52 protein-coding genes, 1 other RNA gene and 2 pseudogenes (2 of these 55 only partly in view) are annotated in these 55207 nt (G+C 63.9%); 25 read left to right on the top strand and 30 right to left on the bottom strand.

Annotated elements, in window-relative coordinates; translation table 11 throughout:
- Positions 1–298, bottom strand: partial view of a cupin domain-containing protein gene (locus J4P02_RS25205; protein WP_161755858.1) — the 5' portion only. The gene continues 47 nt to the left of window position 1, outside the view; the window shows 298 of its 345 coding nt (coding positions 1–298); the start codon lies at positions 296–298; its stop codon lies off the left edge, out of view.
- Positions 299–563: 265 nt separating this feature from the next.
- Between J4P02_RS25205 and kynB the strand changes: the two genes are divergently transcribed.
- The 3 genes from kynB (at position 564) to J4P02_RS25190 (ending at position 3802) form a co-directional block, all read left to right on the top strand.
- Entirely contained in the window at positions 564–1205 is a 642-nt protein-coding gene (kynB, locus tag J4P02_RS25200; RefSeq protein ID WP_426195393.1) for an arylformamidase, read from the top strand.
- A 106-nt stretch (positions 1206–1311) separates the two neighbouring features.
- On the top strand, positions 1312–2163 hold the full coding sequence (kynA, locus tag J4P02_RS25195; protein ID WP_426195391.1) for a tryptophan 2,3-dioxygenase: 852 nt from the start codon (positions 1312–1314) through the stop codon (positions 2161–2163).
- 139 nt (positions 2164–2302) lie between these two features.
- The gene (locus tag J4P02_RS25190; RefSeq protein ID WP_426195389.1) at positions 2303–3802 is read left to right on the top strand and encodes a PLP-dependent aminotransferase family protein; all 1500 of its coding nucleotides are present in this window, start codon (positions 2303–2305) and stop codon (positions 3800–3802) included.
- A gap of 15 nt (positions 3803–3817) precedes the next feature.
- Here the strand turns inward: J4P02_RS25190 and J4P02_RS25185 are convergent, their stop codons facing one another.
- The 5 genes from J4P02_RS25185 to antA form a co-directional block, all read right to left on the bottom strand.
- On the bottom strand, positions 3818–5026 hold the full coding sequence (locus tag J4P02_RS25185; RefSeq protein WP_426195387.1) for a benzoate/H(+) symporter BenE family transporter: 1209 nt from the start codon (positions 5024–5026) through the stop codon (positions 3818–3820).
- A gap of 263 nt (positions 5027–5289) precedes the next feature.
- Positions 5290–6675 (bottom strand): amino acid permease, encoded by a 1386-nt coding sequence (locus J4P02_RS25180; protein WP_426195432.1) that lies wholly within the window; start codon positions 6673–6675, stop codon positions 5290–5292.
- An 86-nt stretch (positions 6676–6761) separates the two neighbouring features.
- Complete coding sequence (gene antC, locus J4P02_RS25175) at positions 6762–7784, bottom strand: anthranilate 1,2-dioxygenase electron transfer component AntC (RefSeq protein ID WP_426195385.1); 1023 nt, start codon at positions 7782–7784, stop codon at positions 6762–6764.
- Between the two features lie 16 nt (positions 7785–7800).
- Positions 7801–8292, bottom strand: a complete 492-nt coding sequence (gene antB, locus J4P02_RS25170; RefSeq protein WP_426195383.1) for an anthranilate 1,2-dioxygenase small subunit — start codon at positions 8290–8292, stop codon at positions 7801–7803.
- A gap of 2 nt (positions 8293–8294) precedes the next feature.
- Positions 8295–9683 carry an anthranilate 1,2-dioxygenase large subunit gene (gene antA / locus J4P02_RS25165; protein WP_426195381.1) on the bottom strand — a complete coding sequence of 463 codons (1389 nt, stop codon included), beginning with the start codon at positions 9681–9683 and terminating at the stop codon, positions 8295–8297.
- A gap of 336 nt (positions 9684–10019) precedes the next feature.
- Between antA and J4P02_RS25160 the strand changes: the two genes are divergently transcribed.
- The gene (locus J4P02_RS25160) at positions 10020–11033 is read left to right on the top strand and encodes a helix-turn-helix domain-containing protein (protein WP_426195379.1); all 1014 of its coding nucleotides are present in this window, start codon (positions 10020–10022) and stop codon (positions 11031–11033) included.
- A gap of 6 nt (positions 11034–11039) precedes the next feature.
- On the opposite strand, the gene J4P02_RS25155 is transcribed toward J4P02_RS25160, so the two are convergent.
- On the bottom strand, positions 11040–11513 hold the full coding sequence (locus J4P02_RS25155) for an Lrp/AsnC family transcriptional regulator (RefSeq protein ID WP_426195377.1): 474 nt from the start codon (positions 11511–11513) through the stop codon (positions 11040–11042).
- A gap of 186 nt (positions 11514–11699) precedes the next feature.
- Here J4P02_RS25155 and kynU point away from each other — a divergent pair, with 186 nt between their 5' ends.
- Entirely contained in the window at positions 11700–12950 is a 1251-nt protein-coding gene (gene kynU / locus J4P02_RS25150) for a kynureninase (protein WP_426195375.1), read from the top strand.
- Between the two features lie 112 nt (positions 12951–13062).
- Positions 13063–14466, top strand: a complete 1404-nt coding sequence (locus J4P02_RS25145; RefSeq protein WP_426195373.1) for an amino acid permease — start codon at positions 13063–13065, stop codon at positions 14464–14466.
- Positions 14467–14487: 21 nt separating this feature from the next.
- Here J4P02_RS25145 and J4P02_RS25140 read toward each other — a convergent pair whose 3' ends face one another.
- Genes J4P02_RS25140 through J4P02_RS25130 form a run of 3 tightly spaced genes read right to left on the bottom strand, consistent with a single transcriptional unit; the run spans position 14488 to position 16432 of the window.
- Complete coding sequence (locus tag J4P02_RS25140) at positions 14488–14859, bottom strand: MerR family transcriptional regulator (RefSeq protein WP_426195371.1); 372 nt, start codon at positions 14857–14859, stop codon at positions 14488–14490.
- Positions 14860–14918: 59 nt separating this feature from the next.
- Positions 14919–15494, bottom strand: a complete 576-nt coding sequence (locus tag J4P02_RS25135; protein WP_426195369.1) for an NAD(P)H-dependent oxidoreductase — start codon at positions 15492–15494, stop codon at positions 14919–14921.
- A gap of 56 nt (positions 15495–15550) precedes the next feature.
- The gene (locus tag J4P02_RS25130; RefSeq protein WP_426195367.1) at positions 15551–16432 is read right to left on the bottom strand and encodes a LysR family transcriptional regulator; all 882 of its coding nucleotides are present in this window, start codon (positions 16430–16432) and stop codon (positions 15551–15553) included.
- Positions 16433–16628: 196 nt separating this feature from the next.
- Between J4P02_RS25130 and J4P02_RS25125 the strand changes: the two genes are divergently transcribed.
- Entirely contained in the window at positions 16629–17393 is a 765-nt protein-coding gene (locus J4P02_RS25125) for a sulfite exporter TauE/SafE family protein (RefSeq protein ID WP_426195365.1), read from the top strand.
- Here the strand turns inward: J4P02_RS25125 and J4P02_RS25120 are convergent.
- On the bottom strand, positions 17383–17697 hold the full coding sequence (locus tag J4P02_RS25120; protein ID WP_426195362.1) for a putative quinol monooxygenase: 315 nt from the start codon (positions 17695–17697) through the stop codon (positions 17383–17385). The two genes, J4P02_RS25125 and J4P02_RS25120, sit on opposite strands and share 11 nt — an antisense overlap.
- A gap of 205 nt (positions 17698–17902) precedes the next feature.
- Between J4P02_RS25120 and J4P02_RS25115 the strand changes: the two genes are divergently transcribed.
- From J4P02_RS25115 to J4P02_RS25080, 8 genes are all read left to right on the top strand, one after another.
- On the top strand, positions 17903–18493 hold the full coding sequence (locus J4P02_RS25115; RefSeq protein ID WP_426195360.1) for an NAD(P)H-dependent oxidoreductase: 591 nt from the start codon (positions 17903–17905) through the stop codon (positions 18491–18493).
- A 67-nt stretch (positions 18494–18560) separates the two neighbouring features.
- Positions 18561–19472 carry a LysR substrate-binding domain-containing protein gene (locus tag J4P02_RS25110; protein WP_426195358.1) on the top strand — a complete coding sequence of 304 codons (912 nt, stop codon included), beginning with the start codon at positions 18561–18563 and terminating at the stop codon, positions 19470–19472.
- Positions 19473–19645: 173 nt separating this feature from the next.
- Positions 19646–21313: a gamma-glutamyltransferase gene (ggt, locus tag J4P02_RS25105; RefSeq protein ID WP_426195352.1), complete on the top strand. Its 1668-nt coding sequence runs from the start codon at positions 19646–19648 to the stop codon at positions 21311–21313.
- A gap of 193 nt (positions 21314–21506) precedes the next feature.
- Positions 21507–22952, top strand: a complete 1446-nt coding sequence (locus tag J4P02_RS25100; RefSeq protein WP_426195350.1) for a SulP family inorganic anion transporter — start codon at positions 21507–21509, stop codon at positions 22950–22952.
- A 227-nt stretch (positions 22953–23179) separates the two neighbouring features.
- Positions 23180–24529, top strand: coding sequence for a gluconate:H+ symporter (locus J4P02_RS25095; RefSeq protein WP_426195348.1), 1350 nt, complete (start codon positions 23180–23182; stop codon positions 24527–24529).
- Positions 24530–25390 carry a MurR/RpiR family transcriptional regulator gene (locus J4P02_RS25090; RefSeq protein ID WP_426195346.1) on the top strand — a complete coding sequence of 287 codons (861 nt, stop codon included), beginning with the start codon at positions 24530–24532 and terminating at the stop codon, positions 25388–25390.
- A 1-nt stretch (position 25391) separates the two neighbouring features.
- Positions 25392–26858 (top strand): N-acyl-D-amino-acid deacylase family protein, encoded by a 1467-nt coding sequence (locus tag J4P02_RS25085; RefSeq protein WP_426195344.1) that lies wholly within the window; start codon positions 25392–25394, stop codon positions 26856–26858.
- A gap of 116 nt (positions 26859–26974) precedes the next feature.
- Positions 26975–27343 (top strand): glyoxalase superfamily protein, encoded by a 369-nt coding sequence (locus J4P02_RS25080; RefSeq protein WP_426195342.1) that lies wholly within the window; start codon positions 26975–26977, stop codon positions 27341–27343.
- A 6-nt stretch (positions 27344–27349) separates the two neighbouring features.
- Here the strand turns inward: J4P02_RS25080 and J4P02_RS25075 are convergent, their stop codons facing one another.
- Positions 27350–28378 carry an AraC family transcriptional regulator gene (locus J4P02_RS25075; RefSeq protein WP_426195341.1) on the bottom strand — a complete coding sequence of 343 codons (1029 nt, stop codon included), beginning with the start codon at positions 28376–28378 and terminating at the stop codon, positions 27350–27352.
- A 551-nt stretch (positions 28379–28929) separates the two neighbouring features.
- Between J4P02_RS25075 and J4P02_RS25070 the strand changes: the two genes are divergently transcribed.
- Complete coding sequence (locus tag J4P02_RS25070; RefSeq protein WP_426195430.1) at positions 28930–29322, top strand: DUF3077 domain-containing protein; 393 nt, start codon at positions 28930–28932, stop codon at positions 29320–29322.
- A 100-nt stretch (positions 29323–29422) separates the two neighbouring features.
- Here the strand turns inward: J4P02_RS25070 and J4P02_RS25065 are convergent, their stop codons facing one another.
- Together J4P02_RS25065 and J4P02_RS25060 are read right to left on the bottom strand one after the other, a co-directional pair.
- Positions 29423–30127: a methyl-accepting chemotaxis protein gene (locus J4P02_RS25065; protein ID WP_426195428.1), complete on the bottom strand. Its 705-nt coding sequence runs from the start codon at positions 30125–30127 to the stop codon at positions 29423–29425.
- Between the two features lie 201 nt (positions 30128–30328).
- Positions 30329–31210: pseudogene (locus J4P02_RS25060) on the bottom strand (methyl-accepting chemotaxis protein); the annotation flags it as partial.
- Positions 31211–31702: 492 nt separating this feature from the next.
- On the opposite strand from J4P02_RS25060, the gene J4P02_RS25055 reads away from it, so the two are divergent.
- Entirely contained in the window at positions 31703–32380 is a 678-nt protein-coding gene (locus J4P02_RS25055) for a histidine phosphatase family protein (RefSeq protein ID WP_426195339.1), read from the top strand.
- Between the two features lie 27 nt (positions 32381–32407).
- Here the strand turns inward: J4P02_RS25055 and J4P02_RS25050 are convergent, their stop codons facing one another.
- The 3 genes from J4P02_RS25050 to J4P02_RS25040 all read right to left on the bottom strand — a co-directional run bounded on the left by J4P02_RS25050 (position 32408) and on the right by J4P02_RS25040 (position 34185).
- The gene (locus J4P02_RS25050; RefSeq protein ID WP_426195337.1) at positions 32408–32992 is read right to left on the bottom strand and encodes a DUF2589 domain-containing protein; all 585 of its coding nucleotides are present in this window, start codon (positions 32990–32992) and stop codon (positions 32408–32410) included.
- 64 nt (positions 32993–33056) lie between these two features.
- Entirely contained in the window at positions 33057–33719 is a 663-nt protein-coding gene (locus J4P02_RS25045; RefSeq protein WP_426195335.1) for a DUF2589 domain-containing protein, read from the bottom strand.
- Positions 33720–33801: 82 nt separating this feature from the next.
- Positions 33802–34185, bottom strand: coding sequence for a transcriptional regulator (locus J4P02_RS25040; protein WP_426195333.1), 384 nt, complete (start codon positions 34183–34185; stop codon positions 33802–33804).
- A gap of 168 nt (positions 34186–34353) precedes the next feature.
- On the opposite strand from J4P02_RS25040, the gene J4P02_RS25035 reads away from it, so the two are divergent.
- Positions 34354–34911, top strand: coding sequence for a pesticin C-terminus-like muramidase (locus J4P02_RS25035; RefSeq protein ID WP_426195331.1), 558 nt, complete (start codon positions 34354–34356; stop codon positions 34909–34911).
- A gap of 41 nt (positions 34912–34952) precedes the next feature.
- Here the strand turns inward: J4P02_RS25035 and J4P02_RS25030 are convergent, their stop codons facing one another.
- The gene (locus J4P02_RS25030) at positions 34953–35411 is read right to left on the bottom strand and encodes a hypothetical protein (RefSeq protein WP_426195329.1); all 459 of its coding nucleotides are present in this window, start codon (positions 35409–35411) and stop codon (positions 34953–34955) included.
- Positions 35412–35594: 183 nt separating this feature from the next.
- On the opposite strand from J4P02_RS25030, the gene J4P02_RS25025 reads away from it, so the two are divergent.
- Positions 35595–35930, top strand: coding sequence for a hypothetical protein (locus J4P02_RS25025; RefSeq protein ID WP_426195327.1), 336 nt, complete (start codon positions 35595–35597; stop codon positions 35928–35930).
- Positions 35931–35994: 64 nt separating this feature from the next.
- Here the strand turns inward: J4P02_RS25025 and J4P02_RS25020 are convergent, their stop codons facing one another.
- Together J4P02_RS25020 and J4P02_RS25015 are read right to left on the bottom strand one after the other, a co-directional pair.
- Positions 35995–37461, bottom strand: coding sequence for an ArnT family glycosyltransferase (locus J4P02_RS25020; protein WP_426195325.1), 1467 nt, complete (start codon positions 37459–37461; stop codon positions 35995–35997).
- A gap of 152 nt (positions 37462–37613) precedes the next feature.
- A complete protein-coding gene (locus J4P02_RS25015; RefSeq protein ID WP_426195323.1) occupies positions 37614–37991 on the bottom strand; it encodes a winged helix-turn-helix transcriptional regulator in 378 nt (125 codons plus the stop codon).
- 106 nt (positions 37992–38097) lie between these two features.
- On the opposite strand from J4P02_RS25015, the gene J4P02_RS25010 reads away from it, so the two are divergent.
- Positions 38098–39156: a zinc-binding alcohol dehydrogenase family protein gene (locus J4P02_RS25010; RefSeq protein WP_426195321.1), complete on the top strand. Its 1059-nt coding sequence runs from the start codon at positions 38098–38100 to the stop codon at positions 39154–39156.
- On the opposite strand, the gene J4P02_RS25005 is transcribed toward J4P02_RS25010, so the two are convergent.
- The 3 genes from J4P02_RS25005 to J4P02_RS24995 form a co-directional block, all read right to left on the bottom strand.
- The gene (locus J4P02_RS25005; RefSeq protein WP_426195319.1) at positions 39144–39638 is read right to left on the bottom strand and encodes a hypothetical protein; all 495 of its coding nucleotides are present in this window, start codon (positions 39636–39638) and stop codon (positions 39144–39146) included. The genes J4P02_RS25010 and J4P02_RS25005 overlap by 13 nt on opposite strands.
- A gap of 217 nt (positions 39639–39855) precedes the next feature.
- Positions 39856–40341 carry a hypothetical protein gene (locus J4P02_RS25000; protein WP_426195317.1) on the bottom strand — a complete coding sequence of 162 codons (486 nt, stop codon included), beginning with the start codon at positions 40339–40341 and terminating at the stop codon, positions 39856–39858.
- 270 nt (positions 40342–40611) lie between these two features.
- Positions 40612–41082 (bottom strand): hypothetical protein, encoded by a 471-nt coding sequence (locus J4P02_RS24995; RefSeq protein ID WP_426195315.1) that lies wholly within the window; start codon positions 41080–41082, stop codon positions 40612–40614.
- Between the two features lie 370 nt (positions 41083–41452).
- On the opposite strand from J4P02_RS24995, the gene J4P02_RS24990 reads away from it, so the two are divergent.
- Positions 41453–41770, top strand: a complete 318-nt coding sequence (locus J4P02_RS24990) for a hypothetical protein (RefSeq protein ID WP_426195425.1) — start codon at positions 41453–41455, stop codon at positions 41768–41770.
- Positions 41771–41822: 52 nt separating this feature from the next.
- On the opposite strand, the gene J4P02_RS24985 is transcribed toward J4P02_RS24990, so the two are convergent.
- The gene (locus J4P02_RS24985; RefSeq protein ID WP_426195313.1) at positions 41823–42605 is read right to left on the bottom strand and encodes an AraC family transcriptional regulator; all 783 of its coding nucleotides are present in this window, start codon (positions 42603–42605) and stop codon (positions 41823–41825) included.
- Between the two features lie 113 nt (positions 42606–42718).
- Here J4P02_RS24985 and J4P02_RS24980 point away from each other — a divergent pair, with 113 nt between their 5' ends.
- The 4 genes from J4P02_RS24980 to J4P02_RS24965 all read left to right on the top strand — a co-directional run bounded on the left by J4P02_RS24980 (position 42719) and on the right by J4P02_RS24965 (position 48227).
- Positions 42719–43600, top strand: coding sequence for an EamA family transporter (locus tag J4P02_RS24980; RefSeq protein ID WP_426195311.1), 882 nt, complete (start codon positions 42719–42721; stop codon positions 43598–43600).
- A gap of 146 nt (positions 43601–43746) precedes the next feature.
- Positions 43747–45387: an ArnT family glycosyltransferase gene (locus J4P02_RS24975; protein ID WP_426195309.1), complete on the top strand. Its 1641-nt coding sequence runs from the start codon at positions 43747–43749 to the stop codon at positions 45385–45387.
- Between the two features lie 69 nt (positions 45388–45456).
- Complete coding sequence (locus J4P02_RS24970) at positions 45457–45924, top strand: GNAT family N-acetyltransferase (protein WP_426195307.1); 468 nt, start codon at positions 45457–45459, stop codon at positions 45922–45924.
- A gap of 230 nt (positions 45925–46154) precedes the next feature.
- Positions 46155–48227 carry an FAD-dependent oxidoreductase gene (locus J4P02_RS24965; RefSeq protein ID WP_426195305.1) on the top strand — a complete coding sequence of 691 codons (2073 nt, stop codon included), beginning with the start codon at positions 46155–46157 and terminating at the stop codon, positions 48225–48227.
- Between the two features lie 170 nt (positions 48228–48397).
- On the opposite strand, the gene J4P02_RS24960 is transcribed toward J4P02_RS24965, so the two are convergent.
- The 6 genes and pseudogenes from J4P02_RS24960 to J4P02_RS24935 all read right to left on the bottom strand — a co-directional run.
- Entirely contained in the window at positions 48398–48784 is a 387-nt protein-coding gene (locus J4P02_RS24960; protein WP_426195303.1) for a DUF6124 family protein, read from the bottom strand.
- A 222-nt stretch (positions 48785–49006) separates the two neighbouring features.
- A pseudogene (locus J4P02_RS24955) lies at positions 49007–49153 on the bottom strand (M48 family metallopeptidase); the annotation flags it as partial.
- 39 nt (positions 49154–49192) lie between these two features.
- Positions 49193–50845, bottom strand: a complete 1653-nt coding sequence (locus J4P02_RS24950) for an ATP-binding protein (RefSeq protein ID WP_426195301.1) — start codon at positions 50843–50845, stop codon at positions 49193–49195.
- A gap of 493 nt (positions 50846–51338) precedes the next feature.
- Positions 51339–51732, bottom strand: a transfer-messenger RNA (tmRNA) gene (ssrA, locus tag J4P02_RS24945).
- 88 nt (positions 51733–51820) lie between these two features.
- On the bottom strand, positions 51821–52108 hold the full coding sequence (locus J4P02_RS24940; protein WP_426195299.1) for a hypothetical protein: 288 nt from the start codon (positions 52106–52108) through the stop codon (positions 51821–51823).
- Positions 52109–52434: 326 nt separating this feature from the next.
- Positions 52435–55207, bottom strand: partial view of an FAD-binding and (Fe-S)-binding domain-containing protein gene (locus J4P02_RS24935; RefSeq protein ID WP_426195297.1) — the 3' portion only. Its footprint extends 38 nt past the window's final position; the window shows 2773 of its 2811 coding nt (coding positions 39–2811); its start codon lies off the right edge, out of view — the gene reads right to left on this strand; the stop codon is at positions 52435–52437.

The following is a 55207-nucleotide window of genomic DNA, read 5'->3' as shown; positions in this document are numbered from 1 at the left end:
TGCCTTTCATTCCGGGTTCCACCACGAAGATATCCCCGGCCCGCAGGTGGATGGGGTCGCGACCGTCGGGGGTGATCACGCAGTAGCCTTCCTGGAAATGGCAGTACTCCCATTTCTCGTAGGCCACCCGCCACTTGCCCGGGGTGCAGATCCAGGTGCCCATGATCTTGCTGCCGTCCTCGCTGGTGTAGGCGTTGAGGTTGACGGTGTGCGGATCACCGGCGAGTTTTTCCCACTTGCAGGCATCGAGGACCGGCAGCGGATGGGTATCGCGAAGAACGGTAATGGGTTGCGACATGCTGTGCTCCTAGCGGGCAGAGAACGGAACCCGAACCCTATAGCGCCCGGCCAGTCGGGGGATGTCTGTTGTCGACCTCGGGGTATCCAGAAGCGCAATGCCGACGGCGGGTCGTAAGGGCCCACGGCACTTGAAACAATCCCTCGACAAAGCCGCGATTTTTAGCAGGATGTGCGAAATATCCGTCGCGGCCCGGATGATTTCGCAAGAATCTTTACTGCTTTCGCTCGTATCATTCGCTTCGGAGTGACCGAGAGCCGCACACATGGAAAATACACCACGCTGGTGGGATATCAGCCCGCCTTTGAGTACCGCGACCCCGACCTGGCCGGGAGATACGCCGTTCCAGGAAGAACGGGTCTGGCAGTTCGGGCCCGAGTGCCCGGTGAATGTCGGGCGGGTGACCCTGTCGCCGCACACTGGCGCCCATGTCGATGCGCCCCTGCATTACCGGCCCGATGGCCTGCCCATCGGCGAAGTCTCGCTGGATGTCTACATGGGCCCGTGCCGGGTCCTGCATTGCCTTGAAAGCGGCGCCCTGGTGCAGCCCGAGGCATTGCTCGGACGCCTTGAGCAGTTGCCGCCGCGGGTGCTGCTGCGCACTTATCCACAGGCGCCGCTGAGTGCCTGGGACCCGGATTTCACCGCCGTGGCCCCGGCCACCATCGAACTGCTGGCCAGCCTCGGCGTACGCCTGATCGGCATCGACACCCCGTCCCTCGACCCGCAGCAGTCCAAGACCATGGACGCCCACAACGCCGTGGCCCGCCATGGCATGGCGATCCTGGAAGGCGTGGTGCTGGATGAGGTGGCCGAAGGCGACTACGAACTGATTGCCCTGCCACTGCGCTTTGCCCACCTGGACGCCAGTCCGGTGCGGGCGATCCTGCGCCCCCTGGCCGATTGATTCCTACAATAAATACATAGCTGGCCGTCTGCGCCCCTGTGCTCCCGCAACCCGGGTGGCACAGGTCGCGGGTGGCAACCGCTGCCTGAGGCGAGGAGCCCACGCCATGAGCCAATGTCCCTTTTCAAGCAACCCGCCGGATGCCTGGCATAACGCCGAGCTGAATTTCTCCGACAGCATGAGCTACGGCGACTACCTGGACCTGGGGCGCATTCTCAGTGCCCAGCATCCGCTGTCGCCGGACCATAACGAGATGCTCTTCATCATCCAGCACCAGACCTCCGAGCTGTGGATGAAGCTGATGCTGCACGAGCTCAAGGCCGCCCGCGAGAACGTGCGCCAGGGCCAGCTGCCGCCGGCGTTCAAGATGCTGGCGCGGGTTTCGCGGATCTTCGACCAACTGGTGCATGCCTGGGCGGTGCTGGCCACCATGACCCCTTCGGAATACAAGTCGATCCGGCCTTACCTGGGCCAGTCCTCGGGCTTCCAGTCGTTCCAGTACCGGGAAATCGAGTTCATCCTCGGCAACAAGAGCGCGGCGCTGCTGCGGCCCCACGCCCATCGCCCGGAGCTGCTGCAATCGTTGCAAGAGTCGATCGCCACCCCGTCGATGTACGACGAGGCAATCGCCCTGATGGCCCGCAGCGGTTTGCACATCGACCCGCAGCGCCTGGCCCTCAACAGCACCACCAGCACCGCCCACGACCCGTCGGTGGAAGCCGCCTGGCGCGAGGTCTACGCCAACCCGTCGGCCTATTGGGACCTGTACCAGTTGGCGGAGAAATTCATCGACCTGGAAGACTCGTTCCGCCAATGGCGTTTCCGCCATGTGACCACCGTGGAGCGGATCATTGGCTTCCAGCCCGGCACCGGCGGCACCGAAGGCGTCGGCTACCTGCGCAAGATGCTCGACACCGTGCTGTTCCCCGAACTGTGGCGGGTGCGTTCCGCGCTCTGATCGCCGTGAAGGCCCCGTTTTTCTTGGGCTTGTCCCTCGCCACATCAGCTGCAGTCCTTGCAACAGCTGACGCGAGGGCCGTTGTGCAGATAAAGTGGTCGGCCTTTGTGCGCCACTCTTATCCTCTCAGGCAGACCGCATGGCCCAGAACTTCGAGCTTGAAACCCTCAATATGCGCCTCAAGGACCCGGAGCTCGCGTCCCTGGACCTGCACCAGCGCATCCAGCGGGCGCTGCGTGGCCTGATCCTCGACGCGGCCCTGGGCCCGGGGATGAAGCTGCCGGCCAGTCGCGCTCTGGCCAAGTCCCTGGCGGTGTCCCGAGACACCGTGGAAAGCGCCTATGTGCAGTTGCAACGCGACGGATTTATCCAGCGCCGCGAAGGTTCCGGCAGCTACGTCTGCGAAAATATCGGCGCCCAGTTGCGCGGCGCCGCCCGCCAGCGCCGGCGGGTGCAGGAGCAGCCGCAGGCCGTGCGCCAGCCGGGCTCGGGCCTGAGTCGTCGTGGCCGGGGGATCTTCGACCAGGGCGGGGTTGCCGATCAGCAAGCGGTCAGGGCCTTCGCTACCGGCCTGCCGGAAACCCGCAACTTTGCCCTGGCGACCTGGGAACGCCTGCAGCGCCAGGTGCTCAAGGATTACCGCGGCAATGTGCTGCTGCACGGCGACCCGCAAGGCGCCGAGCCCCTGCGCAAGGCCATCGCCGCCTACCTCAACCTGGAGCGTGGGGCCAAGGTCCGGCCCGAGCAGATCCTGGTGCTGAGCAGTACCCGTCAGGCGCTGTTCCTCTGCGCACAATTGCTGGCGGATGCCGGCCAGCCGATCCTGATGGAAAACCCTGGCTACTTCGGCGCCCGCAAGGCATTCGAGGCCGCCGAGCTGCTGATCAACCCCATTGATGTCGATGAGCAGGGCATTCGCAGCGACCTGCTGCAGGCCGATCGCAGTGGTGCCCGTTGCGTCTATGTGACGCCGTCGCACCAGTACCCCACCGGCGTGACCCTGTCCCTGGAGCGGCGCCTGGAGCTGATTCGCTGGGCCGCCGAGCACGACAAATGGATCATCGAGGACGACTACGACAGCGAGTTCCATTACCAGGGGCTGCCCACCGCCTGTGTCCAGGGCCTGGACCCCTACCAGCGCACCCTGTATGTCGGCACCTTCAGCAAGACCCTCTACCCGGGCCTGCGCATGGGCTACATGGCCTTGCCCGAGGAACTGCTGCCGGTGTTCAGCGCCGCCCGCAGCATCATGGACGGGCACACGCCCCAGGTGCTGCAACTGACCCTGGCGCGCTTCATGGAAGAGGGCCACTACAACGCCCATGTGCGCGCCATGCGCAAACTCTACGCCGAGCGCCGCCAAGCCATGCTCGAGGCCATCGAGCGGCATTTGTCGGGCATCGTCCGTGCCCTGCCGCCACCAGGTGGCTTGCAGATTCCTTGCCTGCTGGAGCCGGGCTGGAGTGAGGCGCTGACCCAGCAACGGGCCGCCCGGGTTGGAATCCAGCTGCCGGGGCTGAGCCGGCTCTACGCCGGCGAGCACCAGCAGCAAGGCTGGCTGCTGGGCTACGCGGCCTTGAGCAGCCATGAAATCGACACCGCCATGGCGCGCCTGGCCCAGGCCCTGAACACCCCCTAGGCCGGGTGCCGTCCTTCAGGAGTTGGGGCTATCGGCGGCCAGTGGGCGCAGCCGGCCATGGATCAGCAGGTGCGCGGTCAGGCCCGCCAGCAAGCCCCAGAAGGCGCCGCCCACCCCTAGCAGGCTGACATTGGCGGCCGTGGCCAGGAAGGTGATCAAGGCGGTTTCCCGGGTGGCCGCATGGGCCATGGCATTGGCCAGGCTACCGCCTATGGCCCCCAGCAACGCCAGGCCGGCGAGGGTGCCGACAAAGGCCTTGGGCAGCACCATGAACAGGCTCGCCAGGGTCACCCCGAAGGTGCCCACCAGGATGTACAGCAGGCCACAGGCGATACCGGCGATATAGCGCTTGGCCGGGTCCGGGTGAGCATCCCGGCCGGTGCAGATGGCTGCGGTAATCGCCGCCACATTGAACGCATGGGCGCCGAATGGCGCCAGCAGCAGCGAGCCCAGCCCAGTGACCTTGAGCACTGGGTTGGCGCTGATCCGGTAACCGTCATTGCGCAGCACCAGCATGCCCGGCATGTACTGGCCGGTGAGGGTGATAACGAACAGCGGCAGGGCCACCCCGAGCAGGCTCTGCCAGGAGAACTGCGGCGCGGTGAACTGCGGCACGGCCAGGCTCAGTTGCAGCGTGGCGAAGTCGATGCGCTGCTGGGCCATCAGCCACACCAGGCCGACCAGCAGGATGCCCGGCACGGCAAAACGCGAGGTGAAGCGCCGCAGCAGGGCATAGGCCAGCAGCAGTACCAGTACCAGCAGTGGATCGCCGCTGGCGCCGCCAAAGGCATTGATCCCGAACTGCAGCAGAATGCCTGCCAGCAGGCCGGCGGCAATGCCTGCGGGGATCATCCGCACCAGCCTGTCGAAGGCCCCGGAGGCGCCCAGGAGGATAAAGCCCAGGGCCGAGATCAGGTAGGCGCCAATCACTTCGGCATAGGGGGTAAAGGGCATCACCGTGGCCAGGAACGCCGCGCCGGGGGTGGACCAGGCGGTGATCACCGGGGTCCTGTAGCGCAGGCTCAGCCACAGCCCGCTCAGGCCCACGCCCACCGACACCGCCCAGACCCAGGATGCGGTCTGCGCCGCCGACAGGCGCGCCAGTTCCGCCGCCTGGAACACCAAGACAAAGGTCCCGGCGTAGTTCACCAGCACCGAGATCAGCGCCGCCAGCGTGGGCGAGAAAAGATCCGCCAGGCGCAGGCCGCTTGTAGTTCCATGCATAAGTCGCTCTCCATCCAGAAACAGGCTCCCTGGCTCAAGCGCCGGAAGGCGGTCGATTCTAGGCGGGAGGCGGACTGTCGCTTCAGGCCGCTTTTGCACGGGCCAGCAGACCAATGTCGATCAGTTAACAGGCCGAGCGAGCAACGATGACCTGTGGCGAGGGCTGCCCTTGACTGATCGGCGTCAGGCCAGTATTGCGCCCACAAAAAAGCCCGACCCTATTTCAGGGCCGGGCCGGGCTGGGTCAGCGCCGAGCGCGAGGCTTAGCGCACGGCCGGCTGCGCGGCCTTGCGCGAATGGCTCAGGCGGTAGAAGCCCCAGATCACCAGGACCCACAGCGGAATCGCATACACCGAGGCACGGATGCCGGGGATCATCCACATCACACCAATGATCATCAGCATGAAGGCCAGGCACAGGTAGTTGCTAAAGGGCGACCAGAAGGCCTTGAACCCGGGCACCACACCCTGCTCGGCCATGGCCTTGCGAAAGCGCAGGTGAGTCAGGCTGATCAGCGCCCAGTTGATCATCAGCGCTGCCACCACCAGGGCGAACAGCAACTCCAGCGCCTCGTGCGGGGCCAGGTAGTTGACCAGCACGCAGAGCAGGGTGATCAGTGCGGAAATGCCCAGGGCCAGTACCGGCACCCCTTGCTTGTTGAGCTTCATCATCGCCTTGGGCGCGTCGCCCTGTTCGGCCAGGCCGTAGAGCATGCGGCTGTTGCAGTACACGCCGCTGTTGTACACCGAGAGCGCGGCGGTGAGCACCACGAAGTTGAGGATCTGCGCCGCCGCATCACTGCCGATCAGCGCGAAGATCTTCACGAAGGGGCTGCTGCTGTAGGCGTCGCCGCCAGCGTTCAGGCTCACCAGCAGTTCATCCCAGGGGTACAGCGACAGCAGCACCGCCAGGGCGCCGACGTAGAAGATCAGCACCCGGTACACCACCTGGTTGATCGCCTTGGGGATCACCTTGCGTGGCTCGCTGGCTTCGGCGGCAGTGATGCCCACCAGCTCCAGGCCGCCGAAGGAGAACATGATGAAGGCCATGGCCATCAGCAGGCCGGTGCCGCCATTGGGGAAGAAACCACCATGGGACCAGAGGTTGCTGACCGAGGCCTGGGGGCCGCCGCTGCCGCTGAACAGCATGTAGCAACCCAGCACTATCATGCCGACGATGGCCACCACCTTGATGATGGCGAACCAGAACTCGGCTTCGCCGAAGAACTTCACGTTCATCATGTTGATCAGGTTGACCAGCACGAAGAACACCGCGGCACTGACCCAGGTCGGGATTTCCGGCCACCAGAACTGCACGTACTTGCCCACCGCGGTGAGCTCGGCCATGCCCACCAGCACATACAGCACCCAGTAGTTCCAGCCGGCGAGAAAGCCGAAGTAGCCGCCCCAGTACTTGTGGGCGAAGTGACTGAAGGAACCGGCCACCGGCTCCTCGACAATCATTTCCCCCAGCTGGCGCATGATCAGGAAGGCAATGAAACCGGCAATCGCATAGCCGAGGATCATCGAAGGTCCGGCGGACTTGAGAACCCCGGCGGAGCCGAGGAAGAGTCCGGTGCCGATCGCCCCGCCCAGGGCGATCAGCTGAATATGGCGGTTCTTCAAGCCACGCTTGAGTTCACCCTGCATCAAGGTTTGATCCACTAACTTGCGCTCTCTTCTAGTTGTTATCAGGACCGATCTTCAAGACCGATCTCGGCTCAGTACTGACGGAATCAGATAGTACTCTCGGTAAACCGCTCGTAATACAGCTGAACACGCTCAAGTTGCTGTTCTTGCAGCCAGATTCGGATCGAATCGACCATCGGCGGCGGCCCGCAAACATACAGGTCGGTGTCGCGGTCGCGTAGCTCGCTGCTGTCGAAATGCTCGTTGATATAGCCGCGCTTGCCCTGCCAATCCGGGTCGGCATCGCTGATCACCGGGGTGAAGCGAAACGCCGGCAAGCGCTCGCCCAGGGCCTGGATGCGCGGCAGCTCGCACAGGTCGCGGCTGTGGCGCACGCCGTAATACAGGTGCACCGGCTGCTGGCAATCCTGCGTCACCAACTGTTCGAGCATCGCCAGCAAGGCCGAAAGCCCGGTGCCGCCGGCCACCAGCAGCAGCGGGCGGCTGACCTGGCGCAGGTAGAAGGCACCCAGCGGCGCCTCCAGTTCGACCCGGTCGCCCACCCGGCAGCGCTCGCGGATGTAGTTGCTCATCACCCCGTCGGGCAGCAGGCGGATCAGGAACTGCAGGGGCTGCTGCGCTCCCGGGCGGTTGGCGAAGGAGTAGGCGCGGCTGCTGTCGCTGCCAGGGATCTTCAGGCGCGCGTACTGGCCGGGCAGGAAGTCCAGCGGCGGGCTGTCGTTGCCCAGGTCCAGGTGGAGGATCGCGGTGCTCTGTGACACCTGCTGCACGGCGCTCACCACGCCTGCGAGCCGCTGCGGTTCGGCGCTGTGGCACAGGCTGGAGTCGAAGTCGAAGTAGAACGCCGCGTCGGACTGCACCCGGGTCTGGCAACTGAGCATCTTGCGTTGCTCCAGGTCCTGGGCCGAGAGGGCGTCTTCATCCACGTAGTCCTGGCTGTACTGGCCGGATTCGCAACGGCCCTGGCAGGTGCCGCAGACCCCTTCGCGGCAGTCCAGGGGAATCCTGATGCCGTTGCGCAGGGCGGCGTCGAGCAGTATTTCATTGGCCTGCACCGGGAAGAACAGGGTCTTGCCGTCGGCAAAGCTGAACGCGACCTTGTGCGTCATGGGAGTGTCCGTCGAGTCAGAGGTGGTAGAAATCGAGCACCGAGTTGATCGTGTCGTTGAGCAGCAGCACGTGCTTGCGCTGGATCAGCCAGCTGTCGCCGTGGGGCTTGAGGTCGTAGCTGGCATGGCCGTAGAAGTCCTCGGAGGTGGCCAGGCGGTAGAACAGCGTGTGCCAGTTCAGGCGCACCTGCAGGTGGCCGTTGTCGCCCTCGCTGATGCGCAGGTTGCTCACCAGGTGCAGGGTGCGCGGCATGGGAATGGTCGAGGCGGCCTTGCCGGTGCGCAGGCGGAACACCCGGTCTTCCAGGCCCGAGCGATTGGCGTAGTAGATCAGCGACATCTCGCGTTTCGGGTCCTGGGTGTAGACGTGTTCGGAGTCCCACTGGGGCAGGTGGAACTCGCTGTCGGCGGCGAACAGCGCCAGGTAGGCGTCCCAGTCCTGGGCGTCGCAGAGCTCGGACTTGCGGTAGAAGAATTGCTCGATCTGGTACTGTAATTGCGCATTCATGCTCACACCTCACGCAGTTTCAGGGGCTGGCGCTGCAAGCCATCGAGCAGGAACTTCTGCCAGTTCTCATGCTGGTTGACGTACAGCCCTTCATGGGTGATCTCGGTGCCGGTCATGGCCGGCTGGATGCCCAGGTTCTCGCTGTTGGCGGTGGGCCCGGTGACCCAGCGCCGGTGCCCGCGGGAGATGTCGCTCCAGCGCTCCAGGCGTCCCTGGAAGCCGCGCTGGGCCTCGCGGAATTCCACCAGGTCGTCGGGGGTGCCCATGCCCGAGACGTTGAAGAAGTCCTCGAACTGGCGGATGCGGTTTTCCCGGTCGGCGTCGCTCTCGCCCTTGACCCCGATGCACTGGCTGACGATCTCGGTCTTGTTCCAGGCGATGGGGCGGATAATCCGCAGCTGGGAGCTGATCTGGTCGAGGAAGAACAGGCTGGGGTAGATGTTCAGGTTGCGCAGGCGGTGCATCATCCACTCGGCCCGGGCCTGGCCATATTCCTGCACCAGGCGCGGCATGATGCTGGCGTAGCCGGAGCGCACCGCCGGGTTGGGCATTTCGCTGAACAGCACGCTGTGGCCGTTGGCGAAGGCGAACCAGCCGTCGTCGGTGTTGGCGTCGCCGGCGCCGAGCTTGCTGTAGTCCAGGGTCGCGCTGTTGCCGGTGCCGTTGTCGCTGTTGACCTGCTGGCGGTGCTGCACCGTGGCTACGTAGTTGTAGTGCACGGTGCTGACGTGATAACCGTCCAGGCCGTTTTCGTTCTGCAGTTTCCAGTTGCCGTCGTAGGTGTAGGCCGATTTGCCCGGCAGCACCTCCAGTTCGCCGCTGGGGGACTGGGCGTTCATCATGTCGAAGAACACTTTGGCGTCGCCGAGGAAGTCTTCCAGGGAGTTGTCGGCGGCCACGTCCAGGCTGATGAAGACAAAGCCCTTGTAGCTGTCGATGCGGGCTTTCTTCAGGCCGCGGGTGGCCTTGTCGAAACCTTCGTCGTACTCGCCTGGGGCCTTGACCTTCACCAGGCGCCCGTCGCTCTTGTAGCACCAGGCGTGGAAGGGGCAGGTGAAGGTCGACTGGTTGCCCTTGCCGACCCGGGTCAGGGTGGTGCCGCGATGCTGGCAGGCGTTGATCAGGGCATTGAGCCGGCCCTCGCCGTCGCGGGTGATGATCATCGGCTGGCGCCCGGCGCGCATCGTGATGAAGTCGTGGGGGTTGGGCAGTTCGCTTTCGTGGCAGGCGTAGATCCAGTTCTTCTCGAAGATCAGCTCCATCTCCAGGTCGAACAATTCGGGCTCGGTGAACATGTCCCGGGCGATACGGAACACCCCGTCCGCGGGGCGAAAATCCAGGCAGCTGTGGATGAACGCCTGCCACTGCTCGATGCTTCTTGCACCACTCATGGGTCATTACCTTTTTTATTCGGGCCAATCGGGTGCAGTCATTAGAGAGAGGGCAGGGTGGGGCTGGCTATCCGCTTAATCGGCCAAGCTCATCCATAAAATGGCTGGGTAGCTTCTACCCGCAATCGCCCAGGGGGCCGATCGACGGCTGCAGCGCGGGGCGCCGATCAGCTACTGTGAGCGCAGCCGGGCAGGAACCTGGGGCGGGTTTATCCACTTAGTCGGCGATTGCTATCCACTGGGTTGGCAATGGCCGTTGCTGGCGCAAAACTTGCCCTGTCACACAAGACGCGCCGTCAGAGCGCGCTGAATAAAAATTGCCGTGGGTGCGCCGTGATGAATAGCAAAGCGGATGGACAGTTTCGCGAGATTCGTATCGATCGCTATGACCTCGAAGGGGCCAGGACCTGGATGGCGGGCATCTGCGGCCCGCACCGCCTGGAAACCGCCAACCCCGAGCGGATTCGCTTCCACCACAATGCCAACGTGCTCAGGTCGCGCTCCACCACCCTGGGCATCATCGAGTACGGCACCGATGTGGTGGTGGATATCGAGGACACCGAGCGTTTCAGCAGCTACAGCTTGAGCCTGCCATTGTGCGGCGAGCAGGAACTGAGCAAGGACGGCCGCCTGCTGCGTTCCGATCGCGACCAGGGGGTGATCATCGCCCCCAACCAAAGCCAGGTGCTGGCCATCTCCGGCGACTGCCGCAAGTTGCAGGTGGTGATTTCCCGGGCGGCCATGGCCGAGGCCCTGGAGGCCTTGCTGCAGCGTCCGGTGCAGCAGCCGTTGTGCTTCGAGCCGGGCATGGATGCATTGCACGGTGCGACGGCCGCCTGGTGGCGCATGGCCCAGCATTTCATCGGCGAGCTGGCCCAGGGCAACGAGCTCTATGAACAGCTGGCCTTTACCCGGGAAATCGAAAGCTCGCTGATCAAGGGCTTGATCCTGGCCCAGCCCAACAACTACTCGAGCGAGTTGCGGGCGATGCTTGGGGTCAAGCTGCCGCACTACCTGGTGCGGGCCCGCCAGTACCTGCACGAGCATGCCCGCGAGGCGCTGCGCCTGGAGGACCTGGAAGCCGCCGCCGGGGTGTCGCGCTTCAAGCTGTTCGAGGCCTTCGGCAAGTACTTCGCCCTGTCGCCCATGGCCTACCTCAAGCGCCATCGGCTCAATGGCGTGCGCCAGGACATTCTCGAGCAGGGCGCGGCGCGAACTATTTCCGAGATCGCCCTGGGCTGGGGCTTCACTCACCTGGGACGCTTTTCCGCCGAGTACCGCAAGCTCTTCGACGAGGCCCCCAGCGTCACCGCCCAGCGCCATCCCGTGCGGCGCCCGGCGGGGTTCTAGGCGGGCCTAGCGGCGCAGCACCAGGTCCAGCAGGCCGTCCTGTTCCTTGATCTTCTGCAGGACGATTTCCGAGCGGATATCGGTGACCCCGGAGGCGCGGTTCAGGTGATTGACGATGAAATCCGAGAAGTGCTTGAGGTTGCGCGCCTGGACCCGCAGCACGTAGTTGCTGGCGCCGGTGATCACATAGGCGGCGACCACTTCCGGCCATTGCTGGACCTTGCCGATAAAGGTCTCGTGCCAGCCTTCCACGTCCTGGCGCAGGGACACATGGACGATGGCCTCCAGCTCGATGCCCAGGCGTTCGGCGTTGAACTGGGCGCGGTAGCCGCTGATGATCCCGTCGCCTTCGAGCAGGCGCAGGCGGCGTAGGCAGGCGGAGGGCGAGAGGGCGACTTTCTCCGCCAGTTCCTGGTTGCTGATACGGCCATCCTGTTGCAGAACGTGCAGGATGCGCAGGTCGGTGGCGTCTAGGGTCATGGCTGGCATAAATCCGCGTTTTTTATTGGAGGATTAGAATTTTATTCGAGGCAGGTACGGTAACACGCTGCACTTTGCACGAAAATTCTCCAGGGCTTCGTTCATTATTTCCTCAGTTCGCCGGTTGCCCGGAGCCCATGCCCGCCCTTGCGCACAGGCATGACACTGACCAAGACAGGAAAGCCAATGATCGATAAAAACCACTGCCTGCGTCTCGATGAACAGGACCCACTGGCCCCTTTGCGCCAACAGTTCGCCCTGCCCGAGGGGGTGATCTACCTCGACGGCAACTCCCTCGGCGCCCGCCCCGTGGCGTCCCTGGAGCGCGCCCGACAGGTGATCGAGCAGGAGTGGGGCGAGGGCCTGATCCGCAGCTGGAACAGCGCCGGCTGGCGTGATCTGTCCCTGCGCCTGGGGGACCGTCTGGCGCCGCTGATCGGTGCCGGCGCGGGTGAAGTGGCGATCACCGACACCACCTCGATCAACCTGTTCAAGGTGCTCAGCGCGGCCCTGCAGGTGCAGGCCGAACGCGCCCCCGAGCGCCGGGTGATCGTTTCCGAAAGCAGCAACTTTCCCACCGACCTGTACATCGCCGAGGGCCTGACCCGGTTGCTGCAGCAGGGCTATTCGCTGCGCCTGGTGGACAGCCCGGAGCAACTGCCGGCGGCCATCGACCAGGACGTCGCGGTGGTGCTGCTGACCCACGTCAACTACAAGACCGGCTACATGCACGACATGCAGGCGGTCACCGCATTGATCCACGAGGCGGGGGCCCTGAGCATCTGGGACCTGGCCCATTCGGCCGGCGCAGTGCCAGTGGATCTCAGCGCCAGCGGCGCCGACTACGCCATTGGCTGCACCTACAAATACCTCAATGGCGGCCCCGGTTCCCAGGCGTTCGTCTGGGTCGCGCCGGCGCTCTGCGACCTGGTGACCCAGCCGCTGTCGGGCTGGTTCGGGCATGCCCGGCAGTTCGCCATGGCCACCCAGTACGAGCCCAGCAGCGGCATCGCCCGCTACCTGTGCGGCACCCAGCCGATCACCTCGCTGGCCATGGTCGAGTGCGGCCTGGAGGTTTTCGAACAGACTGATATGCACAGCCTGCGGCGCAAGTCCCTGGCCCTCACCGACCTGTTTATCCAGCTGGTGGAGCAGCGCTGCGCCGCGCACGACTTGAAGCTGGTGACTCCGCGCGAGCACGCCAAGCGCGGCAGCCATGTGAGCTTCGAACACCCCGAGGGCTACGCGGTGATCCAGGCCCTGATCGCCCGCGGGGTGATCGGCGACTACCGCGAGCCGCGGATCATGCGCTTCGGCTTCACACCGCTCTACACCCGCTTCAGCGAGGTGTGGCAGGCGGTGCAGATCCTCGGGGAAATTCTCGACGGCAAAACCTGGGCCCAGGCGCAGTTCCAGGTCCGCCACAGCGTGACCTGAGCAGGGCTTCACCCCTGGTTGGCGGCAATTTGCGGCTAACCAGGGCACGCGGCACAAGGATGGGCCGGCACTTCGATCAACACGTGCACACAACAATAAAGAGGCACCGAACGTGACCACCACCAACAAGGGTTTCGACGCGATTTCCAATCGCGAGCACGGCCTCAGGCGGCAGTTGAGCGCCGGCCAAATGAGCATGATCGCCATTGGCGGGGCCATCGGCACCGGGCTGTTCATGGGCAGCGCCTACGCCATCGGCTATGCCGGCCCCAGCGTGCTGTTGAGCTACGCCATTGGCGCCCTGATCACTCTGCTGCTGATGGGCTGCCTGGCGGAAATGACCGTGGCCCACTCCACCTCCGGCTCCTTCGGCGCCTATGCCGAGTTCTACGTCAGCCCCCTGGCCGGTTTCCTGGTGCGCTACGCCTACTGGGCGGCGATTGTGCTGGCGGTGGGCGCCGAGGTCACGGCCATTGCCATCTACATGAAGTACTGGTTTGCCAACGTTCCGGAATGGGTGTGGATCCTGTCCTTTTCCAGCGTGCTGATCCTGCTCAACGCCATCAGCGTGAAGACCTTCGGCACCTTCGAGTACTGGTTCTCCACCATCAAGATCGCCGCCATAGTCGGCTTTATCATCCTCGCGGTGTACGTGGTGTTCGGCTCCGGCAACCCCGACTACGGGGTGCACAACTACAGCGCCCACGGCGGCTTCTTTCCCAACGGTTTGCAGGGCATGTGGATCGCGGTGATCGTGTCGATCTTCAGCTACCTGAGCGTGGAGATGATCGCTGTGGCGGCGGGTGAGGCCCAGGACCCGCAACAGGCAGTGAAGAAAGCCTTTCGCGCCACCATAGTACGGTTGGTGGTGTTCTACCTGCTGACCCTGGCGCTGATGCTGGCCATCGTGCCCTGGGTCGAGGCGGGCAAGGCCCAGAGCCCCTTTGTCACGGTGATGCAGACCATCGGCATTCCCGGGGCCACCGGGGTGATGAACTTCGTGATCCTGATTGCCGCGCTGTCGGCGATGAACAGCCAGCTCTATATCACCACGCGGATGATGTTCAGCCTGTCCCGCGCCGGCTACGCGCCAACGTCCATGGGGGCCCTGAGCAAGAGCGGGATTCCCCTCAATGCCCTGCTGCTGTCCAGCTCCGGCATTGCCCTGGCGACCCTGGTCAACGTGCTGTACCCGGAAGGTTCGTTCGTGCTGATGATGGCGATCTCGATGTTCGGCGCGATCTTCACCTGGTTCATGATCTTCCTCACCCACTACTGCTTCCGCCGCTATCACCAGCGTCACGGCGAGCAGCAGCTGTCGTTCCGCATGCGCCTGTTTCCCTACAGCACCCTGTTGGGGCTGGTGCTGATGGGGGCGGTGATGATCACCACCTTCTTCACCGAGGCGTTCAAGATGACCCTGGTGTTCGGGGTGCCCTTCCTGCTGGTGCTGAGCCTGGTGTATTACCTGTTCTTCCGCCGGCCCAAGAGCCTGGGCGCACTGTCCAAGGTGTGACGCCGGCTACCCCGGGCGGCCCTAGAGGTTGCCCAGGGGGCATTCCTCGCGGGCCTGTTCGAGGCTGGTCTCGAACAGGTCGAGCCGCGCCTGCAACTGTTGCAGGTCATCGATCTGCTGTTGCAGTTCGCGCCTTTTCTGCGCCAGGGCGGCCTGGGCCCGTTCCCAGGGAAAGGCCTGGCCCTGCTGCGTGGCGAATACCTGCTGCAATTCCCTGAGCTTGAACCCCAGCTGCTGCGCGCACTTGATAAACATCAGCTGCTCGACGCTCTGGGCGTCGTACAGCCGATAGCGGCCCGCACGCGGCGGGGTGGGCAGCAGGCCGATGGCTTCGTAGTGACGGATGCTCTTGATCGTGGTGCCAGACAGTTGCGCGGCTTGACCTATGTACATGGGGGCTCCTTTTCCCTGCCGGGCCGATGCGCGGCCGCGTCGCGCATTATCGAGCAGTTTCAGCCGCTGGCAAGCTGTTGCGCCTGCATCAGCCAGGCCTCTCGGCGTGCCTCGCTTGCGCCCAGCACCGGGCCGAAGGTCAGGGTGCGCAACGGCTTGATGCCGCAGAACTCAAGGGTGGTGCGGCGCATCTGCTGCAGCGCGGGCATGCGGTAGAACCAGCGGTAGTACCAGGGCGGGGTGTCCATGGTCACCAGCAAGTGGGCACTGCGGCCCTTGAGCAGTTGCTCGGGGAAGGCCTTGCCGGGGCGGTACTTGAAGGCGAAGCCGGAGAGCAGCACGCGGTCGAGAAAGCCCTTGAGCAACGCTGGAATTCCACCCCACCAGATCGGGAACACCCAGGTCAGGTGCTCGGCCCAGAGGATGTCGGCCTGGGCCTGCAGCAGGTCGTCCTCCAGCGCCTGGGCCTGGTTGTAGCCCTCGTGCAGCACCGGGTCGAAGCGCAGTTCGCCGAGCCTGATCTGGCGCACTTCATGGCCGGCTGCCTGCGCCGCACTCACATAGCGCTCGCTGAGGGCCGCGCACAGGCTGTTGGCCGAAGGGTGGCCGAGAATCACCAGGATACGTTTGCTCATTGCCCTGTTCCTTGAGGAATAAAGCCCAAGGCTAAAGTCTGCCCCTAAGGGCAGAGTCAAGGCGCCAGCAGCGCCTGGCACAGGCCCTGGGCGTACAACGGCAGGCTGGCGAAATCCCGGGCGCAGAGCAGCAGCCGGCGTCGGGCCCAGGCTTCGCTCAGCGGCCGATGTTGCAGGCGCAACTGAGGGTTGCGTTGCAGCGCGGCCAGCGGCACCAGGGCCAGCCCGGCGCCCCGGGCCACCATGCGCAGCAGGGCATCGAAGCCTTCGGCGCGAATGCGCAACTGCATGCGCCGGCCCAGGTGCAGGGCCTGTTCCTCCAGGTACACCGCCAGGGCGCTGTGGCTGGCCAGGCCCACATAGTCGTGGGCCAGGGTCTGGGCGAAACTCGGCGCCGGATGCTCGCTCAAGGGGTGGCCGGGGGGCAGCACCAGCACCAGCGGGTCGTCGCGAAAGGGCCGGGTCATCAGGCCCTGGGTGTCCACCGCATCCGAGACGATGCCCAGCTCGGCCGCGCCCTGGCGCAGGGCGTGGGTGATGCGCTGGCTGGGCAGTTCCTGCAGGTCGATATCGACATGGGGATGGTGGTGCAGGAAGTCCGCCAGCAACTCCGGCAGGTATTCACTGAGGGCGGTGGTATTGCACAGCAGGCGCACCTGGCCCTTGACCCCCTTGGCGTACTCGGCGAGGTCTTGCTGCAGGTGCTCGGCGTGCAGCAGCAGGGTCCGCGCATGCTGGGCCAGGGCCTTGCCGGCGGGCGTGGGGCTGATGCCGCGGCGCCCGCGCTCGAGCAGGGCGATGCCCAGGGAGGCTTCCATGGCGCGGATGCGCGCGCTGGCGGCGGCCAGGGACAAATGGCTGCGGGCGGCCCCGGCGGTGATATTGCCGGCCTCGACACTGTTCAGGTACAGGCGCAGGTCGATCAGGTCGAAGTGCATGGCAGTTTCCCGGAAGCATTCTTTGCGTAGGAGCCGGCTTGCCGGCGAAGGGGGCCTTGAGTTTTGTACCAGCCTTGCGGGCGCCTTCGCGGGCAAGCCCGCTCCTACGAAAGAGTCGTTAGGATCTTGTATAGCAAGAGGCTGGCTCAGTATATGGCAGATTTTCAACGGAGCGATCCGGGTGCAGGATCGGCCCATGAACAACTCCCTAGCGTTTTATCAAGAACTTGGAATGGCCCTGTCCCTGCTGGTGCTTGGCACCTTTGTGCTGGCCGGCATGGTCAAGGGCATGATCGGCCTCGGGCTGCCCACCATTGCCATGGGGCTGCTGGGGCTGGCTATGGCTCCCACGCAGGCTGCGGCCTTGCTGATCATTCCGGCGACCCTGACCAATCTCTGGCAACTGGCCTTTGGCGGGCACCTGCCCAGCCTGCTCAAGCGCCTGTGGCCGATGTTGCTGGCGATTGTGCTGGGCACCCTGGGCGGTTGCCTGTGGCTGAGTATCGATGGCGGGCACTGGGTGGTGCGCGGCCTGGGCGCGGCGCTGCTGCTGTATGCCTTGAGCGGCCTGCTGTTGCCCACCTTGCGCCTGGCCCCGGCCCATGAGGCTTGGCTGGCGCCGCTGTGCGGATTGATCACCGGGGTCATCACTTCGGTCACTGGGGTGTTCGTGATTCCCGCGGTGCCCTATCTGCAAGCCCTGGGCCTGAACAAGGACCAACTGGTGCAGGCCCTGGGCTTGTCGTTCAGCGTCTCGACCCTGGCCCTGGCCGCCGGCCTGCTGTGGCGCGGCGCCCTGGGTGGCGCCGAGCTCGGCGCTTCACTGCTGGCCCTGGCCCCGGCGCTGCTGGGTATGTGGCTGGGGCAGTGGCTGCGCCAGCGCATCAGCGCCGTGCTGTTCAGGCGGGTGTTCTTTATCGGCCTGGGACTGCTCGGGGCGCATCTGCTGATCAGCGGCTAGCCGAGGCGGGGCTGAGCATCTCGATGGCGCGAATCTCGAAATCCTGTTCCAGGTAGTCCATGCGCGCGGCGAGGAACTGCTGCATATGGGGCAGGTTGGAGTGGGTGTCCAGCGCCTCCCGGGAGGCCCAGACCTCGTAGAAGATAAACAGGCTCGGGTCTTCGCGGTCGCGCAGCATGTGGTACTCGATGCAGCCAGCCTCGGCGCGGCTGGCGGCCACGTGTTCGAGGAAGAATGCGGCGAAGGCTTCGGCACGCTCGGGGCGAGTCTTGGCGTGGAGGATAAAGGCCTGGGGGGGGGACATGGGGCAACGCCTCGTCGGCAGGAAGAAGGCCGGAAATCTTATGGCAACAATTTGCTGGTGATTCGTGCGTTTTGGTCAAATGTATTTTGAACAACCCGGGCTTATTCCCGGGCCGCGCCATGGCTAACCTGCCGCCATCGTTTTCGACCTTCACCGCCCGTTGTCGCGCATCGCGCCGCGGGCCGTTCCCGATGAGGCTGGACCCATGAAAAAAGTATTGCTGCTCAACGGCGCCAAACAATTCGCCCACTCCGATGGCCGTTACAACGCCACCCTGCACGACACCGCCCTGGCGGTGCTGGATCGCGGTGGGGTCGAGGTCAAGGTCACCCATATCGACGAGGGCTACGACATCCAGGAAGAAGTGGCCAAGTTCCTCTGGGCCGATGTGATCATCTACCAGATGCCCGGCTGGTGGATGGGCGCGCCGTGGATCGTCAAGAAGTACATCGACGAAGTCTTCACCGAGGGCCACGGCAGCCTTTACGCCAGCGATGGCCGCACCCGCTCCGACGCCTCGCAGAAATACGGCAGCGGCGGCCTGATCCAGGGCAAGCAGTACATGCTCTCGCTGACCTGGAACGCCCCGCAGCAGGCCTTCGACGACCCCACCGACTTCTTCGAGGCCAAGGGCGTGGACGCGGTGTACTTCCCCTTCCACAAGGCCAACCAGTTCCTCGGCATGAGCGGTTTGCCGACCTTCCTTTGTGTCGATGTGATGAAGCGCCCGGATATTGCCGGGGATGTGCAGCGCTATGAGCAACACCTCAAGGCGGTGTTCAATCTGCCTGGCTGAATCCGGCTACTATTGAGGGCCTCGACAGCTGTGGCGAGCGCGTTCGCTCCCGCCGATAAGGACTCATGTGAAAGCCCGATCCGACGAATTGCAGGTGTTTGTCTGCGTGATCGAATGCGGTTCGATCTCCGCCGCCGCCGAGCAACTGGCCCAGACCCCCTCGGCGGTCAGCCGCACCCTGTCGCGGCTGGAAGCCAAGCTCGACACCACCCTGATCAACCGCACCACGCGGCGCATGGACCTGACCGAGGAAGGCCGCTACTTCTTCGAGCAGGCCAAGCTGATTCTCGATCAGCTGGAGCAGCTCGAAGAGCGCCTGTCCTCCCGTCAGCGCAAGCCGTCCGGGCGCTTGCGGATCAATGCCGCAGGGCCCTTCATGCTGCACGCCATCGTTCCTTATGTGGCCGAATTCCGCAGCCTGTACCCGGATATCCAGCTGGAGCTCAACAGCAACGACCTGATCATCGACCTGCTGGAGCAGAGCACCGATATCGCCATCCGCATCGGCGTGCTGGCGGACTCCACCCTGCATGCCCGCTCCCTGGGCTGCAGCCCGCTGCATATCCTCGCCAGCCCCGCCTACCTGGCCCGCCATGGCACGCCGCAGAGCGTGGCCGATCTGGCCCGGCACACCCTGCTGGGTTTCACCCAGACCGAAACCCTCAACCACTGGCCGTTGCGCCATCAGCATGGCGACCGCTGGCTGATCCAGCCGGGCATCAGCGCCTCCAGCGGCGAGACCCTGCGTCACCTGGCGCTGGAAGGGCAGGGGATCGCCTGCCTGTCGCACTTCATGACCGTCGAGGACATGCGTGCCGGGCGCTTGCAGCCGCTGCTGGCGGAGTTCAACAGCGGCTATCGCCAGCCGATCAATGCGGTGTACTACCGCAACTCGCAACTGGCCCTGCGCATCCAGTGCTTCCTGGATTTTATCCAGGGCAAGCTGGCGGACTACGCCCACGCCGAATTCCCCGGCTGAATACCTCCTGTTGCAGGAGCCGGCTTGCCGGCGAAGAGGCCATCAGCTTTTGTGCCGGCCTTGAGATCGCTTTCGCTATGGATTGGTACGGGCGTACCGCGATTGGCGATTGCCCGAAGCGTAATTCCGGGCCTATGTTCTTGCCGCTCAATAACAAGAAAAGGACGGACCTTATGCGCATCCTGTTGTTCAAGACCCTGACCCTCGCCGCGGCCATCGCCGCCAGCAGCTCGGCCTTCGCCGTGACCCTGAAAGGCGGCGCGGTGGCCGCGCCCAACCAGTACGGCGCCGAGGTGGCGGCGCAGATCCTGAAGAAGGGCGGCAACGCGGTGGACGCCGCCGTGGCCACGGCCTTCACCCTGGCAGTGACCTACCCCGAGGCCGGCAATATCGGCGGCGGCGGTTTCATGACGATGTTTATCGACGGCAAGCCCTACTTCCTCGACTACCGGGAAACCGCGCCCAAGGCCGCGACCCGCGACATGTACCTGAATGACAAGGGCGAGGTGATCGAGAACCTGAGCCTGGTGGGCGCCCGCGCCGCCGGGGTGCCGGGCACGGTGATGGGCCTGTGGGAGGCACACCAGAAGTTCGGCAAGCTACCCTGGAGCGAGTTGATCACCCCGGCCGTGGGTTATGCGAAGAACGGCTTCAAGGTGGCCGACAAGCAGTACCAGTACCGCGAGGATGCCTTGAAGCTGTTCAACGGTACGACCAACTTCGGCGACTACTTCGGCAGCATGAAACCGGGTGAAACCTTCCGCCAGCCAGAGCTGGCCGCCACCCTGGAACGCATCGCCGACCAGGGCGCCAAGGAGTTCTACAGCGGCAAGACTGCCGACCTGCTGGTGGCGCAGATGCAGGCCGACAAGGGCCTGATCAGCAAGCAGGACCTGCAGGACTACAAGGTCCAGTGGCGCCAGCCGCTGCAAGTGACGTTCCGCGGCAATACCCTGTACACCGCGCCGCCGCCCAGTTCCGGTGGGGTGGCCCTGGCTCAGCTGATCAGCATCAAGGAGGAACGTGCCGCAGACTTCAAGGGCGTGGAGCTGAACTCGGCCAAGTACATCCACCTGTTGGCGGAAATCGAAAAGCGGGTATTCGCCGACCGTGCCGACTACCTGGGCGACCCGGCGTTTTCCGAGGTGCCGGTCAAGCAACTGACTGATCCGGCCTACCTGAAGCAGCGCGCCGCCGAGGTCAACCCGAATGCCATCTCGCCCACCGAAAACGTGCGCCCGGGGCTGGAGCGGCATCAGACCACGCACTTCTCCATCGTCGATGCCCAGGGCAATGCGGTGAGCAACACCTACACCCTGAACTGGGACTACGGCAGTGGTGTGGTGGTCAAGGGCGCGGGCTTCTTGCTCAACGACGAAATGGATGACTTCAGCGCCAAGCCCGGCGTGGCCAATGCCTTTGGCGTGGTGGGCGGTGACGCCAACGCCATTGCCCCGGGCAAGCGCATGCTGTCGTCCATGAGCCCGAGCCTGGTGACCCGCGACGGCAAGGTCACCCTGGTGCTGGGCACCCCCGGCGGTTCGCGGATCTTCACCTCGATCTTCCAGGTGCTGAACAACCTCTACGACTACCACCTGCCACTGCAGAAGGCGGTGGCCGCGCAGCGCGTGCATCACCAGTTGCTGCCCAAGGACACCATTTACTACGACGCCTATGCGCCGCTCACTGGTCAGGTGGCCGACCAGCTCAAGGCCATGGGCTACACCCTGGAGGACCAGGGCTGGGAGATGGGCGATATCCAGGCGATCCGGGTCAATGGCACGGCCATTGAAACCGCTTCCGACCCCCGCGGCCGGGGTGTGGGCAAAGTCGTCAAATAACCGCTGACCTTCGGTAGGAGCCGGCTTGCCGGCGAAAGGGCCCGTGAGCCTGGCGCCGTTTTGACGGGCGCTATCGCTGGCAAGCCAGCTCCTACAATTTCCTTTGGCGCCGACGGCGCGATTCCGTAACATTCCCCGCCTTCTTCCCGCCATCCCCGGGGCCGCGTCCGTCGGTCCGCCTATCAGGTCAATCATGAAAGCAAAACGTCTGCGTGCCGATGTCCTGGCCGGACTCACCACCTCCTTCGCCCTGCTGCCCGAGTGCATCGCCTTCGCCCTGGTGGCCCATCTCAACCCGCTGATGGGGCTGTATGGCGCCTTCTTCATCTGCACCCTGACCGCGCTGTTGGGCGGCCGCCCGGGCATGATCTCCGGCGCTGCCGGCTCCATGGCGGTGGTGATAGTGGCCCTGGTGGTGCAGCAGGGGGTGCAGTACCTGCTGGCCACCGTGGTGCTGGGCGGGCTGATCATGCTCGCCTTCGGTTTGCTGCGCCTGGGCAAGCTGGTGCGCATGGTGCCGCACCCGGTGATGCTGGGCTTCGTCAACGGCCTGGCGATCGTTATCGCCCTGGCCCAGCTGGAGCATTTCAAGAGCGGCGAACACTGGCTCAGCGGCCCGCCGCTGTACCTGATGGGCGGGCTGGTGGCGCTGACCATGGCGATTGTCTACCTGCTGCCGCGCCTGACCCGCGCCGTGCCGCCGGCGCTGGTGGCGATTCTCGGGGTGGGCCTGCTGGTGTACCTGCTGGGTCTGCCGACCCGCACCCTGGGGGATATGGCGCACATTGCCGGTGGCCTGCCGAGCCTGGCCCTGCCCCAGGTGCCCTGGACCTTGCAGACCCTGTGGATCATCGCCCCCTACGCCTTCCTGATGGCCATGGTCGGCCTGCTGGAAACCCTGCTGACCCTCAACCTCACCGACGAGATCACCGAGAGCCGCGGCTACCCGGACCGCGAATGCGTGGCCCTGGGCGCGGCCAATATGCTTTCCGGGGTGTTTGGCGGCATGGGCGGTTGCGCGATGATCGGCCAGACCGTGATCAACCTCAGCTCCGGCGGCCGCGGGCGCCTGTCGGGGGTGGTGGCCGGCGGGCTGATCCTGCTGTTCGTGCTGTTCCTCTCGCCCCTGATCGAGCGCATTCCCCTGGCGGCGCTGGTGGGGGTGATGTTCGTGGTGTCACAGCAGACCTTCGCCTGGGCCTCCCTGCGGGTGCTCGACAAGGTGCCGCGCAACGATGTGCTGGTGATCATTGCGGTGACCGTGATCACGGTGTTCACCGACCTGGCCATGGCGGTGTTCTGCGGCATCGTGATTGCCGCCCTCAACTTCGCCTGGCAGCAGGCCCGGGAGCTGTACGCCGACAGCCACCAGGAGGCCGACGGCAGCAAGCTGTATCACCTGCACGGCACCCTGTTCTTTGCCTCCACCACGGCCTTTCTCAATCAGTTCGACCCGGTCGGCGACCCGTCGCGGGTGACCCTCGACTGCCGGCACCTGAGCTTTGTCGACTACTCGGCCATCGCGGCCCTGAAGACCCTGCGCGAGCGCTATGCCAAGGCCGGCAAGCAGCTGCGGGTGCTGCACCTGTCGGAGCGCTGCAAGCAGTTGCTCAAACGGGCCCGGGAACAACACGACTGAGGCCGCCCGCCGAGTGGAAGCGTTCTTTCACTCGGTGAGTTTCCGCCCCCCTGATTGATGAAAATACGACCTGCGGATTTTCATTCGCGGGTTCCTGGCATAACCGTTCACGACAAAGCCTGCCTCTTTACGAAAATTAGTTTCGTCTGATTTGAAAATCATTTGCTTAAGTGATTAATGAATTTCACAACCATTCGAAAGTAACGCTGTTTTCAAGGAGGAAATCCATGGCTCCTGCATCGGGTTACTGGCTGCTGGGTTACGCCGCCATCGCCATTATCGCGCTGATCGTGCTGATCGCGCGCTACCGCCTCAACCCCTTTATCGTCATTACCCTGGTGTCCGTCGGCCTGGCGCTGATGGCCGGCATGCCGCCTTCCGGGGTGGTGGGTGCCTATGAGGCAGGGGTTGGCAAGACCCTCGGGCATATCGCCCTGGTGGTGGCCCTGGGCACCATGCTCGGCAAGCTGATGGCCGAGTCCGGCGGCGCCGACCAGGTGGCGCGCACCCTGATCGATCGCTTTGGCGAGCGCAACGCCCACTGGGCCATGGTCTGCATCGCCTTCCTGGTGGGCCTGCCGCTGTTCTTCGAAGTGGGCTTCGTGCTGCTGGTGCCCATCGCCTTTACCGTGGCGCGGCGGGTCGGGGTGTCGCTGCTGATGGTGGGCCTGCCCATGGTCGCCGGGCTTTCGGTGGTGCATGCCCTGGTGCCGCCGCACCCGGGGGCGATGCTGGCGGTGCAGGCCTATCAGGCCTCGGTGGGGCAGACCCTGCTGTATGCGATCCTGATTGGCGTGCCCACGGCGATCATCGCCGGCCCGGTGTATGCGCGCTTTATCGTGCCGCATATCCAGCTGCCGGCAGAGAACCCCCTGGAGCGCCAGTTCATCGCCCGGGAAACCCGCGAGCGCCTGCCGAGCTTTCGCCTGACCATGGCCACCATCCTGCTGCCGGTGGTGCTGATGCTGATTGGCGGCTGGGCCAACCTGCTTTCCACCCCCGGCACTGGTTTCAACCAGTTCCTGCAATTTATCGGCAACTCGGTGATCGCCCTGCTGGTGGCCACCCTGGTGAGCTTCTGGACCCTGGGCCTGGCCCAGGGCATCAACCGCGAGTCGATCCTCAAGTTCACCAACGAATGCCTGGCGCCCACCGCCAGCATCACCTTGCTGGTGGGCGCCGGTGGTGGCCTGAACCGCATCCTGATCGACTCCGGGGTGACCGAGCAGATCGTCGGCCTGGCCCACGAATTCCAGCTTTCGCCGCTGTGGATGGGCTGGCTGTTCGCGGTGCTGATGCGCATCGCCACCGGCTCGGCCACCGTGGCCCTGACCACCGCCTCGGGGGTGGTGGCGCCGGTGGCCATCGGCCTGGGTTATCCACACCCGGAGCTGCTGGTGATCGCCACTGGCGCCGGTTCCGTGATCCTCTCCCACGTCAACGACGGAGGCTTCTGGCTGGTCAAGGAATACTTCAATATGACCGTCACCCAGACCTTCAAGACCTGGACCGTGCTGGAGACCCTGATCTCGCTGATCGCCTTCGGCCTGACCCTGGTCGTCGCGGAGTTGTTGTAGATGGACATCCTGTACCAGATCCGTTCCCGCCTGGACCTGCTCAGTGCCGGCGAGGGGCGGATCGCCCGGCTGATGCTCGACGACGTGGGCTTCGCCGCTTCCGCCAGCCTCGACGAACTGGCCCGCCGTGCCGAGGTCAGCGCCGCCACCCTGTCGCGCTTTGCCCGCAGCGTGGGTTGCCGCGACCTGCGTCAGCTGCGCCTGCAACTGGCCCAGGCGAGTGGCGTGGGCAGGCGTTTTCTCGACCCGGCCGGGGCCCCGGAGCAATCCGGCTTCTACCGACAGATAGTCGGTGATATCGAGGCGGCGCTGCATCAGCACCTGGCCGGTTTCGACGAGGCGCGCTTCGCCGATGCGGTGCGCCTGCTGGGCCGGGCGCGAATGATCCACGCCTTTGGCAGTGGCGGTTGCTCGACCCTGTGCAGCGCCGAACTGCAGGTGCGCCTGGTGCGCCTGGGCTACTCCATCGCCGCCTGCCACGACCCGGTGATGATGCGGGTCACCGCCGCCGCCCTGGGCCAGCAGCATGCGGTGATCGCCTGTTCCCTGAGCGGCATTACCCCCGAGCTGCTGGAGGCGGTGGCCCTGGCCCGTAACTACGGCGCCGGGATTCTCGCCATCACCCTGCCTGGAACCCCCCTGGCGGAATTGGCGGATGTGCTGCTGCCGCTGCACAGCGCCGAAACCTCGTTTATCTACAAGCCCACCGCCGCCCGCTACGGCATGCTCCTGGCGATTGACGTACTGGCCACCGAACTGGCCCTGGTGATGCCGGACGACAACCAGGAGCGCCTGCGGCGGATCAAGCTGGCCCTGGACCATTACCGCGGCGGCGACGATCGCCTGCCCCTGGGAGACTGACATGCGCTACCACACGCTGATCCGCAACGCCCTGATCATCGACGGCCGCGACCGGCCTGCGTACCCCGCCGACCTGGCGATTGGCGATGGCCGTATCCAGCGCATCGGCGATCTGTCCGCCGACAGCGCCGAGGAAGAATTCGATGCCGCCGGACGGGTGCTGGCCCCGGGCTTTATCGATGTGCACACCCACGACGACACCGTGGTGATTCGCCAGCCGCAGATGCTACCGAAGATCAGCCAGGGGGTGACCACGGTGATCGTCGGCAACTGCGGCATCAGCGCTGCGCCCGTGACCCTCAAGGGCGACCCGCCGGACCCGATGAACCTGTTGGGCGAGCGGTCGAAGTTCGTCTACCCGCGCTTTGCCGACTACCGTGCAGCGGTGGACGCGGCGCGCCCGGCGGTCAACGTGGCGGCCCTGGTGGGGCACACGGCGTTGCGCAGCAATCACCTGGACGACCTCCAGCGCACGGCCCGCGCCGAGGAGATCGCGGCCATGCGCGAGCAACTGCGCGACAGCCTGGAGCACGGTGCCCTGGGCCTTTCCACTGGGCTGGCCTACGCCAGTGCCTTCTCTGCCGAGACCGACGAGGTGCTGCAACTGGCCCAGGAACTCAACGCCTTCGGGGCGGTTTACACCACCCACCTGCGCAGCGAATTCGAGCCGGTGCTGGAGGCCATGGACGAAGCCTTCCTGATCGGTCGGGCCGCGCGCTCGCCGGTGATCGTCTCGCACCTCAAGTGCGCCGGTGCTGGCAACTGGGGGCGCAGCCCGCAACTGCTGGCGGCCCTGGAACAGGCCGCCCGGGAGCACCCGGTGGGTTGCGACTGCTATCCCTATGCCGCCAGCTCCTCGACCCTGGACTTGAAACAGGTCACCGACGCCTACCGCATCACCATCACCTGGTCGACGCCGCACCCGGAGCAGGGAGGGCGTGACCTGAGCGAGATCGCCGCGGACTGGGGCGTCAGCCTGCTGGCCGCCGCCGAGCGCCTGCAACCGGCGGGGGCGGTGTATTACGGCATGGATGAAAACGATGTACGGCGCATCCTCGCCCATCCGCTGTCGATGATCGGCTCCGATGGCCTGCCGGAAGATCCCTTTCCCCATCCGCGGTTGTGGGGCGCCTTTCCCCGGGTTCTGGGGCATTTCTGCCGCGACTTGAAACTCTTCCCGCTGCACACCGCGGTGCACAAGATGACCGGGCTGTCGGCGGCCCGTTTCGGCTTGCACCAGCGTGGCGAGATCCGCGAAGGGTATTGGGCCGACCTAGTGCTGTTCGACCCGGCACAAGTGCGCGACGTGGCCGACTTCAAGCATCCGCAGCAAGCGGCGCAGGGCATCGACGGGGTCTGGGTCAATGGCGTGCGCAGTTATGCCGAGGGCCAGGCCTGCGCCGAGCGCCAGGGGCGTTTCCTGCCGCGGGAGGGGGATTTGCGCGAGGGCTTCACATTTGCCGGCTAAATTCTTGATCCCCATCACAATGATGGCGCCTTGATATTAAAGATTCCCGCCGCGACGCCGACCTGCTGACTACTGTCGTCTGTATAGTCGGCCTATTTCGCTCTGGGAGCCGTGCAATGAGCTTTGGCAAAACCACCCCCATCCTGCGCATCTTCGATGAAGCCAAGGCCCGGGAGTTTTACCTCGACTTCCTCGGTTTCACGCTGGATTGGCAGCACCGTTTCGAGGACAACTTCCCGCTCTATATGCAGGTGTCCCGGGGCGAGTGCGTGCTGCACCTGTCCGAGCATCACGGCGATTGCACCCCGGGCGCTGCGCTGCGCATCGAGACCGACGAGTTGGAAGCCTTCCAGCAGCAGTTGCTGGCCAAGCAGTACCGGTTTTCCCACCCGCAGATCCAGGCCATGCCCTGGGGCAGCCAGGACATGACCATCAACGACCCGTTCGGCAATCGCCTGGTGTTCACCAACGCCATCTGCGTCTGAGGCGGTTCAGGCCTTGCCGGCGCCCAGGGCGGCCTGGCGGAACTGCCCCGGGGTCAGCCCGGTGCGGTTCTTGAAGGCCCGGTGCAATGAGCGCTGCTCGCTGTAGCCCAGGCAGTCGGCAATGCCCTCTACCGACAGCTCGCTGTGCAGCAGGTAGTGCTCGGCCAGTTCCTGGCGCAAGTCATCGAGAATCTGCTGGTAGGAGGTACCGGCCTGCTGCAGCTGGCGCTGCAGGGTGCGCTCCGACATCGAAAGCTGCTCCGCCACCTGTTCCTTGCGCGGCAGGCCGTTCTTCAGCAGCTGGCGCAGCAGGTTCTGCACCTGCAGGGCCAGGGGTGCGTCGGCCAGCGAGGCCATCATCGCCTGGGCGTGATCTTCCAGGGTCTTGAGCAGCCGGGCATCGGCCTGGCGCAGGGGCATCTGCAGGTAATGCAGCGGCGCCACCAGGGCCGAGCAGGATTGCTGGAACAGCACCGGGCAACCAAACAGGGTTTCGTACTGCGCTGCTTCGGCCCCTTCTGGCAGCGGGTGCTCGAACCACACTGTGCTGGGAGAAAGTTCCGAGTCGGCGATCCAGCGTGCATACAGCAGCCAGGAGGCGAGCACGTTTTCCACCAGATGGCGGCGGATGTCGGCGCGCTGATGGCGACAGCTCCAGATCAGCCGCACCTCGTCGCCCGCCAGCTCGGCGCGGCTGGTGCCCATGTCCCCCACCAGTTTCTCGAACGGCATGATGCGGCCCATGGCTTCGCCCAGGGTCGCGCAGTTCATGGTGATATAGCCCAGCACATTCCATGAGCTGGGTTTGACGAAACGCGCCGAATTCAGGCCGAACAGCGGGTCGCCCGAATGGCGGCAGAAATAGTCCAGCAGTTGCTCATGCACCTCCAGCGGCAGGCGCAGGCTGGTGTCGTTCAACTGCGCGGCCGTAAGCCCCGCTGCCGCCAGGGCAGGCGCCGTGGCCAGGCCCAGTTGCTCGGCATAGAGCAGGTACTTGAGCAGGGGCGGGACCGAGGTATAACCGAGGCTGGGCATGAACGGGTTCCTGGTGACTTATCCGTTGGACAGCAGGACGCAGAGCGGAAAAGGTAAGGGCAAACCCCGATTCATGTAAATGCTCGGCGACCGCGTAGCGCCCTTCGCCGGCAAGCCGGCTCCTACAACGCGATCGAACAGTCTTTCGTAGGAGCTGGCTTGCCAGCGAATGGCACACTGCCGATCCCCTTCCGGAATGCGATAAGCTCCGGCGCAGATAGCGGATTTTCGCTTTGATTTGTAGGGTATTTCCGCGAGAATCCCCCAGTTACACTTCAGCCTTCCGAGTGGCTTGAACCTCCCAAAGATGTGGGACTAGTCTGCGTCCGTCGCTGACCAATCAGCGATCGGGTCTGCAAGCCCGCACAAGAGGCAAACGTCCGCGGCCACTCTGGATCACTGATTGTTCAGTTCGATTTATGGTGGCTACGTGTGGGAGATCTTCGGATCTACCGGGTTTGCTTCTTCCTGGTCTTGCAGACTCGCACGTAGCCGCCACCCATCATCTGCAAGTGATGCTGGCGGCTCTCATCAAAAAGGAGCTGCTGATCATGAAAAAAATCGTTCCCGATCCGCCTGTTCTGCAACCCAGCCGTGAATTGATCACCGAGCTGGAAGCGCCCAACAAAGCCCTGCTTCAGGCGCTGGAAAACACCACACTTTCGCCCCCGTTGCATGAGGACTTTGTTGTCACTGGCAGCATCTGTTTTGGTTGCCGTGATGGTGGAGGGCACCCGCTGTTTGCGGTGCGTGAAGGCTTCAATGCCGAAGAGGCGCTGCTTCACGTGTCATTGCTGCTCAAGTGCGCCGAAGAAACTGCCGACGAAATCACCAGTGCCAGCGGCATTGAGCGCGGGCTGATCTGGTCGATGATTCATTCGGTGGAGATGGCGCGGGCAGTGGTGGATGCGCTGCTGGATGGCGCGGCCAAACCGGCGCAATAGGGCGGACCGCGTTGCGCCCTTCGCCGGCAAGCCGGCTCCTACGGAGCGCTTGAATAGCCTTTCGTAGGAGCTGGCTTGCCAGCGAAGGGGGCGCGGCGAATCACACGCGGAAGTGGCTGACCATCATCTGCAACTGGCCACCCAGGCGGGCCAGCTCGACGCTGGAGGCGGCGGTTTCTTCGCTGGCGGCGGCGGTCTGTTCGGAGACGTCGCGCACGTTGATGATGCTGCGGCTGATCTCTTCGGCCACGGCGCTCTGCTGCTCGGCGGCGGCGGCGATCTGCTGGTTCATCGACTGGATGTTGGACACCGTGCGGGTGATGTTTTCCAGCGAGGCACCGGCCTTGCGAGTCAGCTCGACGCTGCTGTCGGTGAGGCTGCGGCTGTTGTTCATCACCGTGGCCACTTGCTGGGTACCGTTCTGCAGACCGGCCACCAGTTCCTCGATCTCTTCGGTGGACTTCTGGGTGCGCTGGGCCAGGGCCCGCACTTCGTCGGCAACCACGGCAAAACCACGACCGGCTTCACCGGCTCGGGCCGCTTCGATAGCGGCGTTGAGCGCCAGCAGGTTGGTCTGCTCGGCCACGGCCTTGATCACGTCCATCACGCTGCCGATCTTGTCGCTTTCCTGTTGCAGCACGGTCATGGCGTCGGTGGAACGCACCACTTCGCTGGCCAGGCGCTCGATCTGCGTGATGGCCTGGGCCACCACCTTGTCGCCCTCGCGGGCTTCGCCATCGGCGGCGGCCGCGGCCTGGGAGGCTTCCTCGGCGTTGCGCGCGACTTCCTGCACGGTGGCGGTCATCTCGTGCATGGCGGTGGCCACCTGGTCGGTCTCGACCTTCTGGCTGTTGACCCCGGCGCTGGTTTCCTCGGTTACCGCCGAGAGTTCCTCGGCAGCGCTGGCGATCTGGGTCACGCCGTCGCGGATACCGCCGATCAGCTCGCGCAAGGTCACGCCCATGCGGGCGATGCCCTGTTGCAGCACGCCCAGTTCGTCGCGGCGAGTGATGCGCAGGTCTTGGGTCAGGTCGCCGGAAGCGATGCGCTCCACCGCCACCAGGGTTTCACGCAGTGGGCGGGTGATCTGCCGGGTGATGATGATGGCCGCCAGTACGCCCACCAGCAGCGCCAGCAGGGTGCTGGTCAGTTGCAGGCTGCGGGCCTGGGTGCTTTCGATATCGCGACGGTCGAGCTGGATCTGGTACAGGGCGTCGCTGCGGTTGACGATATCGGCGCCCTGGTCGGTCATTTCCTTGCGCGCCTGCACGGCATCGGCGTAGGCCAGCTTGAACGCCTGCAGCGAGCTGCGGTAGTTGCTAAGGGCCGTATCCAGCTGTTGCAGGGCCTCACCCTGGGAGCTGCTGAAATGGCGCTTGAGCTGATCCATTTCGGCAATCGACGCATTGAGCTGGTTGAAGGCTTTCGGTTCGGTGTCCGGGTCGCTGGTGGTGGTGACGTAGCCACGCACTTCATAGCGGGCCAGCTGGAACACTTCCTTGGCCTGGGTGATGGCCTGGAACTGCTCGAAACGCTGGTCGCTCAGGGGCAGTTGCTTGACCCAGTTGTTGATCCCGTTGATCAGGTCATTGGCCCGTTCGGCGTTCTGGTTCATCGCCAGGCGCGCAGCGTTGCCGCTGCGGTAGGCGTTGCGCATCTTGTTCAGCGAGTCCTGGTAGGCGCTGATGGTCGTCCCCAGGCCTTGCAGCAGCTTGATGTTTTCCGGGCTCTGGAACGAGGTCAGGAGTTTTTTCTGCTGGGCGCTGAAATCGTCCAGGGTGTTCTGCACGCCTTGGGCGGCGGTTTCGTCGCCGTTGGCCAGCATGTATTGCAGGCGGGTGACCCGCAGCTTGGTCAGGCCGCTGTTGAGCTGGGTGATATCGCTCATCCAGTTGCTGCGGTCGATCAGGCTGCCCAGGCTGGTCCAGCCGGTCAGGGCGAGGATGCCGGTAAGGGTCAGGACCAGGCCGAAACCCAGGCCCAGCTTAAGGTTGACGCTGATGTTGGCAAACCAACTATTCATTGAATTCCTCCAGGAACGTAGCGCTTCTTGATCTCAGTTGGCTGGAAGATTGTTGTTGTTGGTGACCAGCGAGGTGTCTTGCAGGGGCTGTATCGGCGGCTTGTGCCATAGCTGAAACGATTTCGTCGGTATTGCGCCAAGACAATGTTTCAGCGTTTAACCGCTATTTTGCGGGACGCACCGCCGGTCTGTTGAGCTTTTTTTCACATTCATTTCACCCCGCCCCCACGCCCGCGAACCTAGAGTCTGGCCGAACCGTTGCGCAGCTACCGGCAGCGTTCATTTGTCATCAGGCATCGTTAACCTGGGCAGCAGTTGCTCAAGGCATCGGATCACTTTCGGAAGGGCGGCTAGACAGTGGCTACAAGACTTGCGTTCCCGGTGCTCAAGCGTCCTTCCCTGAGACGCGCCTTGGCCCGCTACAAGAAGCGCCTGGCACTGTTGCTGGGGGCATTGCTGGTGATTCCCCTGGGCCTGTGGCTGCTCGAGCCGGCGGCGGTGCCCGACCTGGCCCATGGCAATGGGCAAGGCATCAAGGCGCTGAAGGCCGGTTGGGCCAAGGGCGAGATGATTGTGCTGGTGCGCCATGTCGAACGCTGCGACCGCTCCAACGCCCAGTGCCTGGGCCCGGCCGATGGCATCACCGATCGCGCCCGGGAGGTGGCGGTGGGCATTGGCGCGCAGTTCGAGCAACTGGGCCTGGCGCAAACCGATATCTATAACAGCCCGTTGACCCGTACCGCGCAGACCGCCGGCTACATGTTCAGCAAGGTCAGCAGCGGCGACAACTGGTTGTACAACTGCAAGCAGGACATGCTGCGCGACGCCCTGGCGCACAAGGTGCCCGGGCGCAACTTGGTGCTGGTGACCCACAGCGAATGCATGGCGCAGATGGAACAGGCGCTGAAGTTCGCTACCCCGACCCTGGGCTATGGCGCGGCGTTGTTCGTTACCACCGACACCCTCAATGGCGCGCCGAAGATGCTTGGCTTGATCGAGGCCAGCGACTGGCGTTCGGTGCAGCTCAAGCCCTGAATCACCTCGACCCTGGCGCGCGGCAGCTCAAGGCGCCAGCAGCTCCGGTTCGGCAGGCGGCTGGCCGGGGCTGGCAATGCTGGCGGAAGGCGGGCCATCGCTGATCCGTTGCGGGCTGATCAGGTGGGTGAATTCCTCGATCAGGCGCTGGATCGCCTCCGGCGGTTCGCAATCGCGGAACTCCATGCGGATCTGCACTTCATCCGGGTCGCGCTCCTGGCCTTCGCGCTTGCCGCTGCCGAAGGTGACGAAGAACTTCTCGCTGTGCAATTCGCCATTTTCTAGGTCATGGCTGGCCTTCTGCAGTTCGGTGCCGTGCATGCGCACCGACAGGTCGACGCTCATCTTGTGCAGGGCCAGGCCCTTGGGCGACACCAGGGCAATCAGCGGCACATTGATGCTGTGCTGCTCGTTGAGCGCCACCTCCACCATCTTGGCCTTCATCGGCGTGCCCAGGTCGTTGACGTTGTAGTCGAAGAACTGGTCGAACAGCTTGATGTATTGCTGGGCGATCAGGTTGTGGGTGGCGGCCGCGGCCTGGTGCATGCCGCGGGTGATATGGCTCAGGTCGCAGGCCGACATGGGCTCCTTGCGTCGAGAAAAAAACGCCATGAATCAGGCTCCTTGCTCGGGGGGTGGGGTGCCCCGCCGGACGGGCGGGGCTTGGTCCAAGGGGTCAAGGGGTAGCAGGGGACTTCTCGCGAACGCTGGCGTTGCCGTTGCTTTGCAGTACGCCATCGGTCGGCAGCTTAGTGGTCTCGTCTACTTTGGTATCGGGCAGGGTAATGGGTTTGGTGGCGGCATCAGTCAGGAAGTCGATGACCCGCATCAACGCTTCGGGTGGCCCCTGGCGGACGATCTTGGTGCTGATGGCGTAGCGCGCGCGAGTGTCGGTCTTGCGGGTCTGGGTGGATTTGTGGCTTGCCGCACCCTTGACCGAAACGCTGAACGGTCCCCAGCCCAGCTTCGCCTGGAAGCTCCCGGAGGCTTCGGTGGAACTGGTGTCCTCGGCCATCTGGCTGATGGTCAGCTCGAAGTCGATGGAGCCTTCCTCGATGGTGATATTGGGGTGACTGATGGCTGCCAGCAGCGGAATCCGCATCGACTTTTTCACTGTGCCCTTGTACACGCCCTGGTCATCCACCAGGGTCTCGTCATAGTCGAACTGTACCGAAACGGCTTTGCCGTTCTGGATACACACACCCATGATGAAGTCCGCATAGGCTTTGCTCGCAGCGACCTGCGCCTGGATCATCGCCATCAGCGGTCCGGTGATCATCTTGTCCAGGGGCAGTGCGGCGATTACCCCGCCGATCAGACCCTTATCGATATCTGCCATGGTCTTTCTCCTTGTTCTTCGCTGCGCGAAATGCGCCCTTGCACCTTAATCAGGGCAGGGCCTTCTATTCAGCGGGAAAGCGTTACCTCTGAGGGTTGGCTTCCAGGCGGCGGATATTGCCGATCTGCCGCAGGCTCAGGCCGTACTTGTCGGCGAGCACACTGCGGGAGATGCCGCCGAGGCTTTCCAGCTGGATGTGCTGGTTGCGAATTTGCCGGCAGAAGTGGTCGGCCTTGGGGATCTCCAGGGCCAGCCCGGCGAAACGCTCGATCAGGGCATTGAGGGCGTCGGGGGGCAGGATCAGCGCCAGGGAAGTGCGTTCGGCGTGCTTGGGAATGTACTTGGGGCGGCCGCCGTACTCGCAGGTCAGGCGGTAGGCGTTTTCCAGCCCGATGCAGTGGACCAGGGCCTGGAGCGAGTGTGGGAGCTGGCGAACATCGATAAGACTGAGGTCGTTCACGTCCATTTGATACCTCCTTGGAATTATGGATAAAGCCGGTTCGATCCTAAGGAGGTGTCTCGTCCTCTGTTCAGTGGGAAATTTCCCCCCTATTAAGGGGAACTATTACATTCTGATGTTGTATAGGTCGCGGGTGGTGCACTGGATTTTCTTCAACCTAATGAGGAATTTTCCATGTCGCGCTACTCGATCGATTTCGGATTTATCGCTGCGCTGGAGGGTGCCGCCATCACCCGCGCCTATGTGCCCGACGCCGCCAACAGCAAGAGCGGGGTGACCCTGGGCACCGGCTTCGACCTGGGCCAGCGCAACCTGCAGGACCTGCAAAACCTGCAACTGCCGGCCGGGCTGGTCCAGCGCCTGAGTCCTTATTTGCGCCTCACCGGGCTGAAGGCAGTGGCCTACCTCGACCTGCATCCCTTGAGCATCAGCAGTGCCGAAGCCGAGTTGATCGACGAAGCCTTCAAGGCACCCTTTGTCGAGCGGCTGGCCGCGGCTTACTCCAGTGCCAGTGGCCTGGATTTCGCCCAGTTGCCGGCGGCGATGCAGACGGTGATCGCCTCGGTGGCTTTCCAGTACGGCAACCTGGCCAAGCGCACGCCGAATTTCTGGGCCCAGGTGGTGGCCCGGGATTGGCCCAGTGCCCTGGCCAACCTGCGTAACTTCGGTGACAGCTACCGTTCCCGGCGGCGCCAGGAAGCCGAACTGCTGGCTTCCGGGATGCCGTCATAGCCTTGTCGCCCGGGCTGCCGGCCCGGGCGGCCGTTGTGCTTTCAGGGGCAGGGCTGGGCCTGCAGCAGGCTGACGCCGAGCATGGCGCCACGGTCGTCGGTGCGGCTGCCGGCGGGCAGGGTGCGCCAGTCCACCAGCAGGCACAGGGCAGGCAGCGGCTGGTTGGCGGCGATCCCCACAGGGCTTTCGAACTCGTAGCGGTACAGCGCCTGGGTGCTGTTTTGCGCCTGCACGCTGCCGGCGTTGACCAGGGTGGTGATGGCCATGTCCGGCAACTGGTTCTGCGGCACGGTGAACCGCGGCTGATCGCCGATCGGGTTGAATACGCCGTTGTCGCGGGAGCGCTTCCACATCTGTTGCCATTGGCTGCTGCCAGCCGCGGCGCCGAGTGTGGCGGCATAGGCCTTGAGCAGATCGCTGGGAGTGTCTGTGGTTTCCAGGGCATGGGCGGCGCAGGCGAACAGGCTCAGGCCGATGATCAGTGAACGCAGAGGCAACATGGGGGACTCCTTGAGCATGGACAATGCCGGTCGTTGGACGGGCGTCATGCTTCCATGGGCGTTGTGCCGATATCAGCGGGAAAGGGTTCAAGGGGTAGCGGTGATTGGGCTTTGTGGCCCCGACGGGTAAAGTGCCGGGGCCGGGGAAATGAGTCCCGGGCGCTTTTTCCATGGAGTTACGTCGTGAAGCATTTGAGCAAAGTGGTTGCCTCTGCCTGCCTCGGTCTGGTTCTTGCGGGCTGCACCGGCACCCCGATGAAAACCCAGCAGTTGGACAGCACTCAGTACACCGTGATCGGTCACAGCGAAGCCACCGCCACTGGCGTGATGCTCTTCGGGTTTATTCCGATCCAGCAGAATGACCGTTTCGTCCGCGCCCAGACTGCGGCGATCAAGGCCAAGGGCGGTGATGCCCTGATCAACACCCAGGTCCAGGAAAACTGGTTCTGGGCCTGGGTCCTGAATGGCTATACCACCAAGGTTTCAGGTGATGTGGTGAAGCTGAAGAACCCGCAGTAAGCCAAGACTCGGGGCCGCTCAACGGCCTGGAGAGAAAAACGGCACCTGCAGCGGTGCCGTTTTTTTATCCGGCCGGCGCCAGGCTGACGAAGTAGTAGGCCTGGCGGCTGACCATGATCACCTTGTCGACCCGCAAGGGCGGTTGTGGGGGGGCGTCGCCGGTCATCACCGCCACGTGCTGCGGGGACTCACCCAGGAACGCCAGCAGTTGCGCCTCGGTCTGCAGATCCTTGAGCAGGCTGCGGGTGTAGAACACGGTGGCGCCGCCGATGCGCTCGTTGGCCTGATACAGCGCCAACTGATGCCCGCTGCCTTGCAGGGCCATGATCTGGTCGGTGACCGGCACGAACGACAGCTTGCGATCGGCCTTTGGCGCCACCCACTGGGCGTTGGCCAGGTAAGCGCAGATCACCAGGCTCATGATGGTGATCACCAGCCCCTGGCGCCGGCGCCCCACGGCGCTCCAGAACCCATTGCCCTGGGCCCGCTGGGCCAGGCGCTGGTAGAGCACCGCGCCGTACTCCGCCGCCAGCACCGCCGCCGCCGGGGTCAGGGACATCAGGTACACGGTGCGCTTGCTCGACGCCAGGCACAGCAGGGTGAACTGCGCCACCAGCCAGAGGCTGAAGAACAGCCGGTAGCGGTTCTGCACCAGGCTTTTGCGAAAGTGCCAGAGCCCCAGGTACACCAGGATGTTCCACGGCAGAAAGGCCTGGGGCAGCTTGGCCAGGTAGTAGTAGAAAGGTTCGTAGTGCCCGGCCTCGACAAAGGAGCCGTCGAAGCGGCCGACGCTATTGGTCCACAGCACTTCGCCCAGGGCTTGCAGGCCGCCGCGCTGATAGAGCACGAACAGCCAGATCATCAGCGGCACCAGCCCCAGCAGGGTCAGCAACGCCGGGTACAGCCAGTGGCCAAGCCGGAAGCGCTTGTCGATCAGGGCCTCGGCCAGCAGGTAGGCGAAGATCACCACTCCCGGCATGGCCAGGCCCAGCACGCCCTTGCTCAAGGTGGCGATGGCGATGCCGCCGGCAAATGCCAGCCAGGGCAGGAGCGCCGCTTGTTGCCGGGCCTGACGCTGATGAGCCTGGAAGAACGCCAGCAGGGCCAGGGTTACCCCGAGGCTGAGCAGGGCGTCTTCCCCCACCCCGCGGACATTGCTCCAGTAACTGGCCATGGTCGCCAGCAACAACCCGGCCACGGCGGCCAGGATGGCCGGCCGGCCGAAGCGGCGCAGCATGGCATACAGCAGCATCACGCTGAACAACCCGGCAAAGGCCGACGCCAGGCGCACCGCCAGCGGCGTGCCGCCAAAGGCGCGAATTGCTCCGGCGTCAAGCCACAGGCTCAGGGGCGGTTTTTCCAGGAACGGGGTGCCGAACAGGCGCGGCGTAACCCAGTCGTCATCCAGGTGCATCTGCATGGCGATCCCGGCGACCCGGGCCTCGGTGGAACCTTGCAACTTGTGATTGCCCAGGGCGAAGAAAAACAGCAGGCAGGTCAGCAGGAACAGCAACGGAGCGGGTCGTGACATGGGGTAGGCGCCAGCGGATCCAGGGGCGCAGCCGGGCGGCTGCGGGCAAGCGGCAAAGTATACGGAGGCAACTCTTAACGAATTGTGAACAACTAGGGGGAAATGGTGCGGTTTTTTTCGCTGGGTTATTTCGCTGCCGGCAGGGTGTTGGCTCAATCGACAAGCGCGGGGGTGGCGATCACGGCGATGCCCAGTGCCTGCTGGCGACTGACGCGTCCATGGCCCCAGGCCGACAGCGCCTCGATCACCGGCTGCAGGGAGCGGCCCTCGTCGGTCAAACGATATTCCACCCGTGGCGGCACCTCGGCGTACACCGTGCGCAACACCAGGCCGGCGGCCTCCAGGTCACGCAGCTGCTTGCTCAGCAGGCGCTGGGAAATCCCCGGCAGGCGGCGTTGCAGCTCGTTGAAGCGGATGAACTCGTTGCTTAGCAATTGGTACAGGATCACGCCTTTCCAGCGGCCGTCGATCAGGTCCAGGGTGACTTCCACCGGGCACCCGGGCAGGTCCTGATAGTGCTTGTTCTTCATTGCCTGGCGGTCCTTTTGCGTAGCAGGTACGCAAAAGTACCCTACTTGTGCGAGTCGGGCATGAAGGATTTAAGTGTGCGCTTTCAATCGCCAAGGAAGCTCTGCAATGAAGGCCATCGCCTACCTCAAAGGCTCGCCGCTGTCCCATGTCCACGCCCTTTGCGACGTGCAACTGGCCGAGCCGCTGCCCGGGCCCCATGACTTGCTGGTGGCGGTCGAGGCGGTGTCGGTCAACCCGCTGGACACCAAGGTTCGCGCCGGCCTGGTGACGGTGCCGGAAGGCGTTCGCACCCTGGGTTGGGACGCAGCCGGGGTGGTGCGCGCGGTAGGCAGCGCCGTGACCGGCTTCGCTCCCGGCGATGCGGTGTTCTATGCCGGCACCTTTACCCGCGATGGCGCCAATGCCGAATTGCATTTGGTGGATGAGCGCCTGGCGGCGCACAAGCCCGCCAGCCTGTCCTTTGCCCAGGCGGCGGCCATGCCGCTGACTGCGCTGACGGCCTGGCAGCTGCTGTTCGAGCGCCTGGGGCGGGTACCGGGGGACCTGTCCCAGCAGGGCACCCTGTTGATTGTCGGCGGTGCCGGTGGCGTGGGTTCGGTGCTGATCCAGCTCGCCCGACAACTCACCGGAATGACGGTGATCGCCACCGCCTCGCGTGCCGACAGCCGCCAGTGGTGCCTGGACCTGGGCGCGCAGCATGTGCTGGATCATTCGCGCTCGCTGCAGGCACAACTGGCCGAGCTGCAACTGCCGGCGGTGACCCATATTGCCGCGCTGACCCACACCGCTCGCCACTATGCCGAGCTGGCTGAGATCATCGCGCCCCATGGCCATATCGGCCTGATCGACGATCATGACTTTCTCGATGCCGTGCCGCTCAAGAGCAAGAGCGTCTCCTTGCACTGGGAAATGGTTTTTACCCGGGCCCTGTTCCACACCGCCGACATGCTTGAGCAGCAGCGCACGCTTCAGCGGGTGGCGCAGTTGCTGGATCAGGGGGTGATTCGCTGCACCTTGAATGAAATCTTCAGCCCCTTGAATGCCGACAGCCTGCGTCGGGCGCATGCGCGGGTCGAGCAGGGCGGAGTGCTGGGCAAGGTGGTGGTGGCCCGCGATGGGCAAAGCGCCGCTCCTACAGGGCCGGGCGGCGGTCAGCGCAGGTGACGACCGCTGCGCCACCAGAACACCAGGCCCAGAAAGGCCCCCGAGCCGGCGAACAGCGGCGCGACCGGCAAGTAGCGGGCCAGGCCTTCGGGCGCGGGCGGGCTATCGTCCTCGGGCGGGTCGTTGTAGAAGCTCGAAGGCGCCAGGCTGGTCACCACGGGAATGGTCGGCAAGGCGGCGAAGGCGCCGCACAGCAGGTAGATGAGTACATGGCGCCAGGCGAAACGCTGGGCCAGCCAGAAGAACAGGGTGCACGGCAGCACCGTGACAATGCCGATCACCAGGCCACTGAGCACCAGGGTCAGCAGCCCTATGCAGAGTATCTGCGCGATCAGCTCCCCGCTCAGGGTGCCGGCGCCGCTCAGCATCCCCAGCATGATCACCAGTGTCGGCACCAGGGTCAGTGCCGTTACGCCGATAAAGTAGGCGGCGAACCAGTCTTCGGGTTGTACGGTGCGGACGGTGGGGGTGGCTTTGGGCATGGGGTCTATCGCAGTAGTCAGTGGAATACCCGGCCAAGGTTATGGCGGCAGGCGGCCGGGTATTGTGGAGATTCTGTGTTTTTTTGCCCGGCAGCGGTGCCTTGCCATTGATCCCCGGGGTAGGAGCCGGCTTACCAGCGAAGACGTCCGCCAAGTCGCTGCAACTCTTGAGGGCCTGTTCGCCGGCAAGCCGGCTCCTAGCAGGGTGTGCAGGTGATCAACGTAGATGACGGCCGCTGCGCCACCAGAACACCGCGCCGAGAAAGGCCCCCGAACCGCCGAACAGCGGAGCCATGGGCGAGTAACGCTCCAGGATGCCGGGGTCCGGCTGGTCTTCATCGGCAACGCTGTAGGACTCGCCCATCAGGTTCATCACCAGCGGGATGGTGGGCAGGGCACTGAGGGTGCCGCACAGCAGGTAGATCGCCAGGTGCCGCAAGCCAAAGCGCTGGGCCAGCCAGAAGAACAGGGTACAGGGCAACGCCGCCACCACGCCCACCACCACGATGCTCAGCAGCAACACCGTGAGGCCGAAGGACAGCGTCCCCGGCAGCACGCTCAAGACCGATGGCCAGTTGCCGGCCAGCATCAGCAGGCTGACCCCGACCGACCCCAGCAGGGCCAGGGCGAAGATGCCAATGCAGTAGGTGATCAGCCAGTCGCGGGTTTTCACGGTGCGAGTGCTGTGGGTTGCTTGGGACATGGACGCCTTCCGTTGCTGATGGACTATGGGGTTCAGGCTACCGGCAAGGCGCTGCGTGCTGGGTGGAGTTTGTGTGGGATTTGTGTGTCCGGCTCGGCTGGCCCATTCCGGCAACGCCTCGGGTGCCGAGCTGGCGTTGCCGGTGGCGGTGCCTTGCCATTGATCCCCGGGGTAGGAGCTGGCTTGCCAGCGAAGACGTCTGCCAAGTTGGTGCAAATCTTCAGGGCCTGTTCGCCGGCAAGCCGGCTCCGACACAGGGTGCGTAGGCGATCAACCTAGATGGCGGCCGCTGCGCCACCAGAACACGGTGCCGAGAAAGGCCCCCGACGCGCTGAACAGGAACAATAGGGGCTGATAGCGGGCAATGCCGGGGATGTTGTATGCCGGGTTGAAATAGCCGGGAGACAGGCTCATCACCACGGGAATAGTGGGCAGGGCAATCAGGGCGCCGGATAGCATATAGATCGACAGATGACGCCAGGTGAACCGCTGGGCCAGCCAGAAGAACAGGGCACAGGGCAGGGCCGCGACGACACCTATCACCACCACGCTCACCAGCAGCACCACCACGGCGAAAGACACCGAGCTGCCCAGGTCGCTCCATGAATCCCGGCTGGTGATCTGCAGTATCAGGCAGACCAACAGCGTCAGGACCAGGGCCAACGCCGCGACGCCGATAAAGTAGGTGGCGACCCAGTCGCCAGGTTGAACGGTAGGAACAGGTCTGGATGGCTGGGGCATGGTGGGCACGGACTGCTGGCTGAGGATGACCGAACCAAGGCTATCGGCAACGACGCTTGCGGACTGTGGAGTTTGTGTGGTCTTTTTGCCGTGAATGCTAGCCCCGCAGATGGCGCCGGGGGAGCACATCACTGATACAGGCAACGGCCGGTTGCCCGTGTCACGGGCACAGAGCTGTGCCACCCACCCCAAAGGAGATGGATATGTTCAAGTTCCTGACTATGACCGAGTTGCCTCGTACCCCTGCGCATTGCCAAGCAGGCTCCGTGAACGGAGCGATCAATGCCTGGGAGCTGAAAAATCGGGCTCTCAATAGTAAGGGGTTTGTGACATGTCCAAAGAGTTACTCGGAGTTTCTGCTGTAGGGCTGATGGTGCTGGGCGAGTTCTGCGCCATCTACAGCGAGGTGGTGGTCGCGCGGCTGGCCCATTCCGGCAATACCTCGGGTGCCGAGCTGGCGTTGCCGGTGGCGATCATGTGCCTGGGCGGCATCTGCCTGTTGGCGGCCTATTGGCTGGGGTATGTGGCGGTTGGCGATATCTGGATCATCACCGTGGTCTCGGTGACTTCGCTACTGCTGCTGGAGCCGCTGGTGATCTGGGCGCTGTTCCAGCAGGCCCCCGGGCGCGGGGCCCTGATCGGCTGCTGCCTGGGAGCGCTGGGAATGCTTTCTGCGGTGTTTCTGTAGCGCGCAGACTCGTGGTTCGGGCCTGGCAGGCAAGCTGCCGGGCCCTGGGCCTTCAGCGCCGATCCGCGGCGAAATAACGACTGGGCGTGGCCCCCAGCACCTTGTGAAACACATTACTGAAGGCACTGGGGCTGCTGTAGCCCAGGTCCGCGGCGACCCGGGTGACGGCTTCGCCCTTGCCCAGGCGGATCACCGCCGCCAACAGGCAGGCCTGCTGGCGCCAAGCCACGAAGCTGATGCCGCTGTGCTGGCGAAACAGGCGGGTGAAGGTGCGGCGGCTCATCCCGGCGCGTTCGGCCATGCTGTCGATACCCCATTCCAGTGAGGGCTGCTCCAGCAGTTCCCGACAGACCCTGGCCAGCCGCGGTTCCGCCGGCAGCGGGGCGTTGAGGGGCAGGGCTGGCATGGCGGCGATTTCGTGCAACAGCAGGCTCATCACCTGACCCTGCGGGCCTTCTTGGGGGTACAGGGGCGGTATGTCCCGGGCGCGGATCAGCAATTGGCGCAGCAGCTCGGACACCTCCAGCACCTGGCAATGCCCGGGCAACCCCAGGCGCTGTACCGCCCGGGTGCGGACGTAGGTATTGAGCATGGTGACCGCACCGTTCATCTGCATGGCGTGGGGCACCCCGGCCGGCACCCAGATGGCCCGTTGCGGGGGCACCACCCAATTGCCCTGGGCGGTGAAGACGCTGATCACCCCCGTGGCGGCGTAGGCGAACTGCCCACGCCGATGCTGGTGCTCGGCGAAGTGCAGCCCGTGGGGATAGTCGATGGCGGTGACCACCGCGTCCCGGGGGATATTGGCATAGGGGTCGATAGGGAAATCAGGCATGGCCCGAATTTACTGATACTCGACCTGATAGTGCAAGCGGGCCATGCCCCCGGCGGCGATAGTGCGGCCAGCGCTCGGGATTGGCCCGTGGCGCCCGTTGCGGAGCCCATGGCGTGCAGAAAAAACACCTGTTACTGGCGTTGCTGGTCACCGCCTTGTGGGGGCTGAACTTCCCCATCACCAAGCTGGGGCTGGCCAGCATCGACCCCTTGTTGCTCACGGCCCTGCGCTTTGCCCTGGCGGCGCTGCCCTGGGTGTTCCTGATACCGCGCCCGCAGGTGGCCTGGGGCTGGCTGGCGGCTTATGGGCTGATCTTCGGCGTGGCCATGTGGGCCTTGATCAACCTGGGTATCGAGCAGGGCGTGGCCCCGGGCACCGCGGCGCTGCTGGTGCAGTTCAGTGCTTTCTTCTCCCTGGGTTGGGGCGTTTTGCTGCTGGGCGAGCGCGTGCGCCGGCAACAGTTGCTGGCCATCGGCATCGCCCTGTGGGGCTTGTTGCGGATTATCGGCGACAGCCCGGGGCAGGCCACCAGCCTGGGTTACTGGCTGTTGCTGGTGAGCGCCTTTAGCTGGAGCCTGGGCAACCTGATCATCAAGTACTGCAAGGTGCAGCAGGTGCTGGCCTTTGTGGTCTGGGCCAGCCTGTTCGCGCCTCTGCCGTTGCTGGCGCTGACCTGGATGGAGCACGGCGTGGCGCCTTTCCAGCAGTTGCCTGGGCAGCTGTCGGGGCAGGCAGTTCTGTCCCTGCTGTTTCAGGTCTATGTGGCCACGCATTTCTGTTACTGGGGCTGGAACCTGTTGCTGAGCCGCTATCCGCTGTCCCGGGTGGCGCCCTGGTCGTTGCTGATTCCGCTGTTCGGTACCTTGGGTTCGGTGCTGATACTGGGCCAGGGCGTGACCCTGGATGACGCCATCTCCATGGCGCTGATTCTTGCTGCGCTGGTGGTGGGGCAGTTCCGCTGGCGCAGCTGGCGGCTTGGGCGCAGCGCCGCTTGAAGTGGCATGGGCGCTAGGCATTCGCTGCACGCTGGACGACCACTGAGGCTTTTTTCAAGGCTTGTTCAGTCAGTGTTCAGGGGTAGCTCGCGCACCATGTCGAGTTTCGCGCCTAGCCCTGGGTGCGGTGTTCGGGTGGGGCCAAGATGCTTCGAGAAAATCGTTTCGGTGTGGAGTCCTGGGGGATCTTCCTGGTGGCCCTGCTGTTGTTCACCTTCGGTATCTGGGACGAGCAGCCCCAGGGGTTCGACGGCCGCTGGGCGCTGTTCCTGCAGGAGATGTTCCGCCACGGCGCCAGCCTGTTTCCCACCACCTATGGCCAGCCGTATCCGGATTACCCAGGCACCGCGACCTTCCTCAGCTACCTGTGCGCGCAGCTGTTCGGCGCGCCCAATCACCTGGCCAATGTGCTGCCCACGGCCCTGGCCTCGGCGGGGGTGCTGGCCTTGCTGTATCGCTTGCTGGCGCCCATGGGGCGTGGCTGGGCGTTGCTTGCGGTACTGCTGACGGCACTCACCAGCCAGCTGTTGGACAAGTCCCGTTCGGTGTGCCTGGACCAGATGATTTCCCTGCTGTGCCTGGGGGCCTTCTACCTGCTGCACAGTGCCGAGCGCAGCGGCTCATGGTGGCGCCAACTGGCGGTGCTGCCGCTGCTGGTGCTGGCCTTCGCCATTCGCGGGCCCCTGGGGCTGGTGGAGGTTTGCGGGGTGGCTTGCACCTACTGGCTGCTGGGGGACTGGCGCACCCGCGATGCCCGCCGGCTGCTGATCAAGCGCGTGCTGGGCCATGGCCTCAGCGGCTTGCTGGTGCTGGCGGCTTGCTGGTGGCTGCTGATGCAACTGGCCTTTATCAGCGGCGGCGAAGACTTTATGCACCAGGTCTACAACATGCAGGTGAGCGGGCGCCTGGATGAAAGCGGCGAGCCGTTCTACTTCTACTTCCAGCTGGCGCTGTATCGCTACTTCCCGGTGGTGCCCCTGGCGCTGGCGACCTTGTGGTACCTGCGTCGGCAGTGGTCTCAGAGGCATGACGACGGGCAACTGCGCCTGGTGCTGCGCCTGGGGGCCTGCGGGCTGATGATTCTGCTGGGGCTGTCGGTGCCGCATTTCAAGCGCGCCTACTACATCCTGCCCATGGTGCCGATGTTCGCCGCGGTGGCGGCCTACGGCCTGCTGAATGCCCGGGGCTGGCTGGGCAAGGTGCGCAGCGGCTACCTGTGGCTGGTGGCGCTGCTGCCGGGGCTGTGCATCCTGGTGCTGTTTATTTTGCGTCACAGCTGGCACAAGCACGGGTACTGGCCGCCGGTGTCGATGCCGTTGCTGATCGGGATTTTCACCCTGTTGCAGCTGCTGGCGCTCTACCACTGGCGCCGCAACTTGAGCGACCTGGGCCGGCGCCTGGTGCTGCTCAGCGCCCTGGCCCTGGCCGCGCAATGGACCTTGCTGGTGGCGGTGGTGGACCCGGCCAAGGACCTGCAATTCGACACCCAGGGCTTCGTTTCCCCAGTGGAACGCTTGCGCGCGGAGCAACCGGGCCCGCTGGTGTTCTTCAACCTGGGCCAGGACACCTGGGCGGTGCGCTACATGATGAACCTGGACCACGACGAGCAGCCGCTGTTCATTGCCGGCGATGCCCCGGGGCAACTGGATACGCTGCCCCAGGGCGCCTGGGTGATAGTGGCGCGCAAGGATCGCGAGCGGTTGCGCGGTACTTCGTTGGAGCACCGCCAGCCGGTGTATGAGGGGCGGCTGAATGACAATCCGTGCCTGGTGTTCCAGGTGCTCTAGGGCCTTGGCAGGCAGCGTGCCGGATCGTATTTTGGGCGCTTGCATCTGCGACGAAACCAGGGAGGGGTCATGACTTGCACCATCATTCGTCCGGCTGTGGAGGCCGATGCCAGCGAAGTCAGTCGAGTGATTCTGGCGGCCCTGGTCACCAGCAATGCCCAGGACTATCCCGCCAGTGTGATCGAGCGGGTGCAGGCCAGTTTCACCCCGAATGCCGTCTTGCACTTGATGCGACAGCGGCAAATGTTCGTCGCCACCGTCGATGGGGTCTTGGTGGGCACCGCCAGCCTCGATGGGCACGCGGTGCGTTCGGTGTTTGTCGACCCCTTGCACCAGGGCGGCGGGGTTGGCCGGCAACTGTTGGCGGCGGTTGAGCAGGCCGCGCGGCAAGCGGGGGTGATCAGGCTGCGGGTGCCCTCATCGGTGACTGCCGAAGGCTTCTATGCACGCCTGGGGTACATCCGCGTGGGTGAGCATTACCAGGATCAAGAGCTGACCCTGATCATGGAACGTGACCTGGAACATTCAGTTCAATAACGGTTGAAACAGGTTTTTCAAGCAAAAGATGGGGCGAAGTTAGTTGCCGCTCGGTGGCTGTTGTTGGTTGTGTTTTTATAGAGTATTTGTTGCGTGGAATTATCTTTGGAAGTTGTCGAATTTTCCTGCGTTTAATACGGAATATTTCATTTTTAGTGTCAGTTACTCTGCCGGCGGGTCATGTGGATTCCTATTGATCCGTCATTAACTGAATAACTAAGGTGAAGTACATGCTGCGTATTAACAGGATGAGTAGTGCCGAAGGTAAACAGGTTGAACCCACGGTCAATCAGTTCGTTAAACAATCGGTTTATTACCCGGACCAGCCTGCGGTGAAATGGCAGGAAGTTGCCATGGGGAAGATGGTGGCCGATGGCGCCATCGCCAATGACCAACCCTTGAGTATCTGTGTGGTAGGCCGGGGCGCCGCCGCGGTGGCGGCTCTGACCGAGCTGGACCAGATCGCGGCGCGCAACCCCAACTTCCAGTGCCAGGTGAGCAACGCCTACTACGAAACCGAAATCGAAGAGACGGCCGATGCTGAAGTGAACTACGACAGCAAGTGGGGGCGGATTTTCGCGGTGAAGCCGGGGGACAACTTCCAGGAAATCGGTTGCATGCGCTTTCCCTCGATCGCGGTGCTGACCTGGAGCTTTATCGCCCACGCCTACCCGGACAATCTCGACGATGAGTTGTCGGTGTTCCCCAACCCCGGCCGGGTGCCGACCCAGTTCCTGTTTCGCGACATGAACGTCATCTTCGACCGGAGTGGCGTCATTGAAGACATGAACAGCGAAGAGCAACTCGCCAACTTCAAGGTGATGGACGCGGTTAAGAATGGCGTGATCAATTACCTGTTGAGCCTGGAGGATGCCGCAGGCCGCTCGGCGGCGAGCTTTGCCACCAATCTGGTGGGCGTCGACGGCGCCGCCGCGCCAATCGCCAGTTTCACCGAGGAGCAAGTGAAGCAGGAGTGGGAGGATTGGGACCGCTACATCGCCGAGTTCGATGTGCCCCTGATCGACAAGGTGCACGAGGCAATCGACGCCTTGATCGCTGATGGCAGCATTCAACTCACCGCCGACCGCGACCCTACCTACTTTGTCGAGCTGTTCGGCCGTTATGGCTTCGGCACCGGGGGCTTCCGCCCGCTGAATAACGTCACCTTCACCGAGATCGCCCGGCTGCTGATCTGGAACTACAGCGACGAATACTTCTTCCCCGGCAACCTGGGCGATGGCGCCGCGCGCAATGCCGACCTACCGGCCCGGCTGTACCAGCGCCTGAGCCATATCAACTTGAAGTCTGAAGTGAAGAAGGTGCTGTTTGCCGGTCGCAAGAGCGATGGCAAGATACTGCTGATTTCCAAGACCGGTAAAACTTCGCAGCAACCCAGTGAAGTCGTGGTTGAAACCTTCGACCATGTCATCATCGCCGCCGGTAACCACGCTTCACAAAAAATCCTCGAGCCTTTCAGTGGGCTTGGCCCGGGGGAAAGTATCCCGCTTGATACGCCACTGTACTTCGATGTGAATGATCAAGTGTTCGAGTATCGGACTCAGGAGTTGCTGTCTCATCCACTGGATCAGTTGCATGGCGGCTCGGGCAACTTGTATGCGGCGCTGAAGCAACTGCATATGATGCGTTCGACCAAATACTTTATCGATGTGCCGGCGCCCTTGTTCGAAGCCTATGCGCCGAGCGATGGCCGCAATACCGTGAAGATGGTGATTTCCGATACCGACCTGGCCGCCACTTACTGCATGCAAGGGCAGAACGGCAGCTACAACATCCTGGCCTCCTACACCTGGGGCGACGAGGCGAGCAACGAGGCCTCGCGCCTGCGCGGCCTGACCCCCACCGCCGGGGTCAACGACGATGTGCTGCGGGTACGGCATGCCCAGGCAGCCAGCCGCATCGCCCTGAACGAGGTCAACCAGCCGCCGCAGTTCTGGCTCAGCAGCCTGCTGGCGGCCCGTGCTGCCGAGGGCGCACCGTCCTACATGTACGACTGGAGCGCGGACCGCGATACCCGAGGCGCATTCAAGCTCGACTGGGCGGGCGACACCGAACTCTGCACGCAGATCTACAACCACTACCGCAGCAGCGTCCTTAACGCCGAGCAAGCCAAGCAGGGCAAGCAGTGCCTGTTTGTAGCCGGCGATAGCGTCAGCCACTACGGCGGCTGGCTGGAAGGCGCCTTTATGACCGGCGTGACCTCCGTGGCCGGGCTGATTCGCTCGGAGTTCGGCGCACAGGTGTTCTCGGCGCAAGGCCAGAAACTCTTCAATCACCTTGCCTGAGGCTGGGCGCGGGGCTGTTGGCTGATCGGCAGCCCTGCGCGGGTAGGTTGTGGCCGCAGGTGCGGCCGTTGTGCGTTTCTAAAGGTACAGCTGTCTTGCCAGGCTGCCGACAAAAGCCAGGGCAGCAGCGCGGCAGATCGTCCTGCCGCGCCGTGCTGTCACGGGGTGTTCTACTTCAGCGTGGGTATATGGCGACTGCCATCGAGCAAGGCATCCACCACGGCCCGAGCCATCTCCACCGAGTGCACCAGGGACCAGATCAGACCGCGTTCAATGCCGCTGCCGCGCTCGGTGATTTCATCGGAAACTTCTTCGGCGCTTTTTAGCAGCAGGGAGACGTGGAGCAGGGCTTCTTCGGCGCTGATGCCTTCTCGGATGGCAAACAATGAATTGCTGCTAACCGGGATGCCGGACGTGTGTTTGATGGATTTGGCCAAAGGTGCATCGGTAGGTCGAAGAGCCAGTTTCTGAAGTATCTCTTTGTTGGCTTGGTCTAGTTCAGGGCTTCTGCCATTGCGGAGGGGGGCTTTAGGCTGATCGGGAATGAGCTTTTTCATGGCGTAACTCCAAGCGCCTAGTCAACATCGAGCTGCTAAACCCGGCCATCGAATGTTCGGTGACAGGTCGAGGCTAGTCAGCGGTAACTCTCGAAACAAGGGGATAGGTAAAACTAGGACGTTTCGCACAATAGAAAGAGACTTGAAGGACAAGTATTCCGGTCCAGTTCCCCTAATTGCGGTCAAACCAGGTAAAGCCTGACCCCTGCAAGAGTAAGAGTTTCAGATTCCCTCGACTTCGACCCCGTGTTCCGCCAACCAGGTTTTTCGCTGTGCGTAGTCTGGCATGACTCGCTCGAGGCGCAGCCAGAACTCAGGTGTGTGGTGCGGCTCGTGCAGGTGCACCATTTCATGCACGACTATGGGCTCATAGCGGCTCATAGCGGCTCATAGCGGCTCATAGAGTTTTTAGCCGAGCTTATAGACTGCCCAGCGTCGTTCGCCTTGCTGTATCAGAGCGCCTTTGTCTTTCATGCGCCTAAGTAGCTTTGCCGCCTGATCAGGCGAGAGTCGGCACAGATCCATCACTTCCGCGCGCTGGACCTGCCCATGCTGCTGCACATAGTTCAACACCATCTGTTCATGCTGAATGGTTGTGAAGCCTGCCTGGCGGGTATAGGCAGCCTTGTCGCCCACGGCCTGATACAGGCTGGCCGACAGGGTATAGCTACGTCCTCGGGTGGAGCCATGGGCTTCCATCAAGCCGGCTTCGGTCAGGGCTTCCAGGGTGCGTTTGGCGCTGGTGGCGTCGCGCTGGATAAGCACGGCCAACTCGTCGACCGTGACGCGCTTGCTTTCGCGCAGAGCGGCCAAGGCGATCAGGCTGTCGATGGGCAGCTCGGCGTGGGTGGCGCGTTCGTGTTCGACCACCAGGCGGCGGAAATCTAGGTCGGCCTCGGCGGTGGGCAGGCGCAGTACTACGCTTTGGGCAGTGGTATAGCTGTAATCCGGTGCCGGGCGGCCAAACTTGAGCATACCGCGAAAGATCTTGTCCACGCCGCGGCCGGAGCGTTCAACCACACCGATACGCTTCATGGCATCGGCCAGGGCTGGGTTGCGCGGGCGCGGTTCGGTCACCAGCAGGTTGGCCAGGGTCACGCCATCGACCAGGCCGCCGGGGTTACTGACCACCAAGGCATCGTCTTCAAGGCGTATATGCACTGCGCCGCGACCGTGGTAGTCGCGATGTACCAAGGCATTGGCCACGGCTTCGCGGAAGGCGCCGAGGTCTACTTTGGGCACCGGCACGCGGAACAGGCCGACTTGCAGCTCTTCTTCCGGGTTATAGGGGCGGAAGTTGGTTTCCAACCAGTCCAGTGCCTTGAGTAGCGGGAAACGGCGGAACTCATTGAAGCGGACTGCCTGCTGGGCCAGCACTTGGAAGGCGAGTTCGTGAGTGGGCACCAGTTGCCGTAGTGAGGTTTCCCTACCAATCAGCAAAAGGCCGGTCAGGGTTGGCACGCGCGAGCCATCGGCTTGTCGCGTAGTTAGCAGAAGCGCACCGTCGAGGGTTTCATCGTCCAGTTCCAGCAGCACGCGATCGCCGCCGTACTGCTGCACGGCTTGACGCAGGCGCTCACGCTCCAGCGGGTCGAGGTCGGCCAGGGTGGCACCAACCACGGGTTGGGCCGACACATCGAGTAGGCTAAAGCTGCTTGCGCGGCTGCTGCGCTCATGGGGCAACATCGCCACGCATTCGGGTGTGCCGTCGTGCTTTAAGCGGCGGCGCAGGTAGACGCCGGCAGTGGTCGCCACCTCGCTCTGAGCCTTGGGTACAAGGAGGCGCGCCACAGTCACGCCATCCAGGCTGATCGCCTGGGCTAGCACGTTCAGTGATGGCGAGGTGCGCGCCACCACCATTCCGGACAGACCCTCCAGCAGGCGATGCTCGGGATGCAGGCCGGTGGGCGTGCCATCATCCTCCACGCCCAACCACAGCTCGCCACCCTCGGCGTTGGCCAGGCAGACCAGTGCTTCGATCAATTCCCGATCGGGGAGCTTGCTGCGGTCGCTCTTGAACTCGACAGTGAGGGATTCGCGGAGTGGCAGGTGCTGGGTCATTTCAGATTCCCATCTGTGCAGTCGCGTGCTGTACGGGTTTCAGCAACGGGATCACACGGACGCTGCCTTGCTGCGCAGAATATCGGCAGCCTTGAACAGATGGTGTTCCAGTTGCGGCAGCGTTAGGGGCATTGTGGAATCCCTTGTGGGCACCCAGGGAGCGGATGCCGATTAAATGGCGGTGATTGTATCCCAAGCCAAGCCAGGCGCCGCATCCGCTAAGGAGACGGGGTTGCGATAAGGTCTTTGCGCCATTGAGCCAGACGCTCAAAGGAACTGTTGGTCTAGTCGTTGCCTAGAGTGGGAAAGGGGAGGGCCCGAAGTGTTTGGCCTGATGAGGCCATCACGAAAACTCCCGCCAGAGTCTGTACGCCGTCGAGCTGTGCCTAGGAGGTCGCCATTAAGCTGGCATTGCGGAGCCAAGCCAGCCCACTCAGGCACAAAAAAAGGCACTTGCGATAATCGCCAAGTGCCTTTTTTGTACTGCTTCGTTTGGTGGAGCCGGGGGGATTTGAACCCCCGTCCGCCAGTACTCCGCTGTCGGTACTACATGCTTAGCCGTGTCTATTGAGTTAACCCTCAGCGACCCGACGGGCAGGGTGCTTTGGGCGAGTTGTGTAAGTTTTAGCCGCTTCGTCCACAACGTACTGCACGGCGATTCTGTTCTATATGACAATCATTTTGGGTTTACAGACATCCCCTGATGATTGCTGGACCCGAAGGTACCAGGGGGGAAGGGCTAGCGCCGCTTACGCAGCGAGAGCGTAATCCCCGTAGGTTTCGTCATTGGCAACTATAGGAAGTTGCAACAGTGGATTTACGAGTTCTGTTACCAACTCGGCATGCACCTAAAGTTTCGCAACCGGCGTCGAATCCTAAACGGCCCCGAACCTGTTGTGCATAACCAACAGGTGGGCGGATTCTACGCTAAGCGAGGGCAGAAGGCCAACCCGAAGGTTGGCCGAATGCATCGGCCTACTGATCGCCCTTGGTGTTGTTCTGCAATTGCTGGATGGCTTGGCTGGTGAGCGCGATGCAGTTCTTGGTGCCTTCCTCGGTGCCCCTGGCCTGTTCGGCGGTGGCTTGCTGGACCTTGGCGTCGATACTGCTGCTCAGGTCGGAGCTCATGGCTTCGGTGCTGACCTTGGCATCGCGGATTTTTTGCAGGTTGATCTGGCACAGGTCTTCTTGCCCGGCAGCAAACACCGGGGAGGCCAGCATCGCGGCGGTGATGAAGAGTCCAGCCAGTGCGGAATGCTTCATGGTTATCTCCTTGATCGCAGGGGTTCGGTGCAGCCGCTCGACAGGATGGGCTGCCGAGTGGGGCTAAGCCCTTTTGTGCGGGCCTGGAAAATGGACTCTGGCGGTGCGCCAGGGTTCTGTTTTTTTTGCGATGAAATGCGATAGCGGTTATTGCGTTCGGGCGGGCAGCGAAAGAATGAAGCGTTGGTGGCGGGCTGGTCGGAGCAGGCACCGAGCTTGTGGCGAACTGGGGGTGTTGCCCCAGGTGCGGGGCTGCTATGCAGCCCAGCGGGAGCAAGCTCCCTCGCCACTGGTGTTGCTCGTTTCAGCGCCTGGCAGGCGTCAGCTCAGATGACCTTGGCTCGGGTCACCCGGTCCACCAGGTACACCAGCCCGTGATAGTCGATCCCGCCATGCTGGCTGAGGCCGATTTCACAGGTGCGGCTGGTGGAGATGCCTTCGCAGCAATACTGCACCGCGTCCTTGAGGGTGCGCAGGGAGTGGGCATTGAGCTCCGGGGTGGTGAAGCCCTTGTCGCCGGCGAAACCGCAGCAGTGGATGCCTTCGGGAATCACCACCTGTTTGCTGCAACGCCGGGCCAGGTCGATCAGCGCCTGGCTCTCGCCCAGGTGCTGGGTGCTGCAGGTGACGTGCACCGCAATCGGCGCTTCCTGGGGGGTGAACTCCAGGCGCTCCAGCAGGTGGGTGCGGATAAAGCGCACCGGGTCGTAGAGATCCAGGCGTACGTCGCCCAGGTCCTGCACCAGGCGCAGGGTGCAGGGGCTGGTGTCGCAGTAGATCGGGTCGAGGCCGCCACGGCTGGCGTGGAGCAGGGCGCCGATCAGTTCCTGGCGTTTGTCCTCGGCCTGGGTGGCGTAGCCCTTGGAGGCGAACGGTTGGCCGCAGCAGAGGTTGTCCAGGTTGTCTGGCAGCACCACTTGATAGCCGGCCTTTTCCAGCAGGCCACGGGTTTTCTCGTAGAGCGAACTTTGCTCTTTGTCCCCTGCTGCCGGGCCCATCACCCGGGACACACAGGCCGCCAGATACACCACCCGCGGCCGTGCATCGTTGACGCTCGGGCTGAAGCGGATGGCCTTTTCCGGTTGCGGCATGGCGTTGCTCCACTGCGGCACCCGGCCCTTGGACAGCCGGGTCAGGCTCGCTGACAGCCTGCTCAGCCGCGGAGCCCCCAGCAGCATGCGCGCGCCGTTGGCCACGTGCAGGGTGAAGCGGGCGCCCTGCAAGATGCTGGCGAAGTGCGCGCCGAGCCAGTCGGCAGTGCCGTTGTGGGTGGCGTGTTCACTGCGCAGCTTCTTCACCAGCTCGCCGGTGTTGATCCCCACCGGGCAGCGCTGGGCGCACAGGCCGGTGGCGGCGCAGGTGTCGACGCCCTGGTACTGATAGGCCGCCTCCAACTCCGAGGTGTCGATGCCGGCACGTTTGCGCGCCTGGATATCACGCCAGATGACGATGCGCTGGCGCGGGCTCAGGGTCAGCCCCTTGGATGGACACACCGGTTCGCAGAAACCGCACTCGATGCACTTGTCCACAATCTCGTCGGCCGCCGGCAGCGGCTTGAGATTTTTCAGGTGGATCTGCGGGTCTTCGCTGAGCACCACATCCGGGTTGAGAATGCCGTTGGGGTCCAGCAGGCGCTTGAGCTGCCACATCAGCTGGTAGGCATCGCTGCCCCATTCCAGCTCGACGAAGGGCGCCATATTGCGCCCGGTGCCGTGCTCGGCCTTCAGCGAACCGCCGAATTCCACCGCCACCAGTTGCGCCACGTCGTCCATAAAGGCCTGGTAGCGGTTCACTTCATCGCTGCTGTTGAAGCCCTGGGTGAAGACGAAGTGCAGGTTGCCCTCCAGGGCATGGCCGAACAGGATCGCCTCGTCGTAGCGGTGCTTGTCGAACAGCTCGATCAGGCGATTGACGCCGATGGCCAGCTGTTCCACGGGGAAGGTCACGTCTTCGATAATCACCGTAGTGCCGGTCTTGCGCACCGCGCCCACCGCCGGGAAGGTGTCCTTGCGGATCGCCCAGAGCTTGGCGTTTTCCTGCGGGTCTTCAGTGAAATCCACCTGCTTTTCCACCGGGAAGGCGGCCAGGGCATTCATGATCTGCGCCAGTTGCTCGTGCAGCAGCGACGAGGACGCGGCGCGGGATTCGATCAGCAGCGCGCAGGCGTTGGCCGAGAGTTGCTGGACAAAGGCCGGCATGCCGGGCTTGTCCTGCACCGAGCGCAGGCTGCGGCGGTCCAGCAGTTCTACCGCCGATACTGGCTGGCTCTTGAGCACGGTCACGGCGTTGCAGCAGGTTTCCACATCGGGAAACACGATCAGCGCCGAGGCCTTGTGCGGGTGGTCGATCACCGTGTCGTAGGTCACCGCGCTGATAAAGCCCAGGGTGCCCTCGGAACCCACCAGCAGGTGGCTGAGGATCTGCAGCGGGTCGTCGAAATCCACCAGGGCATTGAGGGACAGGCCGGTGGTGTTTTTCAGGCGGTATTTGTGGCGGATTTTCGCTGCCAGCTCGCTGTTGGCGCGGGTGCTGCGGCCCAGCTCCGCCAGGCGCTCCAGCAGCGGGCCATGGCTCTGGCGAAAGGCGGCGACGCTGGCTTCATCCTCGGTGTCCAGGCGCGTGCCATCGGCCAGTACCAGGCGCAGGCCGGCCAGGGTGTGATAGGTGTTCTGCGCGGTGCCGCAGCACATGCCGCTGGCGTTGTTGGCGACTATGCCGCCGATCTTGCAGGCATTGATCGAGGCCGGGTCGGGGCCGATCTTGCGCCCGAACGGCGCCAGCCAGGCATTGGCCTGGGCGCCGATTACCCCGGGTTGCAGGCGGATCTGCGCGCCCTGCTGGCGAATCTCCCGGCCGTTCCAGTTATCCCCCAGGACGATCAGCACCGAATCGCTGATGGCTTGCCCGGAAAGGCTGGTGCCGGCGGCGCGGAAGGTCACCGGCACCCGGTCGCGCTGGGCCAGCTGGAGCAGGGCCACCACTTCATCTTCGGATTCGACGCGGATCACCAGTTGCGGAATCAGCCGGTAGAAGCTGGCGTCGGTGCCGAAGGCCAGGGTCGAGAGCGGGTCGTCGAAGCGCCGCTCCTGGGGGATCAGT

It is taken from the genome of Pseudomonas sp. NFXW11, assembly GCF_049887815.1.
GTDB lineage: Bacteria > Pseudomonadota > Gammaproteobacteria > Pseudomonadales > Pseudomonadaceae > Aquipseudomonas.
This window is presented reverse-complemented; position numbering and strand designations above follow the sequence as displayed.

Excerpts from the sequence above, each read along its gene's own strand:
- kynB (WP_426195393.1), top strand. The coding sequence starts at position 564 with ATGGAAAATACACCACGCTGGTGGGATATCAGCCCGCCTTTGAGTACC.
- kynA (WP_426195391.1), top strand. The coding sequence starts at position 1,312 with ATGAGCCAATGTCCCTTTTCAAGCAACCCGCCGGATGCCTGGCATAAC.
- J4P02_RS25190 (WP_426195389.1), top strand. The coding sequence starts at position 2,303 with ATGGCCCAGAACTTCGAGCTTGAAACCCTCAATATGCGCCTCAAGGAC.
- J4P02_RS25185 (WP_426195387.1), bottom strand. The coding sequence starts at position 5,026 with ATGCATGGAACTACAAGCGGCCTGCGCCTGGCGGATCTTTTCTCGCCC.
- J4P02_RS25180 (WP_426195432.1), bottom strand. The coding sequence starts at position 6,675 with ATGCAGGGTGAACTCAAGCGTGGCTTGAAGAACCGCCATATTCAGCTG.
- antC (WP_426195385.1), bottom strand. The coding sequence starts at position 7,784 with ATGACGCACAAGGTCGCGTTCAGCTTTGCCGACGGCAAGACCCTGTTC.
- antB (WP_426195383.1), bottom strand. The coding sequence starts at position 8,292 with ATGAATGCGCAATTACAGTACCAGATCGAGCAATTCTTCTACCGCAAG.
- antA (WP_426195381.1), bottom strand. The coding sequence starts at position 9,683 with ATGAGTGGTGCAAGAAGCATCGAGCAGTGGCAGGCGTTCATCCACAGC.
- J4P02_RS25160 (WP_426195379.1), top strand. The coding sequence starts at position 10,020 with ATGAATAGCAAAGCGGATGGACAGTTTCGCGAGATTCGTATCGATCGC.
- J4P02_RS25155 (WP_426195377.1), bottom strand. The coding sequence starts at position 11,513 with ATGACCCTAGACGCCACCGACCTGCGCATCCTGCACGTTCTGCAACAG.
- kynU (WP_426195375.1), top strand. The coding sequence starts at position 11,700 with ATGATCGATAAAAACCACTGCCTGCGTCTCGATGAACAGGACCCACTG.
- J4P02_RS25140 (WP_426195371.1), bottom strand. The coding sequence starts at position 14,859 with ATGTACATAGGTCAAGCCGCGCAACTGTCTGGCACCACGATCAAGAGC.
- J4P02_RS25135 (WP_426195369.1), bottom strand. The coding sequence starts at position 15,494 with ATGAGCAAACGTATCCTGGTGATTCTCGGCCACCCTTCGGCCAACAGC.
- J4P02_RS25130 (WP_426195367.1), bottom strand. The coding sequence starts at position 16,432 with ATGCACTTCGACCTGATCGACCTGCGCCTGTACCTGAACAGTGTCGAG.
- J4P02_RS25125 (WP_426195365.1), top strand. The coding sequence starts at position 16,629 with ATGAACAACTCCCTAGCGTTTTATCAAGAACTTGGAATGGCCCTGTCC.
- J4P02_RS25120 (WP_426195362.1), bottom strand. The coding sequence starts at position 17,697 with ATGTCCCCCCCCCAGGCCTTTATCCTCCACGCCAAGACTCGCCCCGAG.
- J4P02_RS25115 (WP_426195360.1), top strand. The coding sequence starts at position 17,903 with ATGAAAAAAGTATTGCTGCTCAACGGCGCCAAACAATTCGCCCACTCC.
- ggt (WP_426195352.1), top strand. The coding sequence starts at position 19,646 with ATGCGCATCCTGTTGTTCAAGACCCTGACCCTCGCCGCGGCCATCGCC.
- J4P02_RS25100 (WP_426195350.1), top strand. The coding sequence starts at position 21,507 with ATGAAAGCAAAACGTCTGCGTGCCGATGTCCTGGCCGGACTCACCACC.
- J4P02_RS25095 (WP_426195348.1), top strand. The coding sequence starts at position 23,180 with ATGGCTCCTGCATCGGGTTACTGGCTGCTGGGTTACGCCGCCATCGCC.
- J4P02_RS25090 (WP_426195346.1), top strand. The coding sequence starts at position 24,530 with ATGGACATCCTGTACCAGATCCGTTCCCGCCTGGACCTGCTCAGTGCC.
- J4P02_RS25085 (WP_426195344.1), top strand. The coding sequence starts at position 25,392 with ATGCGCTACCACACGCTGATCCGCAACGCCCTGATCATCGACGGCCGC.
- J4P02_RS25080 (WP_426195342.1), top strand. The coding sequence starts at position 26,975 with ATGAGCTTTGGCAAAACCACCCCCATCCTGCGCATCTTCGATGAAGCC.
- J4P02_RS25075 (WP_426195341.1), bottom strand. The coding sequence starts at position 28,378 with ATGCCCAGCCTCGGTTATACCTCGGTCCCGCCCCTGCTCAAGTACCTG.
- J4P02_RS25070 (WP_426195430.1), top strand. The coding sequence starts at position 28,930 with ATGAAAAAAATCGTTCCCGATCCGCCTGTTCTGCAACCCAGCCGTGAA.
- J4P02_RS25065 (WP_426195428.1), bottom strand. The coding sequence starts at position 30,127 with ATGACCGCCACCGTGCAGGAAGTCGCGCGCAACGCCGAGGAAGCCTCC.
- J4P02_RS25050 (WP_426195337.1), bottom strand. The coding sequence starts at position 32,992 with ATGGCGTTTTTTTCTCGACGCAAGGAGCCCATGTCGGCCTGCGACCTG.
- J4P02_RS25045 (WP_426195335.1), bottom strand. The coding sequence starts at position 33,719 with ATGGCAGATATCGATAAGGGTCTGATCGGCGGGGTAATCGCCGCACTG.
- J4P02_RS25040 (WP_426195333.1), bottom strand. The coding sequence starts at position 34,185 with ATGGACGTGAACGACCTCAGTCTTATCGATGTTCGCCAGCTCCCACAC.
- J4P02_RS25035 (WP_426195331.1), top strand. The coding sequence starts at position 34,354 with ATGTCGCGCTACTCGATCGATTTCGGATTTATCGCTGCGCTGGAGGGT.
- J4P02_RS25030 (WP_426195329.1), bottom strand. The coding sequence starts at position 35,411 with ATGTTGCCTCTGCGTTCACTGATCATCGGCCTGAGCCTGTTCGCCTGC.
- J4P02_RS25020 (WP_426195325.1), bottom strand. The coding sequence starts at position 37,461 with ATGTCACGACCCGCTCCGTTGCTGTTCCTGCTGACCTGCCTGCTGTTT.
- J4P02_RS25015 (WP_426195323.1), bottom strand. The coding sequence starts at position 37,991 with ATGAAGAACAAGCACTATCAGGACCTGCCCGGGTGCCCGGTGGAAGTC.
- J4P02_RS25010 (WP_426195321.1), top strand. The coding sequence starts at position 38,098 with ATGAAGGCCATCGCCTACCTCAAAGGCTCGCCGCTGTCCCATGTCCAC.
- J4P02_RS25005 (WP_426195319.1), bottom strand. The coding sequence starts at position 39,638 with ATGCCCAAAGCCACCCCCACCGTCCGCACCGTACAACCCGAAGACTGG.
- J4P02_RS25000 (WP_426195317.1), bottom strand. The coding sequence starts at position 40,341 with ATGTCCCAAGCAACCCACAGCACTCGCACCGTGAAAACCCGCGACTGG.
- J4P02_RS24995 (WP_426195315.1), bottom strand. The coding sequence starts at position 41,082 with ATGCCCCAGCCATCCAGACCTGTTCCTACCGTTCAACCTGGCGACTGG.
- J4P02_RS24990 (WP_426195425.1), top strand. The coding sequence starts at position 41,453 with ATGGTGCTGGGCGAGTTCTGCGCCATCTACAGCGAGGTGGTGGTCGCG.
- J4P02_RS24985 (WP_426195313.1), bottom strand. The coding sequence starts at position 42,605 with ATGCCTGATTTCCCTATCGACCCCTATGCCAATATCCCCCGGGACGCG.
- J4P02_RS24975 (WP_426195309.1), top strand. The coding sequence starts at position 43,747 with ATGCTTCGAGAAAATCGTTTCGGTGTGGAGTCCTGGGGGATCTTCCTG.
- J4P02_RS24970 (WP_426195307.1), top strand. The coding sequence starts at position 45,457 with ATGACTTGCACCATCATTCGTCCGGCTGTGGAGGCCGATGCCAGCGAA.
- J4P02_RS24965 (WP_426195305.1), top strand. The coding sequence starts at position 46,155 with ATGCTGCGTATTAACAGGATGAGTAGTGCCGAAGGTAAACAGGTTGAA.
- J4P02_RS24960 (WP_426195303.1), bottom strand. The coding sequence starts at position 48,784 with ATGAAAAAGCTCATTCCCGATCAGCCTAAAGCCCCCCTCCGCAATGGC.
- J4P02_RS24950 (WP_426195301.1), bottom strand. The coding sequence starts at position 50,845 with ATGACCCAGCACCTGCCACTCCGCGAATCCCTCACTGTCGAGTTCAAG.
- J4P02_RS24940 (WP_426195299.1), bottom strand. The coding sequence starts at position 52,108 with ATGAAGCATTCCGCACTGGCTGGACTCTTCATCACCGCCGCGATGCTG.